This is a genomic window from Kordiimonas sp. (genome assembly GCF_048260245.1).
GTDB lineage: Bacteria > Pseudomonadota > Alphaproteobacteria > Sphingomonadales > Kordiimonadaceae > Kordiimonas.
The window spans coordinates 56955-114625 of sequence record NZ_JBLXGZ010000002.1; the positions used below are offsets into that span (position 1 = coordinate 56955).

Consider the following 57671-nt stretch of genomic DNA (forward strand, 5'->3'; position numbering starts at 1 on the left):
CCGGTCATGCGGTTAAGCTCGGTATCGGTCATTTCGTCATCAGACGCCGACACAGTGACAAGCGTGTAGATAAGCGCGGTTTCAGGGCTGATTGTGGACATGTTTTTTCCTCTCGTAACTCGGCCCACACGTTAGGGCGAAACGCGTTCTGCCTCAAGCGCTTTGCACAAAAAATGTAGCGTATGGACAAGGCCGTACAGCTTGCAACACGCAGCAGGCTTCGGCTATTGTCCCCGTTATGGCACAGCAGTGCCAAAACCGCGACAGCTATAAACTTGAGGGCCCCTTCATGATACTGGAAGAAGCACAGAATATCCTCACGCGGATGTTGGCGCCCCTCAGCTATGACCAGTTTTTTGACGACTATGTCAGCCGCAAACCGCTCGCCCTGACAGGCACAGCGTCCAGGGCGCGGGCTACCATAGTGGGTGATGACCCTAAAAAAGTTATCCTGCGTGACTTTGACAAATACGCAGCTAACCTGACCTGTCACATTCGCGAAGCAAAAGTGATGCCGCCACAGCCGCATGCTGTTGACAGCGCAGACGCCTTTGCCAGGCTAATCGGCGAATATCACGCCCGCGACTATACCATCCGCATCCCGGACGTTATCAACCTGTCTCCGGAGCTTGACCAGTTTACCCGTGCACTGGAATGTGTCTTTGGCAACCCGGCAGGCACGGTCATTTTCTGGAGCGAGGCAGAAGCAGAAGCCCCGGTGCACCATGACGAGATTGATGTCATTGTCATCCAGCTTGTCGGCACCAAAACATGGTATATTTCCGAGAACGAACCAACGCTGCCCAATAAATGGAAAAGCCTTGGTGAAACCGATCCGGAACTGGGGTCTTACCAGACCTATAACGTAACGCCGGGTGATCTGCTATATGTACCGCGCGGCACACCACACACGGTCAAATCTACGAGCGAATCCATTCATCTGGCAATCGGGTTTGTACCGGTCACTGTGCGTGAAGCGATCAACGCAGCACTTGATCATCTGTCGGAGCTGGACCGGCCACTGCGCGCGAACCTCGGCATGCGCGCCGATAGCCTCGCGACCGGCGTGGATGACGGTACTGTTTCACGCCAGATATGGGCAGGCATTGATGCGTTGCAAAAGCGCAGCAAATCGGCTGAGTTTATTCGCGATGCGCTTCTTCTTCGCCACGCCCGCATGGTACTGGACCTGCCAAAACTGCCCAAGGCGCAGTCCGAAACCGTTATAACCCGTGAGAGCAAGGTAAAACACAATCCGCTTTCCATCGCCCGGCTGAGTGTAACCTCTGACATACTCGATTTCCGCCATCCGGGTGAACAGCTTCTGGTGCACCTGAGCGTGGAGGGTTGCCTGCGCTTTATCAAGGACACCGCAGAGTTTCGCGTGGCTGATATCCCGGGCGACGTGGGCGATGATATCCGGATCGCGCTGGTACAAAGGCTGATGGGCAGCGGGTTTCTTGTGCCGGCCTGATCAAGCCTTTTGATCAAGCCTCTGGCGGGAAAAACTCACATACTGTTTTCACCGCTTCCGCCAACCCAACCCGCGCCACCTCCACGCCCTCGGGCATGGCGTCCAGCAGGCGGGTCGGTGTCTGGCCGTCCAGCATGACAAAAAGTCCCTTGTCGTCGGCACGGCGCACCAGCCTGCCATAAGCTTGTGCGAGCTTCAGCCGGGTGAGCATCTCGTCATAGTGCCGCCCGCCAAAAGCAGCGCGTCGCGCGCGGTGCAAAAGGGTGGGCCTTGGCCATGGTACCCGGTCGAAGACAATCAGCCGCAGGCTTTCGCCCGGCACATCCACGCCGTCCCTGACTGCATCGGTGCCAAGCAGGCAGGCATGGGCCTCATGGCGGAAAATATCCACAAGCGTGGCGGTGTCCACCGGATCAACATGCTGGGCATAAAGCGGGATATCCATGTCTTCGAGCGGGCCCACAATATGCTCATAAGTGGCACGCAGACGGCTGATGGCGGTGAAAAGCCCCAACGCCCCGCCACCCGACGCCAGAAAGAGCGACCGATACGCTGCCGCCACCTGCACGGCATCATGTTTGTTCACGTCGCCCACAATCAGCACTTTGGTGTTGGCTGCGTAATCAAAGGGCGACGGCACCGACAGCCGTTTGGGCGGGATAATGAGGTGCTGCGCCCCGGTACGCATATCAGCCGACGACCAGTCGCCTTCCTCGGCTGCTTTGTCACGCAAGGTTGCCGATGTGATGATCACGCCGTGGGCATGCTCAAGCACCACGTCGGCAAAGGGTTTGGTGGGGTCGACAAAATGACGGCAGAGCGCCATGTCGCGGTCGCGCCCCTGGATGCGGTCCACCTCCAGCCACTCAATAAAACTGTCATCCAGCGGGCCACCAAAACCTTCCGCCATTGCGGCCCATGTGGCCACCATGTCGGCACGCTGCTTGACCGAACGCGCGCTGGTTTCGAGCCGCCCGCGCGCACCGCTGTCCAGCACATCAGCATCTTCATCCAGCCGCCTGAGGAGCGCATTTGCCAGCGCCTGCATCGGCAGCGCAAGGCCCTTTAGTGCCTCTGCAAGCGCATGGGCTGCCTCGGTCAGGCCATCAATGGGGTCGTTTGTTGTCGCCTCCAGCGAATGCGGCCCGCGCGCGTCAGACCGCGCCAGCACCTGTGCGCGAACCAGCATGAGAAAGCTTTCATAGCGCGTCATAGCCGCTGCCCCGGTTACCCGGCCAAGCCAGTTGTCGCCGGGCAGGATGCGCGCAGCTTCAAGCACGTCATCAAGCAGGCGTTTGGCGTCCATATCGTCGCTGACCAACTCCTCAATGCGGGATTTGAGACCACGCGCGCGTGTCGAGCCACCCGACTCCTTGCCCCGGAGCCAGCGCCTGAGCTCTGCACCCTCAAGACCCGAAAGATGAACCGAAAAGGCGCTGTCGGCGGCCTCAAACACGTGATGCCCTTCGTCAAATACCAGACGCTTCGGCAACTCCGGGTCACCGGCGCGGGTGGCTGCCTGCGCCACCACCAGCGCGTGGTTGGCGACCACAAGCTCGGCATGTTTGGCCTTGCGGACAGTCTTCTCGATGAAACACTTGCGGAAATGCGCGCAGGCGGAATAGAGGCATTCCCCGCGCCGGTCCGTAAGGCCGGCAATGCGGCCGACACCAAAATGACCACCCAGCCAGTTGGGGAAATCGCCACCGATCATATCACCGTCACGGGTGAAACGCGCCCAGCGCACCACAAGGCCAATGAGCAGCCTGTCGCGCTCGCCGCCCGGTCCTGCTTGCGCGCGCATCATCACCGCGCGCAACGTTTCTTCAATATTGAGCAGGCAGGCATAATTCTCCCGCCCCTTGCGGATCACCGCACGTTTCGCCTTGATGCGCGGGTCCGGGTATAATTTCGACAATTCCTGATCAAGCTGGCGCTGCAGGTTTTTGGTATAGGTGGAAAGCCAGACCGCGCCGTCATTTTTTTCGGCCCACACGCTGGCAGGCGCAATATAGCCCAGCGTTTTACCGGTGCCCGTACCCGCCTCGAGCAGTTGGAGGTTAGGACCTTCCTCAAACTCGCGCGGACGAAAGGCGTGGGTGGCAGCACCGGCAAAACGCACCTGCCCCTCGCGGCTTTCCGCCCCCTCGCCTAAAAGTCTGCTTAGACGACTTTTTGCCTCATCGGCATCAACCGCGTCATCGCCTGCGGGCGGCGGCGGGCCGCCGTCTTCCCATTCCGCAAGCGCGGACCACACGGCGAGGCCATCCTCCCGGCTATGGTCAGCGTAGGTCTCGATAGCCCTGAGTGCAAGCGGCCCCCACGGCCATCCCGCGCGAGCCATCATCATCGCAACCTTGGCGCCCCCCGCCCGGTAGCCATAAGTCTGCGCTTCCATGTCGGCGATCAGTCGCTTGGCGATTTCGCGCACACACAGGCAGCGGTCCTCATCCGACTCCAGCGCCATATCGATATGCAGTGCGTCCCTCAGCCCCTGAACCGTGGGCAGGCAGAAACGCGCCGGGCGCACAAAGGCGTAGAGCTCAAGCGCATCAAACGCGCGAATATCGCCAAGGCGCAGGCGCCGCGCCGCGATCACCCGGTTGACCAAGAGGTGCGGGGCCTTGCTGATACGCTCCGCCGCCTCAGACAGCCCGAGCTCTTCAAAAGCGCCGTCTTCGGTCAAAAACTGCACATGCCTGACCCCCACCACCGCAACAGGCAGGCGGTCAAGGTCGGTACTCTGGGCCTCAGCACTGACAACAAGATCTTCCATGGGGCGGGAGCATATCGCCAGTGTTTCACAAAAAACAGGTGAATATGTTGCTTAAAGGCAAAAGCAGTATATCTTGACGGAACCGCGCGCAGAGCCTAGCTTCCGCGCGTTTTTCAACTCCAATCTTAAGGTGACCGACGATGACCGGTAATATTGATCTAGCCCTTTCCAGCAAAGCTTGGCCTTTCCAGGAAGCAGAGAAGCTGGTCAAACGGTACAAGTCAGGCGCGCCAGAGAAGGGTTATGTGCTGTTTGAAACCGGCTATGGGCCTTCAGGCCTGCCGCACATCGGCACCTTTGGCGAGGTTTCCCGCACCACCATGGTGATGCGCGCGTTCCGCGAAATCTCCGACATTCCGACCAAGCTGATCTGTTTTTCGGACGATATGGATGGCCTGAGGAAAGTGCCGTCAAACGTGCCCAATCAGGAATTGCTGGCAAAAGCCATTGGCAAACCGCTGACCGCCGTGCCGGACCCTTTTGGCACACACGCCAGCTTTGGTGCGCACAACAATGCTCGGCTGCAGGCCTTCCTTGACCAGTTCGGCTTCAATTATGAGTTTTATTCCGCGACGGATTGCTACAAATCCGGCCGCTTTGACGAAACATTGGTGAAAATCTGCCAGCGCTATGACAAGATCATCAATGTGATCCTGCCAACGCTGGGCGAAGAACGCCGCCAGACCTATTCGCCCTTCCTGCCGCTCAGCCTTGAGACGGGCGAGGTATTGCAGGTGCCGGTGCGCATCGAAGACCCGGAAGCTGGCCTGATTTCCTTTGAAGATGTCTCAGGCAAACGGACCGAAACGCTGGTGACCGGCGGCAAGGTGAAATGCCAGTGGAAGGTTGACTGGGCCATGCGCTGGGACGCGCTGGATGTCGATTATGAGATGGCAGGCTCCGACCTGATCGAAAGCGTGAAGCTTTCATCCATCATCCGCCGCATCCTCGGTGGCCAGCCGCCCGAAGGTTTTAACTATGAGCTGTTTCTGGACCAGAACGGGCAGAAAATCTCCAAATCCAAAGGCAATGGCCTGACGATCGACGAATGGCTGGCCTATGCAAGCCCCGAGAGCCTGTCCCTTTACATGTTCCAGTCACCCAAAAAAGCCAAACGGCTGTATTTTGATGTCATCCCCAAGGCCGTGGACGAATATCACACCTTCGTGGAGAAGTTCCACACGCAGGAACCGCTGGACCAGTACAAGAACCCGGCGTGGCATATTCATGGCGGTAACGTGCCCGAGGCCGAACTGCCGGTTTCTTTCGCGCTGCTGCTCAACCTCGCCTCAGCCGCCAATGCAGAAGACCGCGAAACCTTATGGGGGTTTGTCGGCCGTTATGCTGAAGGTGCAACGGCGGAAACATACCCGGCACTCGACAAACTGATGGGCTATGCAATCCGCTACTACGAGGATTTTGTCAAACCCAACAAATCCTACCGGCTGGCAGGCCCGCAGGAACGCGCAGCATTTGAAAGCCTGAAGCGCCGCCTTGAAGACCTTGATCCGAATGAAACCGACGCAGAGGTGATCATGACCGAGGTCTATTCCGCTGGCAAAGACGCGCAGTTTGATAACCTTCGTGACTGGTTCGGCGCCTGTTACGAGGTGCTGCTGGGCCAAAGCCAGGGCCCGCGCATGGGGGGTTTCATCGCGCTTTATGGCATCAAGGAAACCATCGCCCTTGTTGACAAGGCCATCAAGGGTAAAGCTGTCGCCTAGGGCTACGCTTCACGTGAAACATTCAAGGCCGCCGGGCGACGGCGGCCTTTTCTTTTGTTTTTCACTTTTTTCGCTGTCGTTACCCGGGTTTATTCAGGTTTCGTCCGGCTGAAAAATTTCTTCAATCGTACAGCCAAACAGGCTGGCAAACTTGAAGGCGAGCGGCAGGCTTGGGTCATATTTTCCCGTCTCGATCGCGTTGATGGTCTGGCGGGAGACATCAAGCTGTTCCGCGAGCGTCGCCTGAGACCAGTCCCGCTCGGCCCTGAGGACCTTCAATCGGTTTTTCATTTGTATTTCCTCGCAGTGATCGCCCGGCCAAAGCCCCATGCAAACGTCATGAGAGGCAAAATGAATATTGTATCGAGCCTGGGAAAACCGATACCTTCAAGAAAGCCATAGGTGAAGGTCCCGAAGGCAACAATAAGGAACGCGATAAGTACCGCCTCCATCGCCTGTTGGCGTTGCAGTTCATCGAGCGAGCGGTAGTAGGTGAGCTCGGCCTTCAGCGCCATCAGGGCGGGCACGACCGGTAACAGCACGAGAACAACCTGAAGCCACATGGCGACCTCATTGTTTCTCAGGTAGTAAACCGTCGCCAGCACAGTTGCCATATAAAGCGCCATCGAGAGGAAGAAGTTCTTGTAGTAGGTTTTCGTAGCTTGTTTCATCGCTGTCACCCTGTCTTGTTTACGCGACATTATGTCAATGACGCTTTACATAATGGCTTACGAGGATAATGTCAAGTATACTTTACTAAAAGTCTTGCTTACTTATCAAACCGGGAGAGAAAGCCTATTCGCCCTTTGCCGGACAGGAAGATTGCGGGCCACCCTTTCGACCGACCGCCTCAAAGGAAAAGGCGCCGTCTGCATAGCGCACGCGGGTTACACCGGGTTCATAGTCGCCGGTTCCGTTCAGGCGCTGCATGTTATGTACGCCGAGATAGCCGCCCTGAACACAATAAGGATTGGTGTCACCGTGGATCACCAACACAGGCTTTCCAAACGCAGCGGCTTTTTCAGCGAGCGCATCAAGAAACGGTTTATAGGGGTCACATTTGCTGCGCACCTTTGCGTCGCAAACCGGCAAGCCGTCCTTGGTTTTTGTGGGGTCGGCATGCATGGTGAGCACAAGGGCATCCGCATCCTCTGCTGCGCCAAATGTCTCAGCGAGCCAGGTAAGGTTGGCGGCGTCGCGCGCATCAACGCGGGCATAATTCATCGCCTTGTCGCCCACTTTGATTTCATCGCGGCCATTGCCCGTGGCAACAATATGAAAGGTGGCAAAGGTTACCCCGCCCTCACGCCAGCGCGCGTTTTCAAGCTGTCCGCCCTGACGGATGACCTGCCATTCCGCTTTGGCGCGCGGGTCGTTTTCCGGCCGGGCTTCAGGGCGAAAATACAGCGGCATCAGGACGGTATCAAGGATCTTGAGTTCATCGTCGCCCAAGCGGTCACAGTCGGTCCAGTCATTGTCGCCAGGCGTGAAAAAAAGCGGCACATTGGCGGTGGCCTCGATCAGCTTTTTATTGTCGGCAAGCTCGCCCGCGGTGCAGCGCGCCCCGCCGGATTTGGTATCACCATAAAAGATCATGAAGGACGCCCCATCAAGCACCGGGTCAAGCGCGAGGGCCTTCATCTGACCGACCTGTGCGGCATTATAGGGCATGTCACCAAAAGCAATGAAGTCCACATCGGCATATACTGCACCAGCTTCACCAATCATGGCTCCAAAGGCTGCCAACGCAGCCAGCACATTTTTTTTCATCCTGCCCATCTCTCCGGCGTCGTCCCAACGCGTTTAACACAGACAGTGGTCAATCCTTTGCTCAAGCGCAACAAAAAAGCCCGACCTGGGGGCCGGGCTTTCTGATTTTCTGACCTTGGAAGGGTTTAAACTTCCGTGTCCACTTTCTGCAGCTCACCTTTGGCAACCCCCACCATCGCGGGACGCAGCAAGCGGTCCTTAATGACATAACCGGGGGCCACTACCTGCATCACGCTGCCTGGCGCATGATCGGTTGTCGGCACTTCAAACATGGCCTGATGGAATTTATGGTCGAACTTTTCGCCCACTTCCGGATTGACCTTCTTGATGCCGTGGCGTTCGAAAATGTTCAGAAGCTCACGCTCTGTCATTTCCACACCGTCGATAAAGCTCTTGAGGTCGTCGGCCACTTCTTCCGGCATGCCGTCCAGCGCGCGGCGCAGGTTATCGGAGATATTCAACATATCGCGGGCAAAATTTGTCACGCCATAAGCGCTGGCATCCGCTTTGTCTTTTTCTGCCCGGCGGCGCACGTTTTCTGTCTCGGCTACCGCGCGCAGAAGCCGGTCGCGCAAGTCGGCAAGCTCGGCCTTCAGCGCAGCAACCTCGTCGTCACCACCCGTCAGTTCTTCAGTGGCAAACTCCTCGGCGGTAAACTCCTCTGCCACGTCGGTTGCTTGCTCTTCTGCCTGTTCGTTCGTCTTGTTGTCCTGGCTCATGATGATGTCCGTTACCCAATAATAATTCTTGTTACGCCTTATAGCAGACGGCCCACAATGCGCGCGGTATAATCAACCATCGGCACGATGCGGGCGTAATTCAGCCTTGTCGGTCCGATCACTCCGATCACCCCGACAATTTTGTTCGCGCCATTCATATAGGGAGAAACCACGAGAGAAGAACCCGAAAGCGAAAATAAATTGTTCTCCGCCCCGATAAACAGGCGCACACCGCGCCCGTCTTTGGCCAGTTCCATCAGCTTGATCAAGTCTTTTTTGCGCTCAAGCTCATCAAAAAGCTGGCGAATTCGCTCCAGGTCTTCGGCCGCCTGTACGCTTTCCAGCAGGTTGGATTGCCCTGAGACAATGAGCGACGCCGGGCTGTCACCGCCGGTCCAGACCGCGAGGCCGTCTTCCACCACCTTTGAGGTCAAGGCGTCAAGCTCGGCCTGCCGGGCGGCAAGCTCAGTCCGGACAGCATCGCCAACCTCTTCGATGGTGCGGCCGGCAAGGCGGGTGTTCATATAATTGCCCGCCTGAATAAGCGCAGAGGCGGGCAGACCCGGCGGCACGTCGATAATGCGGTTCTCTACACTGCCGTCCTCGGACACCAGCACCACAAGCGCGCGGCCCGGTGCGATGGGGACAAATTCTATATGACGCACCGTGACCTCGTGACGCGGCACCATCACCACCGATGCGCAGCGCGACAAGCCCGACAGCGCCCGCGTCGCCTCAGACAAAACATCCTCAACCGCGCGGCCCGTGGTGGCGCACTTGCCGCGAATGGCTTCGCGTTCTGATTTCGTGAGGTTGCCTACTTCCATCAGCCCGTCGACAAAAAACCTGAGGCCGATATCGGTCGGAATACGCCCCGCCGACGTATGGGGCGCGGCCAGAAGCCCGGCTTCCTCAAGGTCAGCCATCACGTTTCGGATGGTGGCCGGCGAAACGCCCAAGCCCGCGGTGCGGCTGATTGTGCGCGAGCCAACGGGGTCGCCGGTTTCGAGATAAGTCTCGACAATCTGGCGGAAAATTGTTCTGGACCGTTCGTTCAGGTCAGCAAGCGACATGGGTTTACCCTTACATCTATGGCCTAGAATGTAGGTACGCGGGTACCGTCCGTCAATCGCTGTGCATTCAAGGCGGGCCAGAAGTGTATGCTATGACATGTGCAGTAACCTGTGCAGCATCTGTGCAGCATCTGTGACCCAAAAACCCCGATATGAGCCAAACCCCGGACATTCTGTGTGCAGAGGTCTGTGCAAGCATGAAACGCAGCTTTGACCTCATCCGCTGCAAAGGGTAGAAGGGGCAAAACCAAGAGCGAACAGACAAAAGGATTACCCATGCGACCGAGCGGCCGTGCCAGCGACGAAATGCGTACCATCGAGATCATTCCCGGCTTTGCCAAACACGCCGAAGGCAGCTGCATGGTGAAATTTGGCCATACCCATGTGCTGGTGACCGCCACCTTTGAGGACCAGACGCCGCCATGGCTCAGGAACACCGGCAAAGGGTGGGTCACGGCGGAATATGGCATGCTGCCACGGTCCACCCATGGCCGCATGCCGCGCGAGGCCGCCAAGGGCAAACAGTCCGGCCGCACGCAGGAAATCCAGCGCCTCATTGGTCGTGCCATGCGCGCGGTTGTTGACCTTACCAAGCTTGGTGAAAAGCAGATCCGTATCGACTGTGACGTCATTCAAGCCGACGGCGGCACGCGCACGGCGTCTATCTCAGGGGCCTACGTGGCGTTGCACCAGTGTTTTGACTGGATGATAGCGGAAGGCTACATCACCGAGCTTCCCTTCACCGACAGCATTGCCGCCATATCGTGCGGTATCTATAAAACCCAACCGGTGCTGGACCTTGACTATGACGAAGACAGCGCAGCCGAGACCGACGCCAACTTCGTGTTGACCGGCAAGGGCGGCATCGTTGAAATTCAGGGCACAGCGGAAGAAGAACCGTTTTCCGAAGAAGAGTTTCTGCGCCTGTTGCGGCTGGCGCGCATTGGCTGTGACGAGATCAAGGCGGCACAGTCAAAAGCACTGGGGAAATAAACCCGATGGCCCGGCATTTTGATGGCGGCAAACTGGTGATCGCCAGCCACAACAAAGGCAAGGTGCGCGAGATTGGCGACCTGCTGGCGCCATTTGGCGTAGAGACCATCTCCGCCGGGCAGCTTGACCTGCCGGAGCCGGTGGAAGACGGCCTGACCTTTATTGCCAATGCTGAGATCAAGGCGCTGGCGGCGGCCACGGCGTCCGGCCTGCCCGCGCTGGCGGATGACAGCGGCCTTGAAGTGAAGGCCTTGGGCGGTGAACCGGGCATCTATAGCGCGCGCTGGGCTGGGCCTGAGAAAGATTTCTCCGTCGCCATGAAAGATGTAGCCATGAAAATGGCGGACGCACCTGACCGCACAGCCAATTTCACCTGCGCGCTGACCCTGGCGTGGCCGGATGGCCATATGGAAAGTTTTGAAGGCAAGGTGTTCGGGACCATAACCTGGCCGATGCGCGGCGACAAAGGCTTCGGCTACGACCCCATTTTTGTGCCCGAAGGCTTCGACATTACCTTTGCTGAGATGGAACCAGCAGCAAAGCACGCCATGAGCCACCGCGCAATTGCCTTCAAGCAACTGATCGGTGCCTGCTTTGATAAAAACTGAAACGCCTGCCCTGTCGCCAAGTGACTATAAAGGGCCAGCCGCCATTTATGTACACTGGCCCTTCTGCCTAAAAAAATGCCCTTACTGTGATTTCAACAGCCATGTGCGCGATGAGGTCAGCCACCAGCGCTGGCGCGCGGCGCTGGTGCGCGAGATCGATACCTTTGCCTCGCATTATCCCGGCCTTGAAGCCAGTTCCATCTTCTTTGGCGGCGGCACCCCCAGCCTGATGGAACCGGAGACGGTGTCTGCGGTGATAGAGCGCGTGCGCCACCACTGGGGCAAGGACGACATCGAGATCACGCTTGAAGCCAACCCCTCAAGCGTGGAGGCCGCACGCTTCCGCGCCTACGCCGACGCGGGCGTGAACAGAATTTCCGTTGGCATTCAATCGCTTGATAATGATGTCCTGAAGTTCCTTGGCCGCTTGCATTCGGCAGAGGAAGCCCTCAAAGCCCTTAAAGTAGCGCAAGACAACTTTTGTCGCGTGTCATTTGACCTGATCTACGCCCGACCTCAACAATCACTTGAAGACTGGCACGCAGAGTTAACCGAAGCTCTCAGCTTCGGCACGTCACACCTGTCGCTGTACCAGCTGACCATCGAGGAAGGCACGGCGTTTTACCACCAGTTCCACCGCGGCAAGTTCACCCTGCCGGATGAAGATGAAGCCGCCGCGCTGTTTGACCTGACGACCGAACTGACAACAAACGCGGGCCTGCCGCCCTATGAGACATCCAACCACGCGGCGCCAGGGCAGGCGAGCCGCCATAACCTGAGTTACTGGCGCGGGGACTATTATGTTGGCATCGGCCCTGGTGCGCATGGCCGTATTCCGGCGCACAGATACGGAGCAGCCTATGCCCATGCGCAGGTCAAACGCCCGGAAGACTGGCTCACGCGGGTTGAGGCGTTTGGGCACGGCACTTTGGAGCTGGAGCATATAGGCGCCCACGACCGCATGGTAGAAGCCGTGATGATGGGCCTGCGCCTGACAGACGGCATTGAAACGCTCGCGCTTGAACAGCGTTTCGGCGGCAAGCTTTCAGACATTATAAACAAGGAAGCACAGGCAGATCTGGTGCGCAGCGGCCATCTGGTCGCGGACCCCGCGCGGCTCATGCTTTCGCCGAAAGGCCGACCGCTCCTTAACTTCATCCTTGGCAAGCTGGTTGCCTGATCAGGTGTCGCGGCAATGCTGGACCTCAACGGTGAGGTGCGAGACACCCACTTCGCGCTGGATGAGAGCCTTATAATGATCGGGACACTTTGGCTGGTGCGTGACCACAGAGACAATCGCCGACAGCTGGGTTGAGTTGATCCGCCACACATGGAGGTCGGCAACCTTGTCACCGTTATGAGCCTCGACCGCGCCAACAATTTTCTCACCGGTTTGCTGTTCCGTCATGCGGTCCAGCAGGATCGCAGCCGTTTCCTTGCCAAGGCCGACCGCCCATTTGATGATAATGACAGCCCCCACAATACCCATTGCGGGGTCAAGCCATACCCAGCCCAGAGATTTGCCCAGCAGAAGCGCCACAATCGCAAGCACGGATGTCAGGGCATCGGCCAGCACATGCAGGTAAGCCGCCCGCAAATTGTGATCATGATGATGGGCGTGGCCATGCCCGTGATGATCATGATGATCATGATGATGACCACCCAGCATGACGGCACTGACGATATTGACAATCAACCCCAGCACTGCCACCCCGATGGCCTGATCAAAGCGAATCATCTGAGGCGAAATCAACCGCTCGACTGATTCGGCGACCATCAAAAGCGCAACAACGCCCAGAATGATAGCGCTGGTGTATCCGCCAATCACGCTTACTTTGCCGGTGCCGAAACTGAATTCCGCATTCCCGGCGTGTTTGCGCGCATAACTATAGGCAAACAGGGTAATGCCCAGCGCTGCGGCGTGTGTGCCCATATGCCAGCCGTCAGCCAAAAGCGCCATGGAGCCAAAAGCTACCCCGGCAGCAATCTCACCGACCATCATAATAACCGTCAACCAGACAACACGCCGCGTGTTCAGCTCGGCCCGGCCCGAACTGGCGTGAAACTCATGATCATGAACCCATTTTTCCATGCGCTTTGCATGCATCGACTGTTCCCCGTTATCTCAGCGGCAGGCTAGTTTCAGGCAGTTTTCTTTTCAAGGAATAAGTCCCTGTCCCCCGAGAGATTGCCAACTCGTGTTGACACCGACCTAATCGCACGCGTCACAAATTGCCGTAAAAATTCTTGTGTCAACAATACCTTGCTGTTTAACTTTCGTGTATTCCTGATGAATTAGCGAAGTGTTGTGTATGTATCTCAAGTCTGTTTCAGTGTTTTCCGCCCTCCTTTTTAGTCTTTTTTCCGCCGTGTCACACGCCGCATCGCCTTTTGCGGTTCCTCAGGAATGCAAATCGGCCTCGCTGGACCAAGGTACGCTGGATAGAAAACCGCTGCCCTTGCCTGCCTGTGTTGCAGCAGGGAATTGCGGCGACGCCGATGCGGCGGCGCTGACCGACTGGCTGGACGAAGCCAGTAAAAAAATCGGCGCCACCTTCGATACCGTGCCCAATTATTACCCGGGCAACACGCAGAATGAGCTGTGCACCGTACTCTATGCGGTATACGAGAATATCGCTAAACTTCAGAGTGTCGACTTTGCCGCCCTGTCGCCTGCGCGGCAGAAAATGGTGACCGAAGCAGCACAGCATCTGCGCGCAACCGCTGACATATGGCACGCCCGCGAAGGCATGACGGCGAGCCAGCGGTCCATGGACAAGCGTGGCGACCGCGACCGCAACAATCGCCGCCTTGACGCGCGCATCGCAGCGGGCAAACGTGTCGGCGCCGAGGACCAGGCCATCGCTGAAGCCAAAGCCCAAGCAGCGCAGCAGGAGGCCGCCCGCGCCGCTGATGCATTTGCCGGCAAGCTTGAAGCCTATCTGGCCGGCGACGCTTCGCAAAACTTCATTATAGAAGGCAACAAATATCGCTCAAATTTCACGCTATCACCCGGCGATAACTTTTCGGACCTGATGACCCTTGCGGTCGCACTGTGGCACGAAAAGCGCGCAGAGGCCGCGGCCGGAGACGCCTTCACCGCGTCAGCCAAGGGTGAGTTTGAAACCACCGCACAATATGAAGCCCGGATAGTTCAGGAAAAATCCGCTTTTAAAGCCAGCGCCAGCGAAAGGCAGGCTGAGACCCAGGCAGCGCTGACACAACAACTCAGAGACTGGGTCTATTCCCTGACCGGAGGCCTCAAGCTTGCGTCTATCGTCTATAATGCCGACACGCAGGCTTTTGAACTGGCAACGGAGACCAAAAACGGCCTCATGGTCGGTCATGGCCAGGTTGCCGTACCGCTTGCGGACGCACCACAAACAAAAGCCGTGCTCGCCGCCGCTGAGCTTTTCGCAGGTTTTAAAGTCTCGACGGAAGGTCTCATGCTCACCCGTCTTGCGCTTGCAGCAATGGATGAAAGCAACCCAGCCAACTCGACCTTCTACCCGGTTGAATTTCAAGCTATCCGCTTTGACCTTGGCGAGAGCGAGGCCGCGGCATGGCGCACCGCCTTTTACCAGAAACGTCAAGAACTGGCGGCCGTTGAAGACGCCAAACAGAAAGCCGAACGCGAACGCATCGCGCAGGTATACCCTTATGAGGCGCAGTTCAGCTGTAACTTGGGGGCTGTTTATATCTGCCTCGGGCGCGAAGGCAGCATCCGCATCCGCAGCGGTAGTGACGCCGAGACCTACACCGCACACGACCTCAGTGGTCGGTCAGACCTTGCGGTATCCCTTAAGGCAGACTTTGACATCACCGCCCAGATCGGCAGTGGGTCGGGCCGCGCATTGACGCTTACGATCACCGATTATGTCACCGGTAAAACACTCTACACTGAGGAAGTGGCAACGCCGGGTGCGACGCTTAAGGTCAGCGACTAGATAGCTGCGGCTGTTACTAGCGGTGCGACCTGAGGGAATAACCAAAGGCGGGGAAGGATGTCGGGGCGGCATCCACCACCTTGAATCCCTTGTAGTGAACTTCAAGAATGGCGAGCGAGCGGTCATTGGTACCGTCCGGCAGGAAGCGAAACAGGCCATCTATTCCCATGAAACCATTGGGGTCGGTCAGGCGTTCGTTTGAGAAGCGTTTGTCCATATCCACGCTTTTATCGCGTGCCATTGCAGCCACAAGCGCCATGGCGTCATAGGCGATGGTGGCAAGGCGCGGTGCCGGTTCGCCGTATGTCTCCTGGTAGCGCGTCAGGAACGCATCGGGTTTTTCCGGCATGGGCGCAGCAAACCAGGCATTCTGTAGCGGCGGTTCGCGCAGGATACTTGCGTCATTCCAGAGGCCCGTGCCCAGAAGCTTCACCTTGTTGGGGTCGATCTCATAATAGGGCAGAAGCGGCGCCACTGTACGCAACAGTTGGCCGCCTTCCGGCACGATAACGGCATCAAAAGGCACAGGTTCAAGCACCTCAGCCTCTTCAAGCCGCTCCGCGACCTCGTTGGTCATGTCGTCCCTCAGGCTACGCAGGAAGGCAATCTCGTCCTTCAGCGCTTTACGGCGCTCCTCATAGTTGCCCAAACGTTTGACCGGGTCAAAAACCTGATTGGGGTCCGGCGGGTAGCTTTCCATGGCGGTAATGTGCGCGCCACTATCAGCAACCGCATCACCAAACGCCGCACGCACACGGTTGCCGTACAGGCCTTCGGGCAAAAGCGCAGCGAAGCGCGAGAGGCCGGTATCTGCCGCATAATCCACCACCCGGTCAACCTCCCCTTCAGGAATAAAACCGATGATATAGCGGCCCGGTGCCGCCACGCTCTGGTCGTTGGAAAAGCCGATGACCGGAATGCCTGCACGCGCCAGTACATTGCCCGCAGCGGTCACATTCTGGCCCAGCAGCGGGCCAAGCACGATGTCGGCCCCGGCCTCAACGGCGAGGCCGGCAACACGTTCGCTTTCGCTATAATCCGCTTTTGTATCAAAGGGCAACAACACAAGACGGGGGTCATAGGCGTCAAACAGCGCCATGGTCGCCGCACGCAAAAGCGCCCGCCCTGTCTGGCCCTCGTTCCCGCTCAGCGGCAGCAGGATGGCGACACGGATTTTTTGCGCGGCTTCCTCTTCGGTCATACCGTCTTTAAGCGGGACCTGCGCCTTGTCGCCAAGGTCAATTTGCGGCTCCGGCTTCTCAACAGCTGTAGGATCCCGGTCGCGCGACCGGGGGTCCGGGCCTTTTTTGCCACCACCACTTGAACAGGCCGCAACCGCGCACAAAAGCACAATCGCCCCTAAAGCTTTGCAGTGTTTGAAGAAGCGGCTTGCAAGCATATCCAACCTTGGTGTTATCTGGTGCCCTGCATTTGGCGAATATATCCGTGGCAGGTGAGCTGACCCTAATCTGAAATTGCGCGCCTGTAAATCGGCGCTACACATCTGCGCGGTGCTTTTTGAACCACAAAACAAGTATGGAAATAAACTATGGCCGAATTCGGGTCTCAGCAAATTTTGAAACCGGGCCTTTATGTTGTGGCCACGCCTATCGGCAACCTCGGTGACCTTAGCCCGCGGGCAAAACATATCCTCAGCGAAGTGGACATGGTGGCGTGCGAGGATACCCGCGTGACCGCCAAGCTGATGACCGCAAACCTGATCAAAAAGCCGCTCGTGCCCTATCATGAGCATAACGGACCGGTAGCGCGGCCCAAGATCCTTGCCAAGCTGGCCGCGGGCGGCAAGGTGGCGCTGGTATCCGACGCCGGTACACCGCTGATTTCGGACCCCGGCTTCAAACTGGTGGCCGAAGCGCAGGACGCCGGGCATTATGTAAGTGCCGTGCCGGGCCCGTGCGCCGCCATTATGGCGCTGTCGCTTGCGGGCCTGCCGACGGACCGTTTTCTGTTTATGGGCTTTCCCCCCGGCAAACGCGGCGCGCGGGAAAGCTGGTTCAAGGCAGAGGCCAGAACCCACGCCAGCCTGGTATTTTATGAAAGCGCCAAGCGGCTCAAGGATTGTCTCGCCGACGCTGCCGGTGTTTTAGGTACCCGGGAAGCCGCCGTATGCCGCGAACTAACCAAAAGATTTGAAGAAGTAAGGCGAGACGACTTAATGGCGCTTGCCAGCTATTATGCGCAGGCTGAAACGCCAAAAGGTGAGATTGTCGTCGTGATTGGCCCACCAGAGGAGCAAACCGATGGTGATGCCACCGCGCTTGATATGGAAACGCTTTTGATCGCTGCACTCAAGCATATGAGCGTAAAATCAGCCGCCGCCTTTGTTGCAGAGCTGACGGACGTGCCCAAAAAGGCGATCTATACGCGCGCCCTTGCGCTGACAAAAGACAGCTAACCATGACGGGCGGGCGGAAAGCAGCGGAAGCACGCGGGCGCAGGGCGGAGACATGGGCCGCCCTTTATCTGAGGCTCAAGGGTTACCGCATCCTGGACCGCCGGGCCAGGCTCAAGGTCGGGGAGCTTGATCTCGTCGCAGAAAAGGCCGACCGACTGGTGTTTGTTGAGGTAAAACAGCGTAAAACCCGAGCAACCGCGCTGGAGTCGGTCACTATCAAACAACGTATGCGCATTGAACGCGCTGCTCTCTTGTGGAGAGCAAAGCATAAAAAAGACAAGCAATCCCTTCGCTTTGACGTGATCGCCATTGCATGGCCCTATTGGCCGACCCATATCAAGGACGCATGGCAGGCAAATGTTCAGGCAAAGCTTTAAAGAATTTGGTTTAAAAGTGAGGTTTTTTCATGGGTAAACAAGGGCTTAAGGTCGCTTTTCAAATGGATCCGATGCATGGGATCAACATCAGCGGCGACAGCAGCTTTGTGCTTGCGCTTGAGGCACAGGCACGCGGCCACAAGCTTTGGCATTATCTGCCGGAAGACCTCAGCTATAATGAAGGCAAGGTATCCGCCATGGCGCACCCGATGACGGTGCAGCGCGAAATTGGCATCCATTATAGTTTTGGTACGCCAGAGCGCATCGACCTTGACGATATGGACGTGGTGTGGATGCGCCAGGACCCGCCGTTTGATATGGCCTATATCACTGCCACCCACCTGCTGGAACTGGTACACCCGAACACTCTTGTGGTCAACGACCCGGCGGAGGTGCGAAATGCGCCCGAAAAGCTTTTTGTCACCAAATTCCGCGACCTGATGCCCCCGACCCTGATCACCCGCCGCGCAGATGACGTGAAAGCGTTTCGTGCCAAATACGGCGAGATTATCGTCAAGCCACTATACGGCAATGGTGGCGCCGGTGTTTTTCACCTGCGCGAAGATGACAGCAACCTCGCGAGCCTGCTGGAGCTGTTTTTCGGCAGCAGTCGTGAACCTGTGATGGTGCAAAAGTTCCTGCCCGAGGTGCGCGAGGGCGACAAACGCATCATCCTGATTGACGGCGAGGTGGCTGGCGCCATCAACCGCGTGCCTGCGAAGGGCGAAGTGCGCTCCAACATGGTGGTGGGCGGCAAGGCCGTGGCGTCCACCCTGACCGCCCGCGAAGAGGAAATCTGCGCAAAACTGAAGCCAGAACTGAAGAAGCGCGGGCTGATTTTTGTCGGCATCGACGTGATTGGTGACTGGCTGACCGAGATTAACGTCACCTCCCCCACCGGGCTGCAGGCAGTGAACCGCTTTGACGGCGTCAAACTTGAAGCCGACATCTGGGACGCGATCGAAGCCAAGATCTAGGCTTCATCACGCGGGCCTTCCCTCATACAAAAAGCCACATACCGAGCGTTCGGACGTGGCTTTTTTAATCAGTAAACCAAGATATTAGAAGCCGCAGACTCCAAGTTTTGAACACAGTTCGTCCAGTTCTTCGAGCGTATCATAAGCGATGGTCACCTTACCGCCTTCGCCCGCGTGGTCGATCTGTACTTTCATACCGGTCGCGGCAGACAGGTCTTTCTCCAGCGCCACTGTATCGGCATCTTTTTTGGCCTTTGTGCCAGAACTTCCACCCGGGCGGGGTTCGCGGCGGGTGCGGCCCTTGACCTCCCCAGTCAGCGCCTCGGTCTGGCGAACGCTAAGCCCTTCTTCCACAATACGTTTTGCGATTGCGAGCGGGTCATCGGCGCCAATGAGGGCGCGCGCGTGGCCCATGGAGATTTTGCCTTCATCCACCATGCCCTGCACCTTCTCAGGCAGGCTGAGCAGACGCAGGAGGTTGGTGACATGGCTGCGGCTTTTACCAACCACTTCAGCGGCGATCTCCTGCGTGTGGCCAAATTCCTCGATCAGCTTTTTATAGGCGATCGCTTCCTCAATGGCGCTCAGGTCCTGACGCTGGATATTTTCGATGATCGCGATCTCAAGGACCTCGCCGTCGGTAAGCTCTTTCACCACCACCGGCACTTCGTGGATGCCGGCCTTCTGCGCCGCGCGCCAGCGGCGTTCCCCGGCAACAATCTGGAACTTGTTGGGTGCGAGTTCGCGCACAAGGATCGGCTGCAACAGACCTTTTTGTTTTATGCTGGTGGCAAGGTCCGTGAGGGCGGCTTCATCAAAGTGATGGCGCGGCTGGTCGACATTGCGTTCGAGAAACTCGATCGGCAACAGGCGGCGCCCTGACCCCGGGCCGCCCTGCGTGGCGATGCCGTCGTCAGTATCTTCAAAAACCGGCCGGTCATCACCCAACAGTGCTGACAGACCTTTACCCAAGCCCTTGCGTGCAGTTTTACTCATAAAATTCAACCTAACACATTGTTTTGTTTATATTTTTACGCAGCGACTTTTTTGTCGCGCCCCAGCAGTTCCCGCGCCAGCTTAATATAAGCCTGACTACCGACACAGCGGTGATCATAAAGCAGCGCCGGTTTACCGTGACTGGGCGCCTCTGACACCCGCACGTTTCGCGGAATAACCGTGCGATAAACCTTGTCCCCCAGATAGTCCCGCACGTCAGCTGCGACCTGTTCCGACAGGTTGTTGCGTTTATCGAACATGGTCAGCACCACGCCATTGATCGTCAGATGCGGATTGAGACTGCCGCGCACCTGCTCAATCGTTTTTAGCAGCAGGCTCAAGCCCTCAAGCGCAAAAAACTCACACTGCAGGGGCACCAGCACCGAATCGGCAGCGACCAGAGCATTAATGGTCAAAAGCGACAGGGATGGTGGGCAATCAATCAGGATATAGTCAAATTCCTGCCGCGCCACGGCCTTCTCTAACGCATAGCGCAGACGGAAATTTCGGTGCGGCAGTTCAGCCAGCTCAAGGTCCGCGCCCGACAGATCAACGGTTGAGGCCACAATAGAAAGCCCAGGCACCTCTGTAGGCACAATGGCATCACCAAGCGGTGCCGCACCCAACACGACGTCGTAGGAAGTGATTTCCCGTGCGCTACGGTCAATACCAAAACCCGTACTGGCGTTACCTTGCGGGTCGAGATCAAGGATCAAAACGCGCTTTTTAACTGCCGCCATGGCTGTGGCGAGATTGATCGCCGTTGTGGTTTTACCCACACCGCCCTTCTGGTTGGCTACTGCAATGATATGTGCCCCCACACCCGTTTGTCTCGCCGGCATAGCCGTTACTCTCCCCTCCGGGGCCCACAAAAGCGTGGCCCCATGAACCTTTTACAGTCGTTCGAGCTTTGAAAGCCTCAGGATGACCCCGGCGGGGTCGGAAAGGCTTTTGTGCTTTGTCACTTTCATCTTCCAACAAGCCTGCGCTTCGGTCAATTCCTCATCCACGCCTTCCCCCTTGAGAAGCCACATTTCCGTACCCTCGCCAAGGAAAGGCCCTGCCCAATTGATCAGCTGAAGCACCCGCGCGCAGGCCCGTGAGGTGATGATATCCACGGGGAACGGCTCTAGCGCTTCGATTCGGGCATTGTGGATGGTGGCAGGGGCCGATGTTTCACGTGAAACCTGATTCATGAAGACACATTTACGGCCATTCGCCTCAACCATATGGGCATGCCCCACCCCGATGGCAGAGAGCACAAGACCTGGGAAGCCAGCGCCCGACCCAATATCGAGCATGCTCAATTCTCGTTCGCCGTAGGCCTCAACCAGAAGCGGTGCGAGCTGGGCCGAGTCGAGAAAATGCCGTTGCCACATGGCCTCAAGAGTGGAGTTGGCGACAAGGTTTTTGGCCTTTTGCCACTTGGCAAGCAGCCCGGCATAGGTTTCCAGCCTGTCCAGTGTTTCACGTGAAACATCGAGGTCGCGGGCAAGATCATCACTTGTGTACATAAAATCCCTCAGGCCGCACGACGTTTTTTAACGTGCGCCAACAACAGCGTGAGCGCGGCGGGTGTCACTCCGGCGATACGCGCCGCAGCGCCAAGCGTCGCGGGGCGCGCCTCACCGAACTTCTGCCGCATCTCGTTGGAAAGCCCGACAACTGTATTGAAGTCGAGTTCCTCCGGTATTTCGAGCGCTTCGTCCTTGCGAAAGGCGGCAACATCTTCTGCCTGCCGTTCAAGATAGCCCGCGTACATGGCGTCTATTTCAAGTTGGCGCGCGATATCGCCATCGATGCTACCAAGCTCGTCGGGCCATACGTTCCGGAGTGTGGCGAAGTCAATGGTGGAGAAGGCCAGAAGTGCCGCACCGTCGCGGCGTACACCGTCCTGTGTGATGTGTATACCGTGTTTTGCAGCCTGATTGGGTGTCAGCGACAAGGATTTCAGCGTGGCATAGCCCGCGTCCAGCGCAGCCTTTTTAGCAGCATAAGCCTCCGCCCGTGCCGCCCCCACTAGCCCGATTTCCATACCCTTGCCGGTCAGGCGCTGGTCGGCATTATCTGCACGCAGCAGTAAGCGGTATTCCGCCCGGCTTGTGAACATGCGGTAGGGCTCGCGTGTACCCTGGGTCACGAGATCATCCAGCATCACGCCAATATAGGCGTCAGCTCGGTCAAGTACGAAGGTCTCGCCGGTGCCGCGTGCCGCCAGCGCCGCATTCACACCAGCCATCAAGCCTTGTGCGGCGGCTTCTTCGTAGCCTGTCGTGCCATTGATCTGCCCCGCCAGATACAGCCCAGGCGCACGGCGCGTCTCAAGCGTAACCTTCAACTCGCGCGGGTCGACATAATCATATTCGATGGCGTAGCCATGGCGGATGATGCGCACATTCTCAAGCCCGGGGATGGACCGAATAAGTGCGTCCTGCACATCCTCGGGCAGGCTGGTAGAGATCCCGTTCGGGTAAACCGTGTCATCATCAAGGCCCTCAGGCTCAAGGAAAATCTGATGGCTGGTCTTGTCGGCAAAGCGCACTACCTTGTCTTCGATAGACGGGCAATACCGCGGGCCTTTGCTTTCGATCTGGCCAGAGTACATCGGCGAGCGGTGCAGGTTCTCGCGAATTACCTCATGGGTACGCGCACTCGTGCGGGTCATGTAACAGCTGATCTGCGGCACCGTAATTTTATCGGTAAGGAAGGAAAATGCCACCGGCGGACTGTCACCGGGCTGTTCTTCACACACTGACCAGTCGATGGTCTTGCCGTCCAGCCGCGCAGGTGTACCTGTTTTCAGCCGTCCAAGTTCAAAGCCGATTTCCTCAAGCGTATCTGACAGGCCCAGCGCGGGCGCTTCGTCTGCCCGACCGGCGGGAATCTTCTTTTCGCCAATATGAATAAGGCCACGCAGGAATGTGCCGGTGGTCAGGATAACCGCCTTTGCGCTGATCTGCTTTTCGTCTGCTGTAATGATGCCATTGATCACTGGCTTGTCACCAGACCGGTCAACGATCAGGTCTTCGACCGCGCCTGCCTCAATGGTCAGGTTGGGATAATCCTTGAGCGTGGCCTGCATGGCTTCGCGGTAAAGCTTGCGGTCACTTTGGCAGCGCGGACCCTGCACTGCCGGGCCCTTGCGCTGATTGAGCAGACGGAACTGGATGCCGCTGGCGTCGGCCACGCGACCCATGACGCCATCAAGCGCATCAATTTCGCGCACCAGATGGCCCTTACCAAGCCCGCCGATCGCCGGATTGCATGACATCTCGCCGATGGTCTCAGGCTTGTGTGTAATAAGAAGCGTGGTTGCGCCCATGCGCGCCGAAGCCGCCGCCGCTTCACAGCCCGCGTGACCACCACCAATTACAATGACATCAAAGTCCGTCACTCTACCCGTCCATCAAATTCAACTATGCGGAAATACAAAAGAGGCCCATCCGAGCCCCTGATTTTTGCAGTCTATAATAGAGAATGGGTTTTAAGTCAAAGTTAAGCACGCAGCATCAATGTACGATGTTTCACGTGAAACATGCTCAGGCTATTTGCCAATACAGAAGTCAAAGAATATGACATCCAAAACATCCTCCACGCCGACCCGTCCGGTAATACTGCCAAGTGAGCGCGCTGCCATCCGTACGTCTTCGGCCGCCAGCACCGCATCAAAACCGGCATTGCCGTCAAAACGCATCAGATGCCCGACCGCGTCTTCCAGTGCGCGGCGATGCCGCACCCGTGTGAGCGAAGGGGCCTCACGCGGGGCCATTGCTTCTCGCACATGGCTCTTGATACGATCAAACAGGTCATCCAGTCCATGGGATTCTTTTGCCGACACATAGGCGATATCACTCACCCGCCCAGGGAGCTTATCATGTTTCACGTGAAACATGTCGGTGCGGTCGGTTTGTGTAATCACCAGCATGGCTTTTTCATCCAGCCACTTTTCCATTGAAGCAGGAATCACCGGCCAGTCATCTGCACGCACCAGAACAAGGCGCAAATCAGCCTCTTCAGCGCGCTTGAGCGCCCGGCGGATACCCTCCTCCTCAATCGCGCCCTGGCTCTCACGCACCCCCGCGGTATCGATCAGCCGCACCGGGAATCCGCCAAGGTCGAGCTGCACTTCGATGGCGTCGCGGGTAGTGCCTGCCTCGTCCGATACAATCGCAACATCAGACCGGGCCAGCGTGTTCATCAGCGTGGATTTACCCGCGTTAGGTTCCCCCATAATAACAATGCGGTAGCCTTCGCGCAAAGCCTCCCCCCGACGGCCATCCACAAGATGTTGTGCTATCTCTTCACGCAATAACAATATATTTGGTCTAACAGCCCCCGCTACGCCTTCGGGCAGGTCTTCGTCAGGGAAATCGATATCCGCTTCCAAATGCGCCAGGTGGCCGACAAGCCGGGCGCGCCAATCCTCATAGAGGTCACGCAGCGCGCCATCCATCTGGCGAAGCGCCTGTTCACGCTGCGCGGCTGTATGGGCATGAATGAGGTCATTAAGTCCTTCGGCTTCAGTCAGGTCCAGCTTGCCGTGTTCAAACGCGCGGCGGCTATATTCGCCCGCTTCGGCCGGACGCAGGCCATCCATGCGAGCAAGTGCGTCTAGCACGCCCGCCACCACCGCGCGGCCACCATGCAGGTGCAGTTCCACCACATCTTCGCCTGTGAAAGAGGCCGGGCCCTTGAACGCCAGTACCAGCGCCTGATCAAGCCGCGCGCCATTTTCCGGGTCAGTAAGCAGCCGAAGGGCGGCATAGCGCGGCTCAGGATTTTTTTTACCCGTCAAAACCTCGAGCGCCGGGAATGCGTTTGGACCAGACAGACGCACAACGGCAACACCGGCAACACCAGCGCCGCTTGAGAGCGCAAAAATTGTATCGTCATGCAGGCTGGTCACGCTGGTATCCTCATGCCCATTGGGCTTATAAGTAGATCAAATATTCATACCGTTCCGCTTATCCATATCGCGAGGGCATCCATGTCGCAACTCTCCATGCACACACCGGTAATTGATATCACCATCACCGAGTTTGACGGCGCCATCGTTTCGCTTGACTGGGGCTGGAGCCCGTTTCAGGAATCCAGCCCCTTGCTGGTGGAAGCAAAACGCCAGCTCGACCTTTATTTTGACGGTGAGCTGACATCATTTGACCTGCCACTGGCGCCCATGGGTACCAAACATCAGGAGAAAGTCTGGGCGGCGATGCAGGCCATCCCTTATGGCGAAACCCGCACCTATGGCGACATGGCGCATAAGATCGGCTCGGCCGCGCAGGCCGTGGGCACAGCCTGTGGCCGCAACCCCATCCCCATTCTGGTGCCCTGCCACCGTGTGGTGGCCACCGCCGGAAAACTGGGCGGATACTCCGGTGATGGTGGCCTTCATACCAAACGCGCCCTACTTGTCCTTGAAGGCGCACTGTCGGTTGAGGAAGGCATGGCGCTTGAAGCTTCTGGCGCTCTTGACTAAGTTCCAAGCGGGTGAGGAAACCCGCAGGCTCGAGAAGGAATAAAACAGCATGGCAGACTATATCGATATCGCGGCAAAAGATGGCAGCGGCAGCTTCAAGGCCTATGTGGCAAAGCCGGAGGGCGGTGAAGGCCCGGTTGTCGTCGCGCTGCAGGAAATTTTTGGCGTTAACGAAGGCATGCGCCAGATCTGTGATGACCTCGCGCGTGACGGTTATATCGCCATCTGCCCGGACCTGTTCTGGCGCATGAAGCCGGGCGTGGACATCACCGATAAATCCCAGGAAGAGTGGGACGAAGCTTTCCGCTATTTTCAGAACTTCAACCACGTGAAAGGCATGCAGGATATCGCTGCCACGGTTGAGGTTGCACGCACTATTGAAGGCGGCAGCGGAAAGGTTGGCGCGGTTGGCTACTGCCTGGGCGGCCTGCTTGCCTTCAAGACATCTGCGGAAACCGACGTGGATGCCAGCGTCTGTTATTATGGCGTCGGCCTCGATAGTAAACTGGATGACAAGGCGAAAATCACGACCCCGCTTATGATGCATATCGCCGAGGAAGACGGTTTTGTCGACAAGGAAGCCCAGGCACGCATCAAGGAAGGCTTGGCCGACAATGGCAATATTACCATCCATTCCTACGCAGGCGTTGACCATGCCTTCGCCCGCCCTGACGGCGTGAACTGGAACGGTGAAGCCGCAACACTGGCCAACACCCGCACCGCCGCATTTTTTGAAAACCATCTGAAAGGCTAAAGCCATGAGCCAGGCGATTGTGATGCACAAAACCGGTGGTCCGGACGTTCTTGAATGGTCGTCGCGGTCGCTTGATGCACCAGCCAAAGGCGAAGTGCGTATCCGGCATACCGCCATCGGGCTTGATTTTATCGATACCTATCACCGCACCGGGCTTTACCCGCTGCCGCTGCCCGCCACGCCGGGACTTGAAGCTGCGGGTGTTATCGAGGCGCTTGGTGACGGTGTGACCGGCTTCAAGGTGGGCGACAGGGTCGCCTACCCCGCCGGGCCGGTTGGCTCTTATGCCAATGAGCGCAACTTTCCTGCAGCAAGGCTTGTGCACCTGCCGGACAGCGTGAACGACGAAGATGCCGCTGCTCTCATGCTCAAGGCCTGCACAGTGGAATATCTTATCTTCCGCACCTATGCAGTTAAGGCTGGGGACACTGTGCTTTTCCACGCGGCCGCGGGCGGCGTGGGGCTGATCGCCTGCCAGTGGTTGAACGCGCTGGGTGTTACCGTTATCGGCACGGTGGGCAGCGACGCCAAGGCCGAACTTGCGCGTGCGCACGGCTGTCACCACACCATTAATTATACCACAGAAAACTTTCCCGCGCGGGTACGGGAGATCACGAACGGCGACGGCGTGCCGGTGGTTTATGACAGTGTCGGCAAGGACACCTTCATGGGTTCGCTTGATGTACTGAAACCGCGCGGTACCATGGTCACCTTCGGTAACGCTACCGGCGCTGTGGAGCCGTTTCCTCCCGGCCTTCTGGCGCAAAAGGGCTCCCTTTTTGTCACGCGACCAACTTTGATGGACTATGTCGCCACGCGCCACGACCTGGAGCTTTGCACCGGCCGGGTGTTTGATGCCATTGCCAAAGGTCATATCAAGGCAGACATCAACCAGCGTTATGCCCTCAAGGAAGCTGAGGCCGCCCACACGGCACTTGAAGCGCGCGCCACGACCGGTCAGACCATCCTGCTGCCATGATGGCTGGCGGCGCCTTATATCTTGTCCCCGGTACCATGTGTGACGCTCGGCTTTGGACACCCATGCTTAAGCACCTTCCGGGCGCAGAAGCACACCACGCCGATTACACCGGTTCACAAACACTGGATGCTATGCAGGCTAAAGTGCTCGCCCAAGCGCCTGATGAGCCGTGTCACCTTGTCGGATTTTCACTGGGCGGGTATCTCGCGATGATGGTGGCAATCAATCATCCTGAACGCTTCAAAAGCCTGACGGTGATAGCAGCCTCGCCCTACGGCCTGTCTGAAGAAGAAAAAAGCCTGAGGCAGCGCAACGCGGAAATGCTCAGTCGCCTGACCTACCGCGGCATGTCGAAGACCCGGCTTCGGCAATTTATCCATGAAAGGCATATGGCAGACGAGGCCATCACCGGCACCGTCCTCGCCATGGAGCGGGATCACGGTCAGGATGAACTCATGCGCCAGTTGCTTGCCCCCCTCAACCGGCCCAGCGTGACAGAAGCATTGCTCTCCCTGCCTATACCAGTGCACTTTATCATGGCAAGGAACGACGCCATGGTGCCCTTCACAGCGATAGAAAAATTTGCGGCACACGCGGACAATATAAGCCTGCGTGAAGTGAACGACAGCGGGCATATGATCCCGCTTGAGGCACCAGCGGCCCTTGCTGCCCTTGTTGGCAAGATATGTTTCCAGCTGCCTAGCGCGCCCTAACCCGCCGCCTTTATCAAACATTTATGGAAACTACACAGCTACATGTTGTTAATCTTATATTAGATATCACAATATATAGTTAGGTATAGTGTAGTTTGGCATGCAGCCAAAATCACCTCTGTTCCGAGTAGTTAGTGAACCCTGCAGCAAGTCTACGGAGGCTGAACATGTATGGTGAATTTGACAGCTACCGGTTCCGCGACGCTACCGAGATCAGAAAAACCGAAGTCTGGCAGAAAGCGTCAAAGATCAATGGTCACGACCCGGATATATACCGCCGAGACAGTTGCGGCAGAACTATCCGTTTTATGGACCACGGCAAACTGGGTGAATTCGGCTGGAAGGTCGACCTGATCACCCCGTTATCACGCGGCGGATCAGATGACGCCTTCAACTTACAACCCTTGCACTGGCAGAACCATATGATCAAGCGCCAGCATCTTATCTGGCTGCCGGAGCTTGGCATCTCTGATACGCATATTGCTTCTGCGGCTTAAGACTGGTTTGCCATCACCTCATGGGTGGTGGCTATCACGGCGTAATCGGCAGCGAGGTGTGCGAACGTGAGTTCATGAACATCCTCAGCCGCCCATGTGACACCCCGGGCATCAACCACTTCTGTGGCAGCCGTAGCGTCGGAGACAACAGTCACATCAAAACCGAGGCTTGCCGCCATGCGGGCTGTACTGTCCACCGAATGTTGCGTCAGCACGCCACAGATAATGACATCCTCAATACCCCTCGCCCGCAGATGCCCTTCAAGCCGGGTGCCAACAAAGGCGTTGTTTGTTTTTTTGCCTATAATGACCTCGTTTGCCTCAGGCATAACTTCGCTTTTGAAGGCGTGCGAGGCTTTGCCCGGCGCATAGGGCGAGGCTGCACTGACACTGTCGTGGCGGATATGCACAAGCGGCCAGGCCTGCGTGCGCCAATAGGCCAGAAGCCGTGCCATATTGGCTTCTGCATCCGCATTGCAACGCAACCCCCCAGCGCGGGTCATCAATGGCATATTGCACGTCGATAATGATAAGAGCTGAGCCGGGCATGGTTCATCCTGAAAAGAAAAGGGCCTGCAGTGTGCAGGCCCTTCATCCTAAACTTTTGATCCGGATTTCCCAGCCCTAGTTGTTCATCTGGGAGAAGAAATCTTCGTTGTTTGGCGCGTCCTTGAGCTTTGAAAGCAGGAATTCCATCGCGTCCACTGTGCCCATTGGGGTCAGGATACGGCGCAGCACCCACATCTTGGACAGCGTGCCAGCATCAACCAGAAGTTCTTCCTTCCGGGTACCGGACTTGAGGATATCAATCGCCGGGAACACACGTTTGTCCGCCACCTTGCGGTCCAACACGATTTCACTGTTACCGGTACCCTTGAATTCCTCAAAGATGACTTCATCCATCCGGCTGCCGGTCTCAATGAGTGCCGTCGCTATAATCGACAGCGAACCGCCTTCCTCGATATTCCGCGCGGCACCAAAGAAGCGTTTTGGCCGCTGCAGTGCGTTGGCGTCTACACCACCAGTAAGAACCTTGCCTGATGATGGCACCACGGTATTGTAAGCGCGCGCGAGGCGGGTGATGCTGTCAAGCAGGATCACAACATCCTTGCCGTGCTCAACCAGGCGTTTGGCTTTCTCTATCACCATTTCAGCAACCTGAACGTGACGCGAGGCTGGCTCATCAAATGTGGAGGAAACCACTTCGCCGTGCACACTGCGCTGCATGTCTGTCACCTCTTCCGGGCGTTCGTCAATCAGAAGCACGATGACATAACATTCCGGATGATTGGCAGAGATGCTTTTGGCGATGTTTTGCAGCAGAACTGTTTTACCGGTCCGGGGTGGTGCCACGATAAGCGCACGCTGGCCTTTACCGATAGGTGCCACAAGGTCGATCACCCTTGGTGACTTGTCCTTGACCGTGGGATCATCGGGGTCAAGCTTCAGCTTGCTGTCCGGATAAAGTGGGGTCAGGTTGTCGAAGTGAACCTTGTGTTTGGTTTTCTCTGGCTCGTCGAAGTTGATGAGCGAGACTTTCAGCAGGGCAAAATAACGTTCGCCATCCTTGGGTCCGCGAATCTGGCCTTCAACCGTATCACCGGTCCTGAGCGCAAAACGCCGGATCTGGCTGGGGCTGACATAAATATCATCCGGGCCAGGGAGGTAATTTGCTTCGGGGCTACGCAGAAAGCCAAAGCCATCAGAAAGAATTTCGATAACACCGCCACCGGAAATTTCGATATCGTCTTCCGCCAACTGTTTGAGAATGGCAAACATCATATCCTGTTTGCGCATGCTTGATGCGTTCTCTACGCCTACTTCTTCAGCAAGCGACAACAAGTCCGCCGGGGTCTTGTTCTTGAGATCCTGTAAATGCATGGGATCGTCCATATTCTTGTTATTAAAGGAGATTTTCCAGATTGTCGGGGCATTTTTCTATTAGTTGCCCAAGTCTTTTGGAAATTGATCTACCGGTATACTCAACGCAAATTCCGGCGATTTCAGGGAAATTGAACTGGTACGCACCATAGACAGCGCGCACCGATGGCTGTCAAGCTACCATGATCGGCATCAGTGTCAAGAATTTTGGTACCAAAACAGGAATATCAAAATGCCTTTGGCACCACCAGAAGCACAATGGCGAAAATAAAGATTGCCGGCACCTCGTTGATACGGCGGAAAAAGGTGGCGTCCTTTGTGCGCTCGCCGCGCTGAAACGCCTTACGATGCTTCGACAACATGCCGTGAAACCCGCTCAGAAGCACGACCAGCAGCAGCTTGGTATGAAGCCAGCCGCCGGCAGAAAGCCCAATATTGACCACCAGCATAATGCCCAAAACCCAAGTTACAATCATTGCCGGATTGATGATAATATGCATCAGCCGACGTTCACGGTCGATCCATTTCTGGTCTTCCTCGGAACCCACCGCGCATTCGCAGTGATATGCCAGATACCGCGGCAGCATGAACATGCCTGCCATCCAGAAAATGACAAAGACAATATGCAGCGCCTTGGTCCAGAGATAAAACTCGCCCAGATAACCTTCCATAACATCCCCCGAATTTTTTGACCTCTGCGCGCGGTTGACGAGACCAGTGCGCCTTACCTGCGAAAAGTCTTAATGGTTTCTGCGAGAAGCGCAACATTCTCCGGCGGCGTTTGCGGCACAAAACCGTGGCCAAGGTTGAATATGTGGCTACCGCCTTCTAGGGCCTCAAGGATACGCAAGGCTTCATCCGTCATGGCTTTCCCACCTGAGACTACGAGATGGGGGTCCATATTGCCCTGTACGCAAACCTTGCTCTGGACCTTATCGCGCGCCCAGCCCAGCGGCACACCCGTGTCAAGCGAGACAGCATTCACGCCCGTCCGGTCAACAAATTCAGGCAACATGGCACCGGATAGCCTTGGGAAACCGATGATCGGCGTCTCTTTGTGTCTGGCGCGAATTTTATCCACAATCGCACGGGTGGGTTCTATCACCCATTTTTCAAACATGGGTTCCGGGATAGCCGCTGACCAACTGTCAAAAATCTGCACAGCATCAGCGCCAGCGTCTATCTGGGCAATAAGATACTCGGCCGTGGCATCCACAAGCATATCAAGAATTTTGCCAAACAGCTCCGGCTTGCCGTAACCCATTTGCCGTGCAGCCGCATGGTCTTTGCTGCCCGCGCCTTCAATCATATAGGTGGCAACAGTCCAGGGCGCGCCAGCAAAGCCAAGCAGGGTCACATCTGAAGGCAAGGCGACTTTTAACCGGCGCAAGGTTTCATATACATTGCCCACACGGTCATGGAAGCCATCAAGGGATAGCGCTGCGAATGTATCTTCATCGTTCACCGGTGTCAGCTTTGGCCCAAAACCGGTCTCAAACCATACTTTCTGGCCTAGTCCGTCTGGTACCACAAGAATGTCGGCAAATAAAATGGCACCGTCCATGCCGTAACGCCGGATCGGCTGCAGAGTTACCTCTGTTGCCTTGTCAGGGTTGTAGCAAAAATCCATGAAGGACGGCGCGGTTTTGCGCACTTCACGGTATTCAGGCAAATATCGTCCTGCTTGCCGCATGAACCAGAAGGGCACGCGATCAGAAGGTTTTCCCTTAAGGGTATCAAGAAGAAGTTTTGCCATGAAAATATCCTGGAACGTTAGGCGTGGATTTTAAAACGAGGAGCATCCCTCTTACTACTAAATATCTATTTATATATAATAATAGTAGTTGTTGTTTATGCCTGTGAATCATGTGGAAAACGATTTATCCACAATCTTGTGCACAAACAAGCTCTGTGCGGCCAAGCGTAGCACTATATGTGTATAACAGCCTGAAGTCTTAACCAAAACGGCAGTTTTATGACCCTAAATACTATGTGGATAACGGGGATAACATCAAAATATAGTGTTTTTTGACACTTGTTTTCCCCTCTGTGCCGGCCTGTGTAAAATTGTGACAGCTTGCTGAACAAACACTTCACAAATTGGGGGTAAAGGCCTTAGGCTGGTTATCAACCGCTTCATCAACAAGTTATCCACAGGCTATTCCCATGAGTCTTCCACCTATTCCGCCAGCCTCAAATACGCCTGACAATGTCTCGCCTGTAACTGCTATTGCAGACCAGGAGGATGAATTTCACCTGCATCTTGTCTCAGATTCAACTGGCGAAACGCTGGAGGCCATTGTGCAGGCCGCGCTGGTGCAGTTTGAAGGTGTAAATGTTAAAAAACATTATTGGCCGCTGGTGCGTTCCGCCATGCAAATGAGCCGGTTGATGGAAGATATCCGCGAACAACCCGGCCTCATCATGTATACCTTGGTTAATGTGCCGATCCGTGAAGCACTGGAACGCGAAGCTATGGAAGCCAGCCTGCCGGTGCTTTCTATTCTTGATCCGGTGATCAACCTTCTGGGGTCCTACTTCGGGGTGCAGGCGTCACACAAGCCGGGGCGGCAACACAAGCTGGATACGCATTATTTTGAACGCATCGACGCGCTCCAGTTTACCATGGCCCATGATGATGGCCAGCTGACGCAGGATATGCCGCAGGCTGATATCATTCTCGTCGGCGTATCGCGCTCGTCCAAGACACCCACCAGCATCTATCTGGCCAACAAGGGGTACAAGACCATCAACGTGCCCTTTGTGCCCGGTTGTCCTATGCCGCGGGAGCTGGATGAAATCAGAGGCCAATTTGTTATCGGCCTGACCACAAGCGCCGAACGGCTGGTGGCAATACGCACCAACCGGCTCAGGTCGATCAATCAGGACGAAGAAGGCGACTATACCGACATCTCCCACATTCAGGAGGAGATCAAGGAATGCCGCAAATATTGCACACAACGTGGCTGGCCAACCATTGATGTGACCCGCCGGTCGATCGAGGAAACCGCCGCTGCCATCATCAGCCGCTACAATGCCTGGCTCGACAAACAAAGTTCGGGCGCGAACGGCAATGACTGAAATGACTGAGTTGATACTGGCATCCGGCAGCAAGACGCGGGCGGATATGCTGACGGCGGCTGGCGTCATATTCTCGACCATCAGGCCCATGGTGGATGAAGATGCTATCAAAGATGCCCTTGTGGCCGAGCACGCCCCCGCACGCGATATCGCTGACACACTTGCCGACATGAAAGCCCGCAGCGTATCTGCAATAAAGCCCGGCAAACTGGTGCTGGGTAGTGATCAGGTTATTTTCAAGGACGGCATTCTATATTCGAAAGCTGTCACGCGCGACGCTGCTACAGCAACGCTGAAGGGTCTATCGGGGGGGAGCCATGAGCTTGTCTCTGCCGCTGTTATCTATGAGGACGGGCAACCGGTTTGGCGCGCAGCACAATCCGTCAAGCTGACCATGCGGACGCTCAGTGATGATTATATTACCCACTATCTTGATGCCATTGGTGATGCGGCCTATTGGTCTGCGGGTGCCTATCAACTGGAAGGGCTGGGCGCGCAGCTTTTCACCCGCGTGGAGGGTGATTTTTTCGCCGTGCTGGGCCTGCCGCTATTGCCGGTACTGGATTATCTGCGCAGACGGGAGATTTTACCGCTATGACATCGCCAACGTTCAAACGAGCTGCTGTCATTGGCTGGCCTGTTGCGCATTCGCTGTCGCCGGTGATCCATAACCACTGGATGCAGGTGCACGGCATCGAAGGTGAATATGAAAAAATAACTGTGGAGCCGGAAAATCTGGCATCCGCTGTTGAGGACATGAAAACCAAGGGTTTTTCAGGTTTTAATGTGACCGTTCCGCACAAGGAGGCCATTATTCCGTATCTGGATAAACTGGCCCCGCTCGCGCGCCTGATGGGGGCAGTCAATACGGTCAAGATCGATGTGGACGGCACCACAACAGGGTTCAACACCGACGGTATCGGTTTGCTCGCTAACCTTGAGAAAAGCCTGCCATCCTGGCCCAGGGACCGGCCAGCTCTGGTTGTGGGGGCGGGCGGTGCTGCGCGCGCGGCGGCCCTTGGCCTTCTTAATGAAAACCTGCCCTTTGTGGTGATCACCAACCGCACCCGTAAAAAAGCTGAGGCTATTGCGCAGGATATCGGCCGCGGCCGCATGGTGGTGGTAGACTGGGAAGAGCGTAACGATGTAGCGCTTACGGCCGGGCTTATCGTTAATACAACGACCCTTGGCATGCACGGCAATGACGCACTGGAGCTCGATATTTCAAAATGCGCGCGCGACACGGTTGTCTATGACATTGTCTACCAGCCTTTGATCACTCCCCTGCTCGCAGAGGCTGAAAAGCTTGGCCTCAGGACCGTGACCGGGCTTGGCATGCTGGTGTATCAGGCCGCTGCTGCCTTCAAGGTGTGGTTTGACATTATGCCCGAGTATGACGCCGCGCTACGCGCCCGGCTTGAAGCGGTGTTCCAATGAAGATCGTCGGGCTGACAGGCTCTATCGGCATGGGCAAATCGGAAACGGCAAAGATGTTCGCCCGGCTTGATGTACCGGTGTTCGATGCCGACGCTGAGGTGCACAAGCTGCAGGCCAGGGACGGCGCGGCCATTCCGTTGATTGCGGCGGCCTTTCCCGGTGTGGTTAGTGACGGTGTGTTGGACCGGGGCAAGCTCGGTGCCCTTGTGTTTGCTGACCCGGAGGCAAAAAAACGGCTTGAGGCCATCATGCACCCCATGGTGGCTGAAGCGCGTATCAGTTTTTTTGCGGAAGCGGAGCAAGCCGGCGCGAAATTTGTGGTGCTGGATATCCCTTTGCTCTTTGAAACACGCGGCGAAAAGGCTTGCGACAAGGTGGTGGTGGTGTCTGCGCCCGCAGAAATCCAGCGTGAACGTGTGCTCGCCCGCCCTGGTATGACAGCGGAAAAGTTTGACCATATCCTCAGCCTGCAAGTGCCGGACCGTGACAAACGCGCCCGCGCCGATTATATCATCGAGACAGACAAGGGCCTTGAGCACGCTTTTGCGCAGGTCAAAAACATTGTGACGGAGCTGGAGCAGCAATGACGAGTGTGCGCGAACTGATTTTCGATACCGAGACCACGGGGTTCGACCCGCTGACGGGCGACCGGCTGATCGAAATCGGCCTTGTCGAGATGGTCGATAAATCACTCACCGGCCGTCACTACCACCAGTATGTCAACCCGGAGCGTGATGTGCCGGATTCGGCGGTGAAAATTCACGGCCTGACAACGGACTTCCTCAAGGACAAGCCTGTTTTTGCCGATATCGCAGACGAATTCCTCGAATTTGTTGGCGGAGACAGCGTGCTTGTCGCGCACAATGCCGAATTTGATATGCGTTTCATCAACTGGGAACTGGAAAACGCGGTCAAGCCCATCATCCATGTGAAGCGCTTCGTTGATACTCTGGCCATCGCGCGGAACAAGTTTCCGGGGGCGGCCAACTCGCTGGATGCGCTTTGCAAACGCTTTGGTGTGTCGAACAGCCACCGTACGCTGCACGGCGCGCTTCTCGATTCCGAGATACTGGCGGATGTTTATATCGAACTTCTGGGCGGCAGGCAGGCGGGTCTTGACCTCGCGGTGGACAGTGGCGCAGGGCTTGTGGCGCGCGAGAAGAAAAAGCGCGAGAAGCGTAGCTTCCCTGTAAGTGATGCAGAGATTGAAGCCCATAAAGCCTTTATGAGAAAGTTTGAAACACCGATCTGGAACGCCTAGGCCAACAAGGGGCAGACGATAAAGATAGTGCCGCCACCATTGACCCGGTTCCGTTCGGCTTTACTTCAGCAACAGATATAATTTCTGGCAAGGAGAGGAACTGCCCATGTTCAGTCATGTTATGTTAGGGGCAAATGATGTTGCCCAGTCGAAAGAATTTTATGATGCGCTGATGGAGGTTCTTGGTCATCGCCCGGGCGTGATAGATGAGAAAGGCCGGTGTTTTTATTTTGAAAAAACCGGCGTGTTTTCGCTTTCAAAACCCATTGACGGCAACCCGGCGACCTGCGCCAACGGCAGCACCATCGGTTTTGCGGCTGACAGCCCCGAGATGGTCGACGCCTGGCACGCGGCCGGGCTGAAGCACGGCGGCAAGGCGATCGAAGACCCTCCGGGCGTGCGTGAAGGCGGCGGCAAGAAATTGTATCTGGCTTACCTGCGTGATCCCAGTGGCAACAAAGTCTGCGCCCTGCACCGCATGGTGTGAGATCTCGCAGGGTAAAGAGCCGAACTTAGCGATACAAAAGCCTCCGCGTGACTGCGGGGGCTTTATCTTATCAGGGTGAAGAAGCGGCCAAGCGGGATACCGGCTGGACAGAAAATATCCTTGCCCTGGTCACAGTCATACAGGCTGAAAGTGGTCACATCGGCGCGGCCCACCAGATAGGCGTGTTTGACAAACCCCATATTACCCAGTTCGCGGCTGTCGGCGGAGCCGTCGCGGTTGTCGCCCATCATGAAATAATGCCCCTGCGGCACCACATACAGCGCGGTATTGTCATAGTGCCCACGGTCGGTGCGCTCATAAATGCGGTGTTTCACCCCGTTCGGCAGGGTTTCCTCAAATTCTTTCACCCGGCGTTCATGGCCCTGATAGTCTGTATAATTCACATCGCGCATCAACGTGCGGTCAACCAGCTCACCATTGATATAAAGCCGCCCGCCTTTCATCTGGACCGTGTCACCCGGCAGGCCGATCACGCGTTTGATGAAGTCCTCATAGCCGCGGTGTGGCAGGGTGAAGACAACGACGTCGCCCCGGTCGGGTGCGTCGTCAAACAAGCGGTCTTCCGGGATGAAATCAGGATCGAAATTGAACGAAAACCGATTGTAGCCATAGGAAAGCTTGGAGACAAAAATACGGTCACCCACTTCGAGTGTAGGCTCCATGCTGCCCGATGGAATATGAAAACTGCCCCAGCCAAAGGTGGTGAAAACCAGATAGAACAGCACGATAACCACAAGGTCCTTCAGAAGGACAATGGCTTCGTTTTTGGCCGGCTTCTGGCTGTTTTCATCCGTGGCTTTTGCCTGATCGTTCATTGTGGTCCCCGCCTGTTTTTTCTCTGGTTTTTTTTCTTATAGTGCCTGTAATACGCAGGGGAGTTTAGCCTGAGGCCGCGCTTTTTCAATCTTTGTTTGCCGGTCGCGACCATTTGCGCCTGATGGTGAGGAAGCAAAACAACACTCACGCGTGGGCAACTTCGTCCACGGAAAAGACTTTTACCATGGCTAAACTTGTAAAAATTATAGCAGCGCACCCTTGCGGCTGCTATTGCCGGACCCTATATAGGCGCTGAAAGGCGCTGTATGCCGGAAGTTTTGGTGCACAGCGATTAATGCAAAAAACATGAACCCAAAGAGGCTGTGACAAGGGTGCCGACAGGGCCCAAGCAGTCGGCTTGACGAAGGGAAAAGGTAATATGGGTAAAGTAATTGGTATCGATTTGGGTACGACAAACTCGTGCGTGTCCATCATGGATGGCTCCAAACCAAAAGTAATTGAGAATGCGGAAGGTGGACGCACCACCCCGTCGATCGTTGGTTTTGCTGACGGTGGCGAGCGCCTCGTTGGCCAGGCGGCAAAACGTCAGGCCGTGACAAACGCGCAAGACACCCTCTTCGCCATCAAGCGCCTGATTGGCCGCACATTTGATGACCCGACCACACAAAAAGACAAGGACATGGTGCCTTACAATATTGTGAAGGCGGACAACGGCGATGCATGGGTTGAAGCCAAAGGCGAAAAATACTCGCCAAGCCAGGTTTCAGCGATGATCCTGCAAAAAATGAAAGAAACCGCTGAGAGCTATCTCGGTGAAAATGTTGACCAGGCGGTGATCACCGTCCCGGCCTACTTTAACGACGCCCAGCGTCAGGCCACCAAAGACGCAGGCAAGATCGCGGGCCTCGAAGTCCTGCGGATCATCAACGAGCCGACAGCCGCTGCGCTTGCATACGGCCTTGAGCGCGAAGATGGCCACACTATCGCGGTCTTTGACCTTGGTGGCGGTACCTTTGACGTATCCGTGCTGGAAATCGGCGACGGTGTGTTTGAAGTGAAATCGACCAACGGTGACACTTTCCTCGGCGGTGAAGACTTCGACATGCGCCTCGTGGATTACCTTGCGGGCGAGTTCAAAAAAGAAAACGGTATCGACCTAAAAGGCGACCGCATGGCGCTGCAACGTCTGAAAGAAGCGGCTGAGAAAGCGAAGATCGAGCTTTCCTCCTCGACCCAGACTGAAGTGAATCTGCCGTTTATCACAGCCGACGCGTCGGGCCCCAAGCACCTTCAGATCAAACTGACGCGTGCCAAGCTCGAAAGCCTGGTGGAAGACCTGATCAAGCGCACGCTGGAGCCTTGTAAAAAGGCGCTCAAGGACGCAGGCCTCGCCGCTGGCGAGATCGACGATGTCGTGCTTGTGGGTGGTCAGACCCGGATGCCGAAAATCCAGGAAGTGGTAAAAGAGTTCTTCGGTCGTGAACCCCACAAGGGTGTGAACCCGGATGAGGTTGTGGCCATGGGCGCTGCCATTCAGGCTGGTGTTCTGCAGGGTGACGTGAAAGACGTTCTGCTGCTGGACGTAACGCCGCTGTCGCTCGGGATCGAGACGCTCGGCGGTGTGTTCACACGCCTGATAGAACGCAACACCACGATCCCGACCAAAAAGGCGCAAGTCTTCTCCACGGCTGAAGACAACCAGGGTGCGGTTACCATCCGTGTCTTCCAGGGTGAGCGTGAAATGGCCGCTGACAACAAACTCCTTGGTCAGTTTGACCTTGTGGGTATCCCGTCTGCGCCGCGCGGTGTGCCGCAAATTGAAGTGGCCTTCGACATCGACGCCAACGGTATCGTGAACGTTTCCGCTAAAGATAAAGGCACCGGCAAGGAACAGCAGATCCGCATTCAGGCGTCTGGTGGCCTGTCCGACGCTGACATCGACCAGATGGTCAAGGACGCGGAAGCCAACGCGGATGCCGATAAACAGCGCAAGGAACTTGTGGAAGCCAAGAACCAGGCTGAAGCCCTTATCCACTCGGCCGAGAAAAACCTCGACGAGCATAAGGATAAAGTCTCCGACGCTGATAAAACGGCAATCGAAGCTGCAGTGACCGAACTGAAGTCTGCGCTTGAAGGCGACGACGCTGACGCCATCAAGCAGAAGACAGAAGCCCTGGCGCAAGCCACCATGAAACTTGGCGAGCAGATCTACAAAGCTGGTCAGGAAGCCGCCGCCGGTGGTGACCCGGATGCTGCTGATGCAGCGCAGGCTGACGCTGCTGCGAAGGCAGCCGAAGACGGTGACGATGTAGTTGATGTAGACTTTGAAGAAGTCGACGAAAACGACAAGAAATAAGATGGCTGCCTGACGCCATACCAGTATGGGCGCCGCCTCCCACATCAGTGGCGGGCGGCGTCTGATTTTAGGCCTGTCACCTGATCAAGGTTAGGCGGGATATACTGGAGGCGAGGCATAACAGCGCGGGGAGCCGCTTATGTCCAAACAAGATTATTACGAACTTCTCGGAGTTCCGAAAGATGCCGATGCCGGCACGCTTAAAAAAGCGTTCCGCAAACAGGCCATGCAGTATCACCCGGACAAAAACCCGGGCGATGCAGCGGCTGAGCAAAAATTCAAGGATATCGGCGAAGCCTATGACGTCCTGAAGGACCCGGAAAAACGCGCAGCGTATGACCGTTATGGTCACGCGGCGTTTGAGCACGGTATGGGCGGTGGCGGCCGTGGTGGCCATGGCGGCGCCGGATTTGATTTCTCTGACGTGTTCGAAGAGTTTTTCGGCGACTTCATGGGCGGCGGTGGTGGCCGTAGGCGCCGTGGCGGTCAGGCCGGTGGCCGGGGCAACGACCTGCGCTTTAATATGGAAATCAGCCTTGAAGACGCCTTTCGTGGCAAGGAAGACAAAATCCGGGTGCCGACATCGGTCGGCTGTGAGCCCTGTGGCGGTTCCGGCGCGGAGCCGGGTTCGCAACCTGAGGTCTGCTCAACCTGTGGCGGCGCCGGTAAAGTCCGCGCAAGCCAGGGCTTTTTCATGGTTGAACGTACCTGCCCCAGTTGTCACGGCAACGGTAGTGTGATTTCCAACCCGTGCAAATCGTGTGGTGGTGCCGGACGTGTACGCAAGGAAAAGACACTTCAGGTCAAAATCCCGCAAGGGGTCGAAGAAGGTACCCGCATCCGGCTTGCCGGGGAAGGCGAAGCCGGGACGCGAGGCGCCTCTCCGGGGGATCTGTATATTTTCCTCTCTATCAAACCGCACCCGTTGTTCAAGCGCGACGGTGACATGCTTTACTGTCAGGTGCCGATCCCGATGGCGACGGCGACACTTGGCGGGGATATCGAAGTCCCCACCATTGAGGGCAAACGCGCGCGGATCAAGGTGCCGGAAGGCACGCAGTCAGGTCGTCAGTTCCGGCTGCGCGGCAAGGGCATGCCTGAGCTGAATGGCGGTTTCACGGGTGACATGATCATAGAAACACTGGTTGAAACACCAATGAACCTGACAAAACGCCAGCGCGAACTGATGGAAGAATTTGCCGAGGAAAGCGGCGATGATGTCTCGCCGCGTTCGGAAGGCTTTTTCTCCAAAGTCAAAGAGCTTTGGGAAGATCTGACCGACTAAACTGATACCAATATTGCAAAACACAAAAAAGCCGCCTTATGACCGGGCGGCTTTTTTCTTGTTGGCTTCAATGGTTTCCCAGGTGTCTGCGGTGATATTGCAAAGCCTCCATTCGGAAACCAGCCCCCAATTGTTGCAATTGTTACGGACCTGTTTGGGGAACCAGTCCCATGCCCGCAGCAGCCAGATATTTCCACTGTCGTTTACGCTTGAAAGCGGGCCGAACCCCATGGGGCGCAGGGTAAAGTTCTGAAATGTGAAGCTGAGGTCAGCGGCAAGGCCAAGCTCGTCAGGTATTTTCACGGAAAAGGTGAAACGTTCGTAGGCGGGGGCGAAGCTCAGTGTTGGTTTAACGCTTTCCGGGTAGGGTTTTGCGACCGGCCTTACGGCGAAGCATTGGTCTTTCTCCTCTGCACATTTTACCAGCACAATGTCGCTGACTGCGAAGGATACAGTGGATGCCAGTTTTCCGCCCGGGAGAACGGGTTGCTGTAGGGGGCGGGTTGTTGCCAGATAAAGTTCAAAGGGTAGGTCTGCCTCAATCCGGGGAAACAGGAACCGTCTACCTGTGCCACGTACGGAGATCTTTGGCCAAAACTCATGTTTGTGTACCCAGACATCAAGGGTTCGTTCAGCAACGTGGGTAACCGATGCGGGCATGTCTATGCCGTCAAACCCGATCGTGAACTGAAGGGAGGTGATTTCGCGTTTCAGAACCGGGCTGCTATTGGTCAGTCCAAGCTCAAGGGCGGTGCGCCCCAGGAAAACCGCTGATATGGCTGCCAGGAAAACCACACAAACGGCACGGATAATATTCAGCGGCAACAGTTGTGCGCCTTTGGTCCTGATGACGCGCATCATATCGGTCGCAATGCCTGCAGCCATTACAAGTATTACTGTGACCGTGCCAAGGTAAACCTGAAAAGGTGAGGACCATGTTATACCCCCCCACACAATGTAAACCACTAAGGCCGTGACAGCGTGTACCAGAAGCACTTTTTGCCACTGATGCCGCGCAGCTAAACACCGCATGACAAGGGGCGTAAGCAACAGTGCGATGGCAGTGAAAGCCAGACCGCCAATGACGAAGATGGAAGCGCTCAGGGTTGTCATAAAATGGGTATCAACTCACATAGGTGCCCAGAAGCCGCGCAATCTCGGAGATCAGCGCATCTGCTTCGGCTTCGTTATCTTCCTCAATCGCCTGGTCAACCAGAATGGAAATGGTGGTTACCATGGTGCGCAGCATGACCTCGCGCCGGGCATCGGGAAGGGAGATGGCCGAAATTTTCAGCGTTTTGACCACCAGTGCCGCGAGGCTACTGTCGAGGCCAGGGGTAACTTCCCAAAGCGAGCGCTGGCTGTTGGCCCAGCGTGTCAGCGCGCGGAAGGTGGGGTGCTCACGTGCTGCCAGCCAGAAGGTGCGGTTGAGATGCCCAAGCGTATGGGCAAACGACTGGCCTTCAGGTGTGGCGGCAAGCGCGTCCAGCACCTTGCTTTCCACTTCGTTATAGGCGGTGTGATAGAGGTTGAAAAGGATGTCGTCCTTGTCTTCAAAATACTGGTAAACTGAACCAACGGGCACGCCTGCTGCCTGCGATATGCTGGTGGTTGTCACCGCCGCCGGTCCTTCCTCAAGCAATAGTTTTACCGCGCCGCGCAGGATGGCGTCGCGTTTTGCCTTGGCCCGAGCCTGCGTCGGGATTTTTTTCGGGGGACGCGTTTTCACCGTTGCTCCATCGTGATGCCTGAATACCGGTATGTAGCGAGAAAATAGCACCCCGTCCAACCATGATAAAATGAAAGTGTTTCACTTTTTCTTGACGAAAGAAAAAATCGGGCGCATGCTCCACCATAAGAATTAATGGTTTCCATTGCTTTCAGTGATGGAAATGGAGGGGGAAGAGATGACCAAACGCCTAATGGCCCTTTGCGCCACCATTTTTATTGCCTTCAGCCTGCCGGCATTTGCGCAAGATACTGTCACACACATTGAACCCGGTGAAGGTGTGCAGGAGGCGCTTCAGGAAGCGCTGATCATGGCGGAACCGGGCAGCGTGATTGAACTGGCTGCGGGGCAATATACATTTACTGGTCCGCTTTCCCTTGATGTTGCGAATATTACCGTGCGCGGCGCTGGCATGGATGCCACGGTCCTGTCTTTTGCCGGGCAGACAACCGGATCCGAAGGACTGCTTATCACCGCAGGTGGCGCCCATATCGAAGGTCTTGCAATTGAAGATACCCCAGGCGACGGCATCAAGGCCAAGGGGGTTGATCAGGTTACCTTCAAGGATGTACGGGTCGAATGGACACGGGGGCCAAACGCGGAAAATGGCGCCTACGGGCTTTACCCGGTGGAAAGCAAAAATGTGCTGATCGACGGCTGTGTCGTCAAGGGTGCGTCGGACGCGGGCATTTATGTTGGCCAAAGCCAGCATATCATCGTGCGGAACAGCCGCGCGGAGCTGAATGTAGCGGGTATCGAGATCGAGAACAGCTATTTTGCCGACGTCTACAATAATGTGGCGACACTGAACACCGGCGGCATTCTGGTGTTTGACCTGCCGAACCTGCCGCAAATGGGCGGCCACAGCGTGCGGGTCTATGACAACAAGGTCTATAACAATGATACGCCGAACTTTGCCCCGCCCGGCAATATCGTTGCCGAAGTACCCAAAGGCACCGGCATCATGATCATGGCCAACCGTGAAGTCGAGATTTTTGGCAATGAGCTGCATGACAATGCCAGCACCAACATCCTTCTGGTGGCTTACCCGCGTGAATATAACGACGACAGCTACAACCCGCTGCCGCGTGCTGTTTATGTGCATGACAACAAACATGGCCGTGCGGGCTATGACCCTGACCAGGCGGTCAAAGAGATCATTGCGCCGCTGACCGGCCTGCCGGTGCCACAAATTGTGTGGGACGGTGCCGTGAACGGTATATGGGCGGCCTTTTTCGGCCCGGATGAGGATGAAGCCATCTATATCCGCGAGGCTGAAGGCACCACGTTTGCCAACCTGCAATTTGTCAAGGATATGATCCTGCCTTGGGGTGCATCGCCTGACACGGACATTGAAGACTATGACGGCTCCTACCCCTCCCGTGAGCCGGTTCGTCTGCCGCAGGAGCAATAGACGGCAGCAGTGCCTGTGGCGAAAAGGAGAACAGCCTTTGTTCAAACATGTTCTGAGTAAGCTTGGTTTTGGTCTTGCTGCGGTTGTCTTTCTGGCAAGTTTACCGGTCGCCGCAGCGGTCAATGACGCTGCGCTCATGAGCGCGCGGCCCGCCAAACTTTTATCTGAATACGGGCTGTTTACGGACGCCGCTCTTCAGGCCCCGGCGGAAGGTGTGGTGCCTTATGGCCTGATCACCCCCCTGTTCACTGATTACGCGCATAAATACCGCTTCGTCTATGTGCCGAAGGGCACAAAAGCCAGCTATGACGGCAAGGAAGTGATGCACTTCCCCACCGGCTCTGCGCTGTTGAAAACCTTTGCCTACCCCGCTGATTTTCGCAGCCCTGAAAAAGACATCCGCCTGATTGAAACCCGCCTGTTGATCCGTCAGGAAAAGGGCTGGAACGCCTGGGCATATGTTTGGGACGCGGCGCTTGGTGATGCTGTCCTTAAGGTGGCAGGCAAAACTCTGCCGGTATCATGGCTGGATGAGACAGGGGCTGAGCGGTCGACCAATTATGTGGTACCGAACAAGAACCAGTGCAAAGGCTGCCATACGCTCGACAAAGTGTTTTCACCCATTGGCCCGAAGGCGCGCAACCTGAACCGTGATTTTACCTATACGTCCGGCACGGCAAACCAGCTTGACCACTGGTCTGCCCTTGGCTTGCTTGAGGGCGCGCCCGCGTCCGGTGACGCGCCCAAGGTACCGGAATTTGACGATGCCGCTGCGCCGCTTGATGCGCGCGCGCGCGCTTATCTTGATATCAACTGTGCGCACTGCCACCGGCTTGAGGGACCAGCGAGCACAAGCGGTTTGTTCCTCACTTGGGATGAGGACAATAAAACCACATGGGGCTACAAAAAACGCCCTGTGGCCGCAGGGCGTGGTTCGGGCGGGCTTGCCTATGACATTATGCCGGGCGAGCCTGAAAATTCGATCCTTGTATACCGGCTGAACTCGGTCGACCCCGGCGTGATGATGCCTGAAGTGGGCCGCACCATGGTGCATACGGAGGGGGTCGCCCTGTTGAAAGAATGGATTGCCAGCATAGAGTAAAGCTTATGGAGTAAGTGTAGCGTTTAAAACGAGGAAACAGCGCCGCCGCCCTGTGGGAGGGCGTTTTGTGCGTTGTGGTCTACAACAGTGCGGCCTGCCAGAGTGCCGCCATTTCGGGAGGGGAGCCCATGAAGACCAATTATCTTAGAAACGCGCTCATGTTAGGCGCGAGCACTGCTGTGCTCGGCCTCAGCGCCCATGTCACTGCGCAGGACGATACGTCCTTCACCTTGGAAGAAATTACTGTCACCGCTCAAAAGCGGGAGCAATCGGCACAGGATGTGCCGATTACCCTCAATGCTTTTTCCGGCGATTTTCTCAATACCATTGCCGCGGAAGACCTGCGGGACATCACGACATATACACCGGGGCTTGAGATCAGCGGCGTCACCCAGCCGCGTTTTTCCATGCGTGGCGTGGAAACCAGTGACTTTGGTGTGGGCACCGACCCGGCTGTCGGCCTGTTTGTCGACGGGGTCTATGCCTCCCGTTCGGGCGCGGCGATCGTGTTCTTCAGCGATGTGGAACGCGTCGAGGTGCTGAAGGGTCCACAAGGCACGCTTTTTGGTCGCAATACGGCGGCGGGTGCTATTTCCGTGATCACCCGCAAGCCGGTGATGGACGAGACCGAAGCCCAGGTGCGCCTGCGCTATGGCCGCTTTGACAAAAAGCAGTTTGACGGCATGATCAACTTGCCACTGACTGATACCATTGCCATGCGCGGCAACTTTCTTGTCAACAAGCAGGACGGTTATATCGACGATGCTGTAACAGGCGCGGATTATGGCCGCGAGGACAATGTGACCGGCCGCTTGCAATTCCGTTGGGAGCCAAATGACCGCACGGCAGTGAACCTTGCGTATGAGTTTGACCATACCAAGCAGGACGAAGATGAGCCGGCGGTCGGGGTCTCTGACGGCCATCTGCGCGCGCCCAATGGTGCCCAAACTGTCGGTGACCTGCCAGGACACGGGGATTTCCTCGCGGCTGTTGCACCGCTTTTTGGCCTGCCTATTACCAAGGACACGCCGCTTGATGTGTTGTACGGCATTCCGCTTGCGAACGTCTATGCGGGTTTTGGCGCTTTTGGTTACACTCCTTCGAACCCCGATGCAGATTGGAACTTTTTCCGCGATGCATCCAGTGTTGGCGGTGCCGACCCGTTTGGTCCCATCGCCAGTGATATCGGTAGCGGCGAGGAAAACCGCGACCTGGACGGTATCACGCTGAATGTTACCCATGATTTTGGTTGGGCGACCCTGACGTCTGTCTCCGCCTTCAAGAAGTTCACCTCGAACAACCTGCAGGACGATGACGGAACCGCCGACCCTGATTTTTACTTTGACACCGACAACGTCGAAGAGAACGAGCATTTCTATCAGGAACTGCGGCTCAATGGTGTCTCGGGTCCACTGACATGGACCACGGGTCTCAGCTACTTTTGGGAAAACGCCAAGCAGCAGTCGCAGACACACGCCACGACAGATTCCATCGATACCGTGCTTTATAACATCGGCATCACCCCTGGTGTGCTGGCCGCCAGTTTTGACCCAACCGACGGCATCAACGCCTGTGAAAGCCGTTTCCTCGATTCGCTCGGTGGTTTTATCTCGTTCAACAATACGCCTCTCAACTGCTTTGACCCGGGCCTGCCCGGCCTGTCGCTTGAGGATATTGCCAATATGGGCCTGACGACCATGAGTGGCCGCACCTGGACCGAAACAATGTACGGTGAGGGTACCTTCAAGGCTTACGCAGCATTTGCGGACGTAACGTATGCGGTGACGGACCGGTTTAACCTGAACGCGGGCCTGCGCTACACACGCGACGAGAAAAAATGGGAATGGTTCAACGGTCGCCGCGAAATTTCCGGCAGTGCACGGCTTGAGATCCCGGGGGTCGGTAACCTTGCTGATATCCAGCAACAGATACTGACGGGTATCTTTCAGGCTTTTGTCGGGCCAACGGCCTCGGGTGATATTGTCTTTGATGTAGGGGGTCTTGAAGGTGTGCCCTATGAGCGTGATGAAAGCTGGGACAATCTGAGCCCCCGTATCGCTTTTGACTATCGGGTTGGTGATGATGCGATGGTCTATGCGTCCTATGCGCGCGGTTATAAAGCGGGTGGCTTCAACAGTGTTGAGGTGAACAGCTATTTTGATAATGAAAAAGTCTGGAACGTTGAGGCTGGTGTAAAATCGCAGTGGTTCGATAACCGGGTACGTTTCAACGCGGCTGTATGGAAGTATAAATACAATGACAAACAGTCGATCCGCCTCGTGGATGTGGATGATTCCAGCGTACCGCGTTATGTGACACAAAATCAGGACGTGTCCGGTAAGGGTATCGACATTGAAATGCTGTGGATACCGCTTGCGGGTCTCAGGTTCTTTGCCAATGGCGGGTATCAGGATATCACCTGTAGTGAAAACTGCGGCGACAGCGCGGTGGGTGACCCGACCGGGGTGCCGTCGACACGGGTCTCATTTGGCGGTGACTATACTGTGCCGCTGGGGAATGAGGGCGGATCGCTCACGTTCCATGCGGACCATAGCTACACCAGCGCCAGACGCGAAAACGGTGAATGTATCGCGGATGGTACGTGCGGCACCGTCAGCTGGGGCCTTGTTTCATGGGATACGGGGGAGGCGAGAAATCTCACCAATGCTCGTGTTACCTGGACAAACGCGGAGGATGATCTCAGTGTTTCGGTGTTCGCCCGCAATCTCTTCAACAACCGCTATCGAGGCGGTGCCGGTGGTTTGGCCCGCGACACCTTTGGTGCGCCGACGTCCAACCTAGAAGAACCCAGCACGTGGGGCATTGACCTCACGGCGCGCTTCTAACCGCGGTTGCTAAACACGCGCGTTAGCAAAAATGACAAAGGCCGGGCTTGTCCCGGCCTTTTCTTTTGTGCAGACGCCTGTTAGCTAGAAAGAAAGCATTTTAAATTGAGGCGATTAAGATGGCAGGCATGGTGAAAATTGGCATCCTTGGCGCGATGGGCCGTATGGGCCGCGAGGTGGCCGCGGCGGTCATTGAGGCTGAGGGCATGGAAGTTGTCGCGGTCTGCGACCGGCCTGACCACGCGCATGTCGGCAAACGGTATCCGGGCGCGGGTGCCTCGCTTGTATCGGGCGCGGCGCAGGTTTTCCTGGAAGCCGATGTGGTGATCGACTTCACCCCGCCGGGCGCAACGGCCGATCATGCCGCCCTCGCCGTCAAACACGGCAAAGGGCTGGTGGTTGGCACCACCGGGCTAAGCGCGGCTGACGAGGCCGCGCTTGACGCCGCCGCAAAACAGGTAACCATCATGCAGGCTGGCAACTATTCACTGGGGGTAAACCTTCTGATGGCACTGGTACGTGATGCCGCGTCAAAGCTTGGGCCTGAATGGGATATCGACATCCTCGAGATGCACCACCGCCATAAGGTGGACGCACCCTCCGGTACCGCGCTTATGTTGGGGGAAGCTGCGGCAGAAGGCCGGGGCCGGGAGCTTTGCGACCTTCGCACCCCGGCGCGCGAGGGCATAACGGGCGAACGCGAGGAAGGTACTATCGGTTTTGCGGCCCTCAGGGGCGGCAGCGTCATTGGCGAGCATGAAGTGATTTTCGCCAGCCCCAACGAGCGGCTGGTGCTGGCTCATAAGGCGGAAAACCGCGGCCTGTTTGCCAGTGGCGCGGTGCGCGCCGCAAAATGGCTGGCGGACCAAAAGCCGGGTCGCTATTCAGTGAAAGACATGCTGGGGCTATAAGCCACCGGGCAACAGGGGAAAAATAATGGAAGAAGCCTTGATGGCCCTTTGGGCGGGCCTGCCGATATTTATGGTGCATTCTCTTACGAGCCTGATATTGCTTGGGGTGGGTGTTGCGGTTTACATGCGCTTCACCAAGCATGACGAAGTGGCCTTGATCCGCGACGGCAATGTAGCGGCTGCCCTGTCGCTTGGTGGTGCCATTGTTGGCCTCGCGCTGCCGATCGCCTTTTCGCTCGCGGCGGCAGTGTCACTATGGGACCTCATCATCTGGGGTATTGTGGCTTTTGTGCTTCAAATCGTAGCCTTCCGCCTTGTCGACCTGTTTCTCAAGGATCTCTCACGCCGGATCGAGGCTGGTGAGATGGGTGCGGCGGCCATTCTGGTTTCTTTCAAGCTGGCAACGGCTTTTATCAACGCAGCGGCAATCGCAGGCTAAGGGGACAGGCTTGGCATGCGGCGTGGCAGGGAAATATTCCTCTATCTCATGATTATCGTTTTCATCATCTTCCGCTATGCGGCGGAAGGGGGTGACAGCCCACGCAGGCCCGCGCCCAACCTGCCGCGCGTGACCGAAGCACCGGTGCTGGTGCCGGACGACAGCCCGCTGCCGGGCAACGACAGCCGCGGCGTGACCGTGGAACTTGACCGTGAGGTCAAAAGCGGCGTGGGTACCGCGTTTGCCGTCGACGCTGAGGGTACCTTCATCACCGCGCGTCATGTGGTGGACGGCTGCGGCAAGCTTTATCTGGTGCGCGGGCCGCGCCAGCTTGAGCCGGTGACCTCCAGTGTGGCGGCGACAAGCCGCGATTTTGCCGTGCTGCGCAGCGAAAGCCTGAAACCAGATTATGTCTCGTTGTCGCGCAAAAGTCCCAAACGCGGTGACGATGGTTACATGATGGGTTTCCCGCAAGGCAAAGCGGCGGATGTGCGCGCCACCGTGCTTGGCGATACGGAGATGCGCTCGGTCGGGCGCTACCGCATGCGTGAGCCGGTCTTGGCCTGGGTGGAGCGGGAACGCAGGCCCACCTTTGGCGGTTCATTGGGCGGTATATCAGGCGGGCCGGTATTTGACGCCGAAGGCTATGTGGTGGGCACGGTGGTAGCCGGTGCGCCGCGCCGGGGTCGGGTTTATACCACGCACCCGCGTGTATTCAGGGATGCCGGGTTCCTGCGAGATGCTGACCGTGGCGACGCGGGGCATGCGCTCAGGGGCGGGGTGACCCGTGACGATTTTGACGGCAAGGGCAACAGCCTGCGCGCGGGCCGTACCATTGCACAAGTTTACTGCGAGGCAGGCTGATCACACGCTTTCATCGACCGGAACACGGTGGCGCCAGCGGGCAAGGGCAATCTCAAGCGCATCGGCGAACTCCCGCCGTTCGTCCGGCAGCATGAAGTGGCCGAAGCTGAGCTGTTCCCCGTGTGAGCGCAGCGAAAGTTCGTTGCGGTCTTCGCCCAACTCCCGCAGCTTCACTTGCACCCAGTAAGGCTCAAAACGCCATGTCTCGGCGTGACCGTTTGGCTGAACGCGGGTGACCAACAGGTCGCGGTCAGTCAGCTGCACTGTCTCGAAACGTTGCGCCGCGCGGTAATTGAAATAAAACGCCAGCCATAAGGCGATAAGGTCGATGGCGACAAAAATCACCACCGGCCACGCGCCTACCATAATGAAACGAATGGCGGCGAACAGGCAGAAAGCCGCCAAAATCAAAATCATGCGGTTGAAATTTTTGCGCTTGAGCGACCGGTGGGCATAAAGCGTGGCGTTGAAGTGCAGGCGACGGGCCTTGGGCATTGCGTCAGCTTCTGCCACATCCCCGTTTACCTCAGCCGTTTGGTCGCTCTCATAGGCCATGGGCACAGCATATCAGGAATGCAGGTTTTCGCCGCGTAACAGTTTCGGGAGGTCACCCACCGTACCGCGCGCGTGGCTCATGAAAAAATTCTTCAGCGGTGTCACCTCATTTACCGCTGCCATGCCGAGGTCGCGCGCCAGTTTAAGTGGGCCAATATCGTTGGAGAACAGCCGGTTAAAGATATCGGTGATGGCATAAACGCTGGCGTTATCGGTGGTGCGCCACTGGCCGTACCGTTCCAGAACTGCGGTTGAGCCAATATCAAGCCCTACGTCGCGGGCCTCTACCAGCACCTCAAGAAGCGCGGCGACATCCTTGAGGCCAAGGTTGAGGCCTTGCCCTGATATGGGGTGAATGCCGTGCGCGGCGTCACCCACAAGCGCGAGGCGGTCTGCGACATAGTCTTGCGTATATTGCAAACTGAGCGGATAAGCCCAGCGACCGCCGATCACTTTGACCTCACCAAGGAAATCGCCGATACGCCGCCGAACTTCACTTTCAAACGCGCGGTCCGAAAGACCCATGATGGTATCTGTCAGGTGGCTTTTTTCGGTCCACACGAGTGATGACCGGTTACCGGTAAGCGGCAGGATGGCAAAGGGGCCCGAGGGCAGGAAGCGCTCATGCGCGATGCCGCAGTGGCTGAACTCGTGGCTGACCGAGCACACGATGCCGTGCTGTTTGTAGTCAATACGGCTGACGGCCATGTCGGCATGCTCGCGCACGACCGAATTGCGACCATCGACACCCAGCAGAAGTTTGGTATGCACAGACCGGCCGCTTTCAAGGCGCACAGTGGCTTCGCCCGCGCTACGCTCTATCGCGGCAACCGTCTCCGGCATTAAAAGCTCGATACCTTCCATTTCCTTGACGCGGGCAAAAAGCGCAAGGCGTGTGTGGCGGTTTTCAACCATGTGCCCCAGGGGGCCGTCGCCCAAAGTCTCGTTATCAAAGTGCAGATGCAACATTGATGGGCCGTCGGATACACGGATTTCAAGGATCGGCTGGGCGTGGGGCTGCATGTGGCGCCAGATGCCCAGCGCCTCAAAAAGCTGGCACGACGCATAGGCAAGCGCGCTTGACCGGCCATCATAGCTTACCGCCGTCAGGTCGCGCGCAGGCGCCATGTCGACCACGGCAACGTTGAAGCCATTGTCCGCAAGACCGATGGCCGCCGTAAGCCCGGCAAGGCCGCCGCCAACAATAGCCACATCGCAGGTGATATCAGCTTGCGCCTTCTTGCTTGCCATATGCCTGTCTCCTACATGCCTGCTTCATGTCCTCATGTAGGCGTGTGAGGGGTGAAAAGTAAAGGGGCGTGATGCCGCATAAGGGCAAAAAGCGCAGCGGGGAACACCTAAAAACGCTGCCATGAAATCGCCGCTCTTGTCCTAGACCCTTGTCCCGCAGTAGAGTGCAGCGAACAGGACAAGAACATTGCCCTGGCCGCTCTCTTTTTGTTTGGGGTGTGCCGGGCGTTTGGGTAAAGCCCGAGGGAGCATTAGATCAGTGTCGTCACGCAGGCAAACGGCCACGGGGGCAAAACCGGCAAAAACCGCAAAAGCTTCGGCACCCTTGTTGCCGCCGGCTTTTGTTGTCTTTCTCAAAAGCACCGGCTGGCGTTTCATGGGCCTTTTGCTGATCGGCTTCGCGCTCAGCATTGTGTTGTCGCTCCTCTCCTATAACCCGGCCGATCCCACCATCAACAATGAGGCCGCGCGCGCTGCTACCAACTGGTTGGGTGCATACGGCGCCAATGTCGCCGATGTGTTGATGCAGACGCTGGCGCTGGCCAGTTATTTGCTGCCGCTGCCTATCGCCATCTGGGGTATCAAACTCCTCAGCCTCAAATGGTTGCCCCATTTCTGGCTGAACCTCACCTTTGTGCCAGTCAGTCTGATCCTGATCGCTATCGCGCTGAGCGTGGTAGCCCCCGCGCCAGATTTCGTGGTGCAGGCCGGTTATGGCGGCGCACTTGGTCAACGGCTTTATCTTTTGCTGGTTGAACTGTTTGCGGGTTTTGTCATTCCGGCTTGGGTTTACGGTCTTGTCTTTGCGCTGCTTGGTATTCCGGCCTATGCCTTCACACTCGCGTTCACGCGGGAGGAATGGCAGCGCATCGGCCGCAGCATCCTATGGGCTGTGATGAATTTTACCGTGGGGGTCATGTGGCTGTTGCGCAAGATCGGCGCCGGTGTTCGCGCCACAGCAGCAGCGATTTTCCGCCGCTCAGATGCGCGCGATGATTATGCCGATGATGATGAACCTCCTTTTGAAGTCGACAGCGCCCGCGAGCCCATGGCGCCCCGCAAGGCTAGGTCCAAACCCAAAAAACCGGTGCCTGAGAAACGGGTGAAACCGCAAGCCAAACCGGCCCGCGGCAAGCGCGAGACCAAGGAAGCGCAAACCGTGCTTGATTTTGGTGACGCGGGTAGCTTTGGTCTGCCTGCGCTTGAGCTTCTGGCCCCGCCACCACCGCCGGAGAAGCTGGGCCGCATCAGCGAGGAATCGCTCGAACAAAACGCCCGTATGCTGGAAGGTGTGCTGGACGACTTTGGTGTGCAGGGGGACATCAATGATGTGCGTCCCGGCCCCGTGGTCACGCTTTACGAACTTGAGCCGGCACGCGGCACCAAATCGGCGCGGGTGATCGGCCTTGCCGATGACATCGCCCGGTCCATGAGCGCGATCTCCGCCCGTGTTGCCGTGGTACCGGGGCGTAACGCCATCGGGATCGAGCTACCGAACAGCGACCGGCAAACCGTTTTCTTGCGCGAACTTCTGGCCAGCAAGGATTATGAAGGCACCAAGGCCCGCCTGCCGGTGGTGCTGGGTAAGGACATTGGCGGCGCGCCTGTGGTGGCTGACCTTGCGTCCATGCCGCACTTGCTGGTGGCAGGTACGACAGGCTCCGGTAAGTCGGTTGGCATCAATACCATGATCCTGTCGCTGCTGTACCGGCACAGCCCTGATACGCTCAGGCTGATTATGGTGGACCCCAAGATGCTGGAACTGTCGGTGTATGACGGTATCCCCCACCTGCTGACACCCGTGGTGACCGAACCGAAGAAGGCTGTGGTTGCGCTGAAGTGGGCCGTGCGCGAGATGGAAGAGCGCTACCGCAATATGTCCAAGCTGGGGGTGCGCAACCTCGCGGCCTTCAACAAGCGCATCCATGAAGCGCGCGCGAACGGCGAACGCCTGTCGCGTGAGGTGCAAACCGGCTTCGATAAGGAAACCGGCCAGCCAGTGATGGAACAGCAGGAATTTGACTTCCAGCCGCTGCCGTTCATCGTCATCGTGATTGATGAGATGGCCGACCTGATGCTGGTGGCAGGCAAGGATGTGGAAGCCACGGTGCAGCGGCTGGCGCAGATGGCGCGGGCAGCGGGCATTCACCTTGTGATGGCAACCCAGCGCCCGAGTGTGGATGTGATCACCGGCACGATCAAGGCCAATTTCCCCACACGCATCAGCTTTCAGGTTACCAGCAAGATCGACAGCCGCACCATTTTGGGTGAACAGGGCGCTGAGCAGCTTCTGGGCATGGGCGACATGCTGTTTATGGCGGGCGGCGGACGCATCACCCGCGTGCACGGTGCCTTTGTGTCCGATACCGAGGTGGAGAAGGTGGTCACCCACCTGCAGAAACAGGGCGCGCCCGAATATCTCTCGGAAGTGACCGAAGAACCTGAAGAGGGTTTTGACAGCCCGTTCATCCCCGGTCCATCTGGCGGTGGTAGTGATGATAACAGCCTTTATGATCAGGCGGTCAATATCGTGCTGCGCGACCGGCGCGCCTCGACAAGCTATATCCAGCGCCGCCTCAAGATCGGCTACAACAAGGCCGCATCGCTGATTGAGGAAATGGAAGATCAGGGCGTGATCAGCGCGCCGAACCACAAGGGCCAGCGCGAAGTGCTGGTGCCTGAGCGAGAGGAAGAGTTCTAGCGCGGCATCGGGCTTCAGGCGCGCGGGTGAGTTCTGGCGCACAGAAAAATTTAAAGTGAGGGCATGAACCCTCAAGCGAAGGATAGTTCAATGCGGTTTCGCATGATGTTTTCAGTACTGCTGGCCTTTAGTGCGCCTGCGCTTGCGCAGGAAAGCGATGACGCGCTGCCTCCGCTCGAGGAGAAGGTGCTGCCCGGCAACAATAACCTGCGCGCCCTTGGCCAAATTCAGGACTATATGAAAGCTGTCACCAGCCTGAAGGCGAAGTTTCGCCAGCAATCGCCAAACGGCCTTGTGGCTGAGGGTACGCTTTATTTAGAACGCCCCGGTTATATACGGTTTGACTATAGCGACGACACACCTTTTCTGGTGGTGGCCGACGGCAAGACGCTCAATTTTGTCGACTATGAAATTGGCCAGGTCACCAAATGGCCGGTCAAGGACACGCCACTCCGGGCGCTGCTTGGCAACTCGGTCGACCTAGCGGCCCTTGGCGCGCATATCGAACTTGACCCCGCAGGTGCCACAGGCGTCATTGCGTTGAGCGCGCAGGATAACGACCGCCCCGAACTGGGGGTGATTACGCTTTATTTCCGTCAGAAGGATGAGACCAAGGGCGGCCTTGTGCTCAATTCCTGGGCCGTGGTCGACGCTGAGGACCGTATCACTTACGTGGAACTGTCGGATCAGCAGGTGAATTTAGCGCTCAATGATAAGCTGTGGGAATTTGATGACCCGCGCGGGCTGTCGAAACGCCGACGCCCGCGCTAGCGCGTATCAGCTTTATAAACCCGCCTGATCGTCAGCTTTCCGCTTGCGCTGTGTCCCTTGGCGGGCTAGGCCTTTTGCCTGTGTTTCACAATAGCAAAACAAGCGGATAACGGCATATGGACATCGACGACAACGACATTTCCGAGCTGTTTGAAGAATCGCCGGGGCTGAAGGCCGTGGCGCCTTTCCTTGAGTTAGCCCGCAATGTGCACTGGTTCAGGACGCTGGGTGAAGACCCGGACCGCCGCACGGTGGATATCGCCCGCGCCTATGCGGCCGCACTTGGTTTCCCCGAAGCCGAACCCGGCTTCCTTGCGGACTGGGAAGAAGCGGCGGATGCCGCCGAGAACACCGAGATCAACAGTCCGGCCTGGGAAGCGGAAGAACAGTTGCGCGCCGCGCTGACGGACGATGCGCTTGATGTGCTCGACGAACAGACACTTGAGATGGTCATGACCCATGTTGCGCAGGCAACAAACGAAGCCATTGAACACGCAGCCACGGAAGCGGCGCAGGAACTGCGTATTTTTGACGAAGAATTTGTCCGCGCGGTCTCTGGCGCGGCGGTGCAGGCCACCTATCAGGCCGCGCTTGCTGCCATTACGGCGGCTGAGGAAGACCACCCGTTTGTGCTGCGCTTCCAGCTTTTTGAAAAAGGCCGCTGGCCTATCGGTGTTATCGGCAATAGTTTCCTGATATTCTGACAAAAACCAAAACAGGCGAGGGGCGGCAGCATGCGCATTATCACATGGAACATCAATTCGGTCCGCGCGCGGCTTGATATCGTGCGCCAGCTTGTTGAGGAATATAAACCGGATGTCCTGTGTCTGCAGGAAATCAAGGTGCATACTGACATGTTCCCGCGTGGTTTTTTTGAAGAAATCGGCATGCCGCATCTGGCTATTCACGGGCAGAAGGGCCACCACGGTGTCGCCACTGCGGCCAAGGCAGAGTTTGACGACAGCTTCCATATCGACTGGTGCGCCAAAGGTGACGCACGGCATATTGCTGTCAAGCTCAAGGCTGGCCCGACCCTGCACAACTTTTATGTGCCGGCAGGCGGGGATGAGCCAGACCCGCTGATCAATGATAAATTTGCCCACAAACTGCAGTTTATGGAAGAAATGACGGCCTGGTCGCAAGAGCTGCAGGAACCCAGCATTGTGGTGGGAGACCTCAATGTCGCCCCCCATGAGGACGATGTGTGGGACCACAAGAAGCTTTTGAAAGTTGTCTCGCACACCCCCATCGAGACCGACGGGATGCTCAAGATGATTGAGGCCCACGGCTGGGTCGATGTGATGCGCGAATTTACCCCGTTGCCGGAAAAGCTCTACAGCTGGTGGTCCTACCGGGCGCGGGACTGGTCCGCCGCTGACAAGGGCCGCAGGCTTGACCATGTGTGGGTCAGCCCAAGCCTGAAAGAAACGCCCGTGCATATGGAAGTGCTGCGCGGCGCGCGGGGCTGGGAGAAACCGAGCGACCACGCGCCGGTGCTGGTGGACTTCAGGTTTTAGAACAAGGGCGCGCGGAACATGACGGACGACTACCGCATTGAGGCAATGACGGGTGATGATGTGGCAACCGCTATAGAATGGGCGGCGCGCGAGGGCTGGAACCCGGGCCTTGAGGATGCATCCTGTTTCTTTGCTGCTGACCAGACGGGCTTTTTCAAAGGCGTGCTCGGGGGTGAGACCATCGCCACCGGCAGCGCGGTCTGTTATGACGACACCTACGCTTTCTGCGGGCTTTATATTGTCAGCCCTGAACACCGCGGCAAAGGCTATGGCCTTGAGCTTACAAAGGCGCGCCTTGCCTATTGCGGCAACCGCAACGTGGGCATCGACGGTGTGCTCGAGAATGTCAAAATCTATGAGCGCATCGGTTATGAAGCCTTCTATGAGAACTGCCGCTTCCACGGTGAAGCCAAGGCAGTATCTGCATTAGCGCCTGAAGTCGTGGACCTTGGTGCCGCGAGCCTCGACACCATTCGCGCCTATGACCGCCAGTGTTTCCCCGCCCACCGCGACAGTTTCCTGAACGCATGGCTTGGCCAACAGGAAGCGCGTTCAGTCGCTTATGTGGAAGACGGCGTGGTGAAGGGTTACGCGGTGCGCCGCAAGTGCTTCGAGGGCTACAAGGTTGGCCCGCTGTTCGCAGATGATGCGGAGGTTGCGGGGGCGCTGTTTGATGCCCTGCAGGCGGACATCAAAGGCGCGCTCATCATCCT

Annotated in this window: 55 protein-coding genes and 1 pseudogene (2 of these 56 cut by a window edge); 33 read left to right on the plus strand and 23 right to left on the minus strand. The window is 56.9% G+C overall.

The features are described from left to right. Positions 1-101, minus strand: the start of a protein-coding gene (locus ACN0VM_RS01650; RefSeq protein WP_417449090.1) for a tellurite resistance TerB family protein. Its footprint begins 313 nt before the window's first position; the window shows 101 of its 414 coding nt (coding positions 1-101); the start codon lies at positions 99-101; its stop codon lies beyond the left edge, outside the window. 188 nt (positions 102-289) lie between these two features. Between ACN0VM_RS01650 and ACN0VM_RS01655 the strand changes: the two genes are divergently transcribed. Next, entirely contained in the window at positions 290-1474 is a 1185-nt protein-coding gene (locus tag ACN0VM_RS01655; protein WP_417449091.1) for a JmjC domain-containing protein, read from the plus strand. A gap of 13 nt (positions 1475-1487) precedes the next feature. Here ACN0VM_RS01655 and ACN0VM_RS01660 read toward each other — a convergent pair whose 3' ends face one another. Next, entirely contained in the window at positions 1488-4250 is a 2763-nt protein-coding gene (locus ACN0VM_RS01660) for an ATP-dependent DNA helicase (protein WP_417449092.1), read from the minus strand. A 140-nt stretch (positions 4251-4390) separates the two neighbouring features. Here ACN0VM_RS01660 and ACN0VM_RS01665 point away from each other — a divergent pair, with 140 nt between their 5' ends. Continuing rightward, positions 4391-5974 (plus strand): lysine--tRNA ligase, encoded by a 1584-nt coding sequence (locus tag ACN0VM_RS01665; protein WP_417449093.1) that lies wholly within the window; start codon positions 4391-4393, stop codon positions 5972-5974. Positions 5975-6067: 93 nt separating this feature from the next. Here the strand turns inward: ACN0VM_RS01665 and ACN0VM_RS01670 are convergent, their stop codons facing one another. From ACN0VM_RS01670 to hrcA, 5 genes are all read right to left on the minus strand, one after another. Beyond that, positions 6068-6265, minus strand: a complete 198-nt coding sequence (locus ACN0VM_RS01670; protein ID WP_417449094.1) for a helix-turn-helix transcriptional regulator — start codon at positions 6263-6265, stop codon at positions 6068-6070. Continuing rightward, positions 6262-6645, minus strand: a complete 384-nt coding sequence (locus ACN0VM_RS01675) for a hypothetical protein (protein WP_417449095.1) — start codon at positions 6643-6645, stop codon at positions 6262-6264. The genes ACN0VM_RS01670 and ACN0VM_RS01675 overlap by 4 nt, the downstream gene beginning before the upstream one ends. Before the next feature lie 124 nt (positions 6646-6769). Further along, positions 6770-7744 carry a hypothetical protein gene (locus tag ACN0VM_RS01680; RefSeq protein ID WP_417449096.1) on the minus strand — a complete coding sequence of 325 codons (975 nt, stop codon included), beginning with the start codon at positions 7742-7744 and terminating at the stop codon, positions 6770-6772. A 125-nt stretch (positions 7745-7869) separates the two neighbouring features. Further along, on the minus strand, positions 7870-8463 hold the full coding sequence (grpE, locus tag ACN0VM_RS01685; RefSeq protein WP_417449097.1) for a nucleotide exchange factor GrpE: 594 nt from the start codon (positions 8461-8463) through the stop codon (positions 7870-7872). Between the two features lie 38 nt (positions 8464-8501). Beyond that, positions 8502-9536, minus strand: a complete 1035-nt coding sequence (gene hrcA, locus ACN0VM_RS01690; protein WP_417449098.1) for a heat-inducible transcriptional repressor HrcA — start codon at positions 9534-9536, stop codon at positions 8502-8504. Positions 9537-9812: 276 nt separating this feature from the next. Here hrcA and rph point away from each other — a divergent pair, with 276 nt between their 5' ends. The 3 genes and pseudogenes from rph to hemW all read left to right on the plus strand — a co-directional run bounded on the left by rph (position 9813) and on the right by hemW (position 12317). Beyond that, positions 9813-10529, plus strand: a complete 717-nt coding sequence (gene rph, locus ACN0VM_RS01695) for a ribonuclease PH (protein WP_417449099.1) — start codon at positions 9813-9815, stop codon at positions 10527-10529. A gap of 80 nt (positions 10530-10609) precedes the next feature. Next, a pseudogene (rdgB, locus tag ACN0VM_RS01700) lies at positions 10610-11137 on the plus strand (RdgB/HAM1 family non-canonical purine NTP pyrophosphatase); the annotation flags it as partial. Then, on the plus strand, positions 11124-12317 hold the full coding sequence (gene hemW / locus ACN0VM_RS01705) for a radical SAM family heme chaperone HemW (protein ID WP_417449100.1): 1194 nt from the start codon (positions 11124-11126) through the stop codon (positions 12315-12317). The pseudogene rdgB and the gene hemW, both read left to right, overlap by 14 nt. Here hemW and dmeF read toward each other — a convergent pair whose 3' ends face one another. Then, positions 12318-13244, minus strand: coding sequence for a CDF family Co(II)/Ni(II) efflux transporter DmeF (gene dmeF / locus ACN0VM_RS01710; protein ID WP_417449101.1), 927 nt, complete (start codon positions 13242-13244; stop codon positions 12318-12320). A 205-nt stretch (positions 13245-13449) separates the two neighbouring features. Here dmeF and ACN0VM_RS01715 point away from each other — a divergent pair, with 205 nt between their 5' ends. Next, on the plus strand, positions 13450-15084 hold the full coding sequence (locus ACN0VM_RS01715) for a hypothetical protein (RefSeq protein ID WP_417449102.1): 1635 nt from the start codon (positions 13450-13452) through the stop codon (positions 15082-15084). A 16-nt stretch (positions 15085-15100) separates the two neighbouring features. Here ACN0VM_RS01715 and ACN0VM_RS01720 read toward each other — a convergent pair whose 3' ends face one another. Further along, positions 15101-16483, minus strand: coding sequence for a penicillin-binding protein activator (locus ACN0VM_RS01720; RefSeq protein ID WP_417449103.1), 1383 nt, complete (start codon positions 16481-16483; stop codon positions 15101-15103). A 150-nt stretch (positions 16484-16633) separates the two neighbouring features. Here ACN0VM_RS01720 and rsmI point away from each other — a divergent pair, with 150 nt between their 5' ends. From rsmI to gshB, 3 genes are read left to right on the plus strand one after another with little or no spacing between them, the layout of a single operon-like run. Further along, on the plus strand, positions 16634-17500 hold the full coding sequence (gene rsmI / locus ACN0VM_RS01725) for a 16S rRNA (cytidine(1402)-2'-O)-methyltransferase (RefSeq protein WP_417449104.1): 867 nt from the start codon (positions 16634-16636) through the stop codon (positions 17498-17500). Positions 17501-17502: 2 nt separating this feature from the next. Beyond that, positions 17503-17877, plus strand: a complete 375-nt coding sequence (locus tag ACN0VM_RS01730) for a YraN family protein (RefSeq protein WP_417449105.1) — start codon at positions 17503-17505, stop codon at positions 17875-17877. Positions 17878-17906: 29 nt separating this feature from the next. Next, positions 17907-18854 carry a glutathione synthase gene (gshB, locus tag ACN0VM_RS01735; protein WP_417449106.1) on the plus strand — a complete coding sequence of 316 codons (948 nt, stop codon included), beginning with the start codon at positions 17907-17909 and terminating at the stop codon, positions 18852-18854. A gap of 84 nt (positions 18855-18938) precedes the next feature. On the opposite strand, the gene ACN0VM_RS01740 is transcribed toward gshB, so the two are convergent. The 5 genes from ACN0VM_RS01740 to mnmE form a co-directional block, all read right to left on the minus strand. Then, positions 18939-19850 (minus strand): ParB/RepB/Spo0J family partition protein, encoded by a 912-nt coding sequence (locus ACN0VM_RS01740; RefSeq protein WP_417449107.1) that lies wholly within the window; start codon positions 19848-19850, stop codon positions 18939-18941. A 35-nt stretch (positions 19851-19885) separates the two neighbouring features. Next, entirely contained in the window at positions 19886-20692 is an 807-nt protein-coding gene (locus ACN0VM_RS01745; RefSeq protein ID WP_417449108.1) for a ParA family protein, read from the minus strand. A gap of 51 nt (positions 20693-20743) precedes the next feature. After that, on the minus strand, positions 20744-21364 hold the full coding sequence (gene rsmG / locus ACN0VM_RS01750; protein WP_417449109.1) for a 16S rRNA (guanine(527)-N(7))-methyltransferase RsmG: 621 nt from the start codon (positions 21362-21364) through the stop codon (positions 20744-20746). Between the two features lie 8 nt (positions 21365-21372). Next, on the minus strand, positions 21373-23244 hold the full coding sequence (mnmG, locus tag ACN0VM_RS01755; protein WP_417449110.1) for a tRNA uridine-5-carboxymethylaminomethyl(34) synthesis enzyme MnmG: 1872 nt from the start codon (positions 23242-23244) through the stop codon (positions 21373-21375). 150 nt (positions 23245-23394) lie between these two features. Further along, positions 23395-24756 carry a tRNA uridine-5-carboxymethylaminomethyl(34) synthesis GTPase MnmE gene (gene mnmE / locus ACN0VM_RS01760; protein WP_417449111.1) on the minus strand — a complete coding sequence of 454 codons (1362 nt, stop codon included), beginning with the start codon at positions 24754-24756 and terminating at the stop codon, positions 23395-23397. A gap of 81 nt (positions 24757-24837) precedes the next feature. Between mnmE and ACN0VM_RS01765 the strand changes: the two genes are divergently transcribed. From ACN0VM_RS01765 to ACN0VM_RS01785, 5 genes are all read left to right on the plus strand, one after another. Further along, positions 24838-25329 carry a methylated-DNA--[protein]-cysteine S-methyltransferase gene (locus ACN0VM_RS01765; protein ID WP_417449112.1) on the plus strand — a complete coding sequence of 164 codons (492 nt, stop codon included), beginning with the start codon at positions 24838-24840 and terminating at the stop codon, positions 25327-25329. Between the two features lie 49 nt (positions 25330-25378). After that, positions 25379-26083: a dienelactone hydrolase family protein gene (locus ACN0VM_RS01770; protein WP_417449113.1), complete on the plus strand. Its 705-nt coding sequence runs from the start codon at positions 25379-25381 to the stop codon at positions 26081-26083. A 4-nt stretch (positions 26084-26087) separates the two neighbouring features. Beyond that, positions 26088-27062: a quinone oxidoreductase family protein gene (locus ACN0VM_RS01775; protein WP_417449114.1), complete on the plus strand. Its 975-nt coding sequence runs from the start codon at positions 26088-26090 to the stop codon at positions 27060-27062. After that, a complete protein-coding gene (locus ACN0VM_RS01780) occupies positions 27062-27775 on the plus strand; it encodes an alpha/beta fold hydrolase (protein ID WP_417449248.1) in 714 nt (237 codons plus the stop codon). Before ACN0VM_RS01775 ends, ACN0VM_RS01780 begins: the two co-directional genes overlap by 1 nt. Before the next feature lie 167 nt (positions 27776-27942). Then, entirely contained in the window at positions 27943-28272 is a 330-nt protein-coding gene (locus ACN0VM_RS01785; RefSeq protein WP_417449115.1) for an HNH endonuclease, read from the plus strand. Here ACN0VM_RS01785 and ACN0VM_RS01790 read toward each other — a convergent pair. The 4 genes from ACN0VM_RS01790 to hemE all read right to left on the minus strand — a co-directional run bounded on the left by ACN0VM_RS01790 (position 28269) and on the right by hemE (position 31909). Continuing rightward, positions 28269-28727, minus strand: coding sequence for an isochorismatase family protein (locus ACN0VM_RS01790; RefSeq protein WP_417449116.1), 459 nt, complete (start codon positions 28725-28727; stop codon positions 28269-28271). The genes ACN0VM_RS01785 and ACN0VM_RS01790 overlap by 4 nt on opposite strands. Positions 28728-28896: 169 nt before the next feature. Further along, positions 28897-30153, minus strand: coding sequence for a transcription termination factor Rho (gene rho, locus ACN0VM_RS01795; protein WP_417449117.1), 1257 nt, complete (start codon positions 30151-30153; stop codon positions 28897-28899). Between the two features lie 227 nt (positions 30154-30380). After that, on the minus strand, positions 30381-30824 hold the full coding sequence (locus tag ACN0VM_RS01800) for a CopD family protein (protein ID WP_417449118.1): 444 nt from the start codon (positions 30822-30824) through the stop codon (positions 30381-30383). Between the two features lie 53 nt (positions 30825-30877). After that, positions 30878-31909, minus strand: a complete 1032-nt coding sequence (gene hemE, locus ACN0VM_RS01805; protein ID WP_417449119.1) for a uroporphyrinogen decarboxylase — start codon at positions 31907-31909, stop codon at positions 30878-30880. Positions 31910-32319: 410 nt separating this feature from the next. Here hemE and ACN0VM_RS01810 point away from each other — a divergent pair, with 410 nt between their 5' ends. From ACN0VM_RS01810 to ACN0VM_RS01835, 6 genes are all read left to right on the plus strand, one after another. After that, positions 32320-33234 carry a pyruvate, water dikinase regulatory protein gene (locus ACN0VM_RS01810; RefSeq protein ID WP_417449120.1) on the plus strand — a complete coding sequence of 305 codons (915 nt, stop codon included), beginning with the start codon at positions 32320-32322 and terminating at the stop codon, positions 33232-33234. Continuing rightward, entirely contained in the window at positions 33227-33832 is a 606-nt protein-coding gene (locus tag ACN0VM_RS01815) for a Maf family protein (RefSeq protein WP_417449121.1), read from the plus strand. The genes ACN0VM_RS01810 and ACN0VM_RS01815 overlap by 8 nt, the downstream gene beginning before the upstream one ends. Next, a complete protein-coding gene (locus ACN0VM_RS01820) occupies positions 33829-34671 on the plus strand; it encodes a shikimate dehydrogenase (protein ID WP_417449122.1) in 843 nt (280 codons plus the stop codon). Before ACN0VM_RS01815 ends, ACN0VM_RS01820 begins: the two co-directional genes overlap by 4 nt. Beyond that, entirely contained in the window at positions 34668-35258 is a 591-nt protein-coding gene (gene coaE, locus ACN0VM_RS01825) for a dephospho-CoA kinase (RefSeq protein WP_417449123.1), read from the plus strand. The genes ACN0VM_RS01820 and coaE overlap by 4 nt, the downstream gene beginning before the upstream one ends. A 5-nt stretch (positions 35259-35263) precedes the next feature. Beyond that, positions 35264-35932 (plus strand): DNA polymerase III subunit epsilon, encoded by a 669-nt coding sequence (gene dnaQ, locus ACN0VM_RS01830; protein WP_417449249.1) that lies wholly within the window; start codon positions 35264-35266, stop codon positions 35930-35932. A 106-nt stretch (positions 35933-36038) separates the two neighbouring features. Next, positions 36039-36419 (plus strand): VOC family protein, encoded by a 381-nt coding sequence (locus ACN0VM_RS01835; protein WP_417449124.1) that lies wholly within the window; start codon positions 36039-36041, stop codon positions 36417-36419. Between the two features lie 62 nt (positions 36420-36481). Here ACN0VM_RS01835 and lepB read toward each other — a convergent pair whose 3' ends face one another. Then, positions 36482-37255, minus strand: coding sequence for a signal peptidase I (gene lepB / locus ACN0VM_RS01840; protein WP_417449125.1), 774 nt, complete (start codon positions 37253-37255; stop codon positions 36482-36484). A 380-nt stretch (positions 37256-37635) separates the two neighbouring features. Between lepB and dnaK the strand changes: the two genes are divergently transcribed. After that, entirely contained in the window at positions 37636-39573 is a 1938-nt protein-coding gene (gene dnaK, locus ACN0VM_RS01845; protein ID WP_417449126.1) for a molecular chaperone DnaK, read from the plus strand. 139 nt (positions 39574-39712) lie between these two features. Continuing rightward, positions 39713-40858: a molecular chaperone DnaJ gene (dnaJ, locus tag ACN0VM_RS01850; RefSeq protein ID WP_417449127.1), complete on the plus strand. Its 1146-nt coding sequence runs from the start codon at positions 39713-39715 to the stop codon at positions 40856-40858. Between the two features lie 36 nt (positions 40859-40894). Here dnaJ and ACN0VM_RS01855 read toward each other — a convergent pair whose 3' ends face one another. Further along, positions 40895-41971 carry a hypothetical protein gene (locus tag ACN0VM_RS01855; RefSeq protein ID WP_417449128.1) on the minus strand — a complete coding sequence of 359 codons (1077 nt, stop codon included), beginning with the start codon at positions 41969-41971 and terminating at the stop codon, positions 40895-40897. 10 nt (positions 41972-41981) lie between these two features. Then, complete coding sequence (locus tag ACN0VM_RS01860) at positions 41982-42587, minus strand: TetR/AcrR family transcriptional regulator (RefSeq protein WP_417449129.1); 606 nt, start codon at positions 42585-42587, stop codon at positions 41982-41984. A gap of 178 nt (positions 42588-42765) precedes the next feature. Here ACN0VM_RS01860 and ACN0VM_RS01865 point away from each other — a divergent pair, with 178 nt between their 5' ends. The 6 genes from ACN0VM_RS01865 (at position 42766) to ACN0VM_RS01890 (ending at position 50163) form a co-directional block, all read left to right on the plus strand. After that, positions 42766-44001, plus strand: a complete 1236-nt coding sequence (locus ACN0VM_RS01865; protein WP_417449130.1) for a parallel beta-helix domain-containing protein — start codon at positions 42766-42768, stop codon at positions 43999-44001. Positions 44002-44038: 37 nt separating this feature from the next. After that, complete coding sequence (locus tag ACN0VM_RS01870; RefSeq protein WP_417449131.1) at positions 44039-45103, plus strand: SO2930 family diheme c-type cytochrome; 1065 nt, start codon at positions 44039-44041, stop codon at positions 45101-45103. 128 nt (positions 45104-45231) lie between these two features. Further along, entirely contained in the window at positions 45232-47949 is a 2718-nt protein-coding gene (locus tag ACN0VM_RS01875) for a TonB-dependent receptor (protein ID WP_417449132.1), read from the plus strand. Positions 47950-48077: 128 nt separating this feature from the next. Then, on the plus strand, positions 48078-48860 hold the full coding sequence (gene dapB, locus ACN0VM_RS01880; protein ID WP_417449250.1) for a 4-hydroxy-tetrahydrodipicolinate reductase: 783 nt from the start codon (positions 48078-48080) through the stop codon (positions 48858-48860). Positions 48861-48885: 25 nt separating this feature from the next. Continuing rightward, entirely contained in the window at positions 48886-49299 is a 414-nt protein-coding gene (locus ACN0VM_RS01885) for a DUF350 domain-containing protein (RefSeq protein WP_417449133.1), read from the plus strand. 15 nt (positions 49300-49314) lie between these two features. Then, positions 49315-50163, plus strand: a complete 849-nt coding sequence (locus tag ACN0VM_RS01890; RefSeq protein ID WP_417449134.1) for a S1 family peptidase — start codon at positions 49315-49317, stop codon at positions 50161-50163. On the opposite strand, the gene ACN0VM_RS01895 is transcribed toward ACN0VM_RS01890, so the two are convergent. Next, a complete protein-coding gene (locus ACN0VM_RS01895; protein WP_417449135.1) occupies positions 50164-50718 on the minus strand; it encodes a DUF2244 domain-containing protein in 555 nt (184 codons plus the stop codon). It lies immediately after the preceding gene. A gap of 12 nt (positions 50719-50730) precedes the next feature. Continuing rightward, positions 50731-51969: a UbiH/UbiF/VisC/COQ6 family ubiquinone biosynthesis hydroxylase gene (locus ACN0VM_RS01900; RefSeq protein ID WP_417449136.1), complete on the minus strand. Its 1239-nt coding sequence runs from the start codon at positions 51967-51969 to the stop codon at positions 50731-50733. Positions 51970-52345: 376 nt separating this feature from the next. Here ACN0VM_RS01900 and ACN0VM_RS01905 point away from each other — a divergent pair, with 376 nt between their 5' ends. The 5 genes from ACN0VM_RS01905 to ACN0VM_RS01925 form a co-directional block, all read left to right on the plus strand. Beyond that, positions 52346-54670, plus strand: a complete 2325-nt coding sequence (locus ACN0VM_RS01905) for a DNA translocase FtsK (protein ID WP_417449251.1) — start codon at positions 52346-52348, stop codon at positions 54668-54670. 102 nt (positions 54671-54772) lie between these two features. Further along, on the plus strand, positions 54773-55441 hold the full coding sequence (locus ACN0VM_RS01910; protein ID WP_417449137.1) for a LolA family protein: 669 nt from the start codon (positions 54773-54775) through the stop codon (positions 55439-55441). 116 nt (positions 55442-55557) lie between these two features. Beyond that, a complete protein-coding gene (locus tag ACN0VM_RS01915) occupies positions 55558-56145 on the plus strand; it encodes a hypothetical protein (RefSeq protein ID WP_417449138.1) in 588 nt (195 codons plus the stop codon). Positions 56146-56175: 30 nt separating this feature from the next. After that, entirely contained in the window at positions 56176-56958 is a 783-nt protein-coding gene (xth, locus tag ACN0VM_RS01920) for an exodeoxyribonuclease III (protein ID WP_417449139.1), read from the plus strand. An 18-nt stretch (positions 56959-56976) separates the two neighbouring features. Next, on the plus strand, positions 56977-57671 hold the 5' portion of the coding sequence (locus tag ACN0VM_RS01925; RefSeq protein ID WP_417449140.1) for a GNAT family N-acetyltransferase. Its footprint extends 151 nt past the window's final position; 695 of the gene's 846 nt are visible here — the first part of the coding sequence; its start codon is at positions 56977-56979; the stop codon falls past the right edge of the window.

Bases quoted from the DNA above. Each gene is read 5' to 3' on its own strand.
- ACN0VM_RS01745 (WP_417449108.1), bottom strand. From the start codon at position 20,692: ATGCCGGCGAGACAAACGGGTGTGGGGGCACATATCATTGCAGTAGCC.
- ACN0VM_RS01885 (WP_417449133.1), top strand. From the start codon at position 48,886: ATGGAAGAAGCCTTGATGGCCCTTTGGGCGGGCCTGCCGATATTTATG.
- ACN0VM_RS01820 (WP_417449122.1), top strand. From the start codon at position 33,829: ATGACATCGCCAACGTTCAAACGAGCTGCTGTCATTGGCTGGCCTGTT.
- ACN0VM_RS01815 (WP_417449121.1), top strand. From the start codon at position 33,227: ATGACTGAAATGACTGAGTTGATACTGGCATCCGGCAGCAAGACGCGG.
- rsmI (WP_417449104.1), top strand. From the start codon at position 16,634: ATGGCCGAATTCGGGTCTCAGCAAATTTTGAAACCGGGCCTTTATGTT.
- dnaK (WP_417449126.1), top strand. From the start codon at position 37,636: ATGGGTAAAGTAATTGGTATCGATTTGGGTACGACAAACTCGTGCGTG.
- ACN0VM_RS01665 (WP_417449093.1), top strand. From the start codon at position 4,391: ATGACCGGTAATATTGATCTAGCCCTTTCCAGCAAAGCTTGGCCTTTC.
- ACN0VM_RS01875 (WP_417449132.1), top strand. From the start codon at position 45,232: ATGAAGACCAATTATCTTAGAAACGCGCTCATGTTAGGCGCGAGCACT.
- lepB (WP_417449125.1), bottom strand. From the start codon at position 37,255: ATGAACGATCAGGCAAAAGCCACGGATGAAAACAGCCAGAAGCCGGCC.
- rph (WP_417449099.1), top strand. From the start codon at position 9,813: ATGCGACCGAGCGGCCGTGCCAGCGACGAAATGCGTACCATCGAGATC.
- ACN0VM_RS01810 (WP_417449120.1), top strand. From the start codon at position 32,320: ATGAGTCTTCCACCTATTCCGCCAGCCTCAAATACGCCTGACAATGTC.
- ACN0VM_RS01890 (WP_417449134.1), top strand. From the start codon at position 49,315: ATGCGGCGTGGCAGGGAAATATTCCTCTATCTCATGATTATCGTTTTC.
- dnaJ (WP_417449127.1), top strand. From the start codon at position 39,713: ATGTCCAAACAAGATTATTACGAACTTCTCGGAGTTCCGAAAGATGCC.
- ACN0VM_RS01785 (WP_417449115.1), top strand. From the start codon at position 27,943: ATGTATGGTGAATTTGACAGCTACCGGTTCCGCGACGCTACCGAGATC.
- dapB (WP_417449250.1), top strand. From the start codon at position 48,078: ATGGTGAAAATTGGCATCCTTGGCGCGATGGGCCGTATGGGCCGCGAG.
- ACN0VM_RS01780 (WP_417449248.1), top strand. From the start codon at position 27,062: ATGGCTGGCGGCGCCTTATATCTTGTCCCCGGTACCATGTGTGACGCT.
- hrcA (WP_417449098.1), bottom strand. From the start codon at position 9,536: ATGTCGCTTGCTGACCTGAACGAACGGTCCAGAACAATTTTCCGCCAG.
- ACN0VM_RS01740 (WP_417449107.1), bottom strand. From the start codon at position 19,850: ATGAGTAAAACTGCACGCAAGGGCTTGGGTAAAGGTCTGTCAGCACTG.
- gshB (WP_417449106.1), top strand. From the start codon at position 17,907: ATGGGTAAACAAGGGCTTAAGGTCGCTTTTCAAATGGATCCGATGCAT.
- ACN0VM_RS01680 (WP_417449096.1), bottom strand. From the start codon at position 7,744: ATGAAAAAAAATGTGCTGGCTGCGTTGGCAGCCTTTGGAGCCATGATT.
- ACN0VM_RS01900 (WP_417449136.1), bottom strand. From the start codon at position 51,969: ATGGCAAGCAAGAAGGCGCAAGCTGATATCACCTGCGATGTGGCTATT.
- ACN0VM_RS01855 (WP_417449128.1), bottom strand. From the start codon at position 41,971: ATGACAACCCTGAGCGCTTCCATCTTCGTCATTGGCGGTCTGGCTTTC.
- ACN0VM_RS01670 (WP_417449094.1), bottom strand. From the start codon at position 6,265: ATGAAAAACCGATTGAAGGTCCTCAGGGCCGAGCGGGACTGGTCTCAG.
- ACN0VM_RS01775 (WP_417449114.1), top strand. From the start codon at position 26,088: ATGAGCCAGGCGATTGTGATGCACAAAACCGGTGGTCCGGACGTTCTT.
- ACN0VM_RS01675 (WP_417449095.1), bottom strand. From the start codon at position 6,645: ATGAAACAAGCTACGAAAACCTACTACAAGAACTTCTTCCTCTCGATG.
- ACN0VM_RS01915 (WP_417449138.1), top strand. From the start codon at position 55,558: ATGGACATCGACGACAACGACATTTCCGAGCTGTTTGAAGAATCGCCG.
- ACN0VM_RS01910 (WP_417449137.1), top strand. From the start codon at position 54,773: ATGATGTTTTCAGTACTGCTGGCCTTTAGTGCGCCTGCGCTTGCGCAG.
- ACN0VM_RS01655 (WP_417449091.1), top strand. From the start codon at position 290: ATGATACTGGAAGAAGCACAGAATATCCTCACGCGGATGTTGGCGCCC.
- ACN0VM_RS01770 (WP_417449113.1), top strand. From the start codon at position 25,379: ATGGCAGACTATATCGATATCGCGGCAAAAGATGGCAGCGGCAGCTTC.
- ACN0VM_RS01835 (WP_417449124.1), top strand. From the start codon at position 36,039: ATGTTCAGTCATGTTATGTTAGGGGCAAATGATGTTGCCCAGTCGAAA.
- ACN0VM_RS01765 (WP_417449112.1), top strand. From the start codon at position 24,838: ATGTCGCAACTCTCCATGCACACACCGGTAATTGATATCACCATCACC.
- ACN0VM_RS01790 (WP_417449116.1), bottom strand. From the start codon at position 28,727: ATGGCACGGCTTCTGGCCTATTGGCGCACGCAGGCCTGGCCGCTTGTG.
- grpE (WP_417449097.1), bottom strand. From the start codon at position 8,463: ATGAGCCAGGACAACAAGACGAACGAACAGGCAGAAGAGCAAGCAACC.
- ACN0VM_RS01905 (WP_417449251.1), top strand. From the start codon at position 52,346: ATGGGCCTTTTGCTGATCGGCTTCGCGCTCAGCATTGTGTTGTCGCTC.
- ACN0VM_RS01715 (WP_417449102.1), top strand. From the start codon at position 13,450: ATGTATCTCAAGTCTGTTTCAGTGTTTTCCGCCCTCCTTTTTAGTCTT.
- ACN0VM_RS01730 (WP_417449105.1), top strand. From the start codon at position 17,503: ATGACGGGCGGGCGGAAAGCAGCGGAAGCACGCGGGCGCAGGGCGGAG.
- ACN0VM_RS01800 (WP_417449118.1), bottom strand. From the start codon at position 30,824: ATGGAAGGTTATCTGGGCGAGTTTTATCTCTGGACCAAGGCGCTGCAT.
- rsmG (WP_417449109.1), bottom strand. From the start codon at position 21,364: ATGTACACAAGTGATGATCTTGCCCGCGACCTCGATGTTTCACGTGAA.
- ACN0VM_RS01720 (WP_417449103.1), bottom strand. From the start codon at position 16,483: ATGCTTGCAAGCCGCTTCTTCAAACACTGCAAAGCTTTAGGGGCGATT.
- ACN0VM_RS01895 (WP_417449135.1), bottom strand. From the start codon at position 50,718: ATGGCCTATGAGAGCGACCAAACGGCTGAGGTAAACGGGGATGTGGCA.
- dmeF (WP_417449101.1), bottom strand. From the start codon at position 13,244: ATGCATGCAAAGCGCATGGAAAAATGGGTTCATGATCATGAGTTTCAC.
- rho (WP_417449117.1), bottom strand. From the start codon at position 30,153: ATGCATTTACAGGATCTCAAGAACAAGACCCCGGCGGACTTGTTGTCG.
- ACN0VM_RS01865 (WP_417449130.1), top strand. From the start codon at position 42,766: ATGACCAAACGCCTAATGGCCCTTTGCGCCACCATTTTTATTGCCTTC.
- ACN0VM_RS01660 (WP_417449092.1), bottom strand. From the start codon at position 4,250: ATGGAAGATCTTGTTGTCAGTGCTGAGGCCCAGAGTACCGACCTTGAC.
- xth (WP_417449139.1), top strand. From the start codon at position 56,176: ATGCGCATTATCACATGGAACATCAATTCGGTCCGCGCGCGGCTTGAT.
- hemE (WP_417449119.1), bottom strand. From the start codon at position 31,909: ATGGCAAAACTTCTTCTTGATACCCTTAAGGGAAAACCTTCTGATCGC.
- coaE (WP_417449123.1), top strand. From the start codon at position 34,668: ATGAAGATCGTCGGGCTGACAGGCTCTATCGGCATGGGCAAATCGGAA.